The 56,808-nt window shown below is 66.7% G+C and carries 48 protein-coding genes and 1 pseudogene (2 of these 49 only partly in view); 26 read left to right on the top strand and 23 right to left on the bottom strand.

The features are described 5' to 3' along the window. A protein-coding gene (locus tag R5H30_RS09900; protein WP_318328120.1) for an ABC transporter transmembrane domain-containing protein crosses the window boundary here: on the bottom strand, positions 1–2,733 show its 5' portion. It extends 372 nt beyond the left edge of the window; the window shows 2,733 of its 3,105 coding nt (coding positions 1–2,733); it begins with the start codon at positions 2,731–2,733; its stop codon lies off the left edge, out of view. Positions 2,734–2,931: 198 nt separating this feature from the next. Between R5H30_RS09900 and ilvD the strand changes: the two genes are divergently transcribed. The 4 genes from ilvD (at position 2,932) to R5H30_RS09880 (ending at position 6,492) form a co-directional block, all read left to right on the top strand. Then, positions 2,932–4,695, top strand: coding sequence for a dihydroxy-acid dehydratase (gene ilvD, locus R5H30_RS09895; RefSeq protein ID WP_318328119.1), 1,764 nt, complete (start codon positions 2,932–2,934; stop codon positions 4,693–4,695). Next, entirely contained in the window at positions 4,676–5,281 is a 606-nt protein-coding gene (locus R5H30_RS09890; protein WP_318328117.1) for a hypothetical protein, read from the top strand. The genes ilvD and R5H30_RS09890 overlap by 20 nt, the downstream gene beginning before the upstream one ends. 65 nt (positions 5,282–5,346) lie before the next feature. Further along, entirely contained in the window at positions 5,347–6,111 is a 765-nt protein-coding gene (locus R5H30_RS09885; protein ID WP_318328115.1) for a DUF6478 family protein, read from the top strand. A 9-nt stretch (positions 6,112–6,120) separates the two neighbouring features. Continuing rightward, on the top strand, positions 6,121–6,492 hold the full coding sequence (locus R5H30_RS09880; protein ID WP_318328114.1) for a hypothetical protein: 372 nt from the start codon (positions 6,121–6,123) through the stop codon (positions 6,490–6,492). Positions 6,493–6,562: 70 nt separating this feature from the next. Here the strand turns inward: R5H30_RS09880 and R5H30_RS09875 are convergent, their stop codons facing one another. The 4 genes from R5H30_RS09875 to R5H30_RS09860 form a co-directional block, all read right to left on the bottom strand. Continuing rightward, a complete protein-coding gene (locus R5H30_RS09875; protein ID WP_318328113.1) occupies positions 6,563–7,909 on the bottom strand; it encodes a S41 family peptidase in 1,347 nt (448 codons plus the stop codon). Positions 7,910–7,915: 6 nt separating this feature from the next. Then, positions 7,916–9,043, bottom strand: coding sequence for a murein hydrolase activator EnvC family protein (locus R5H30_RS09870; RefSeq protein ID WP_318328112.1), 1,128 nt, complete (start codon positions 9,041–9,043; stop codon positions 7,916–7,918). After that, a complete protein-coding gene (gpmI, locus tag R5H30_RS09865; RefSeq protein ID WP_318328111.1) occupies positions 9,040–10,557 on the bottom strand; it encodes a 2,3-bisphosphoglycerate-independent phosphoglycerate mutase in 1,518 nt (505 codons plus the stop codon). The genes R5H30_RS09870 and gpmI overlap by 4 nt, the downstream gene beginning before the upstream one ends. 124 nt (positions 10,558–10,681) lie before the next feature. Beyond that, positions 10,682–13,591, bottom strand: coding sequence for an error-prone DNA polymerase (locus R5H30_RS09860; RefSeq protein WP_318328110.1), 2,910 nt, complete (start codon positions 13,589–13,591; stop codon positions 10,682–10,684). A gap of 144 nt (positions 13,592–13,735) precedes the next feature. Here R5H30_RS09860 and R5H30_RS09855 point away from each other — a divergent pair, with 144 nt between their 5' ends. From R5H30_RS09855 to polA, 3 genes are all read left to right on the top strand, one after another. Next, entirely contained in the window at positions 13,736–14,206 is a 471-nt protein-coding gene (locus R5H30_RS09855; RefSeq protein ID WP_318328109.1) for a DUF1203 domain-containing protein, read from the top strand. An 86-nt stretch (positions 14,207–14,292) separates the two neighbouring features. Beyond that, entirely contained in the window at positions 14,293–14,472 is a 180-nt protein-coding gene (locus R5H30_RS09850; RefSeq protein ID WP_318328107.1) for a zinc-finger domain-containing protein, read from the top strand. Positions 14,473–14,597: 125 nt separating this feature from the next. Next, positions 14,598–17,402, top strand: coding sequence for a DNA polymerase I (gene polA / locus R5H30_RS09845; protein ID WP_318328106.1), 2,805 nt, complete (start codon positions 14,598–14,600; stop codon positions 17,400–17,402). 56 nt (positions 17,403–17,458) lie between these two features. On the opposite strand, the gene R5H30_RS09840 is transcribed toward polA, so the two are convergent. From R5H30_RS09840 to R5H30_RS09830, 3 genes are all read right to left on the bottom strand, one after another. Next, positions 17,459–18,223 carry a hydroxypyruvate isomerase family protein gene (locus R5H30_RS09840; protein WP_318328105.1) on the bottom strand — a complete coding sequence of 255 codons (765 nt, stop codon included), beginning with the start codon at positions 18,221–18,223 and terminating at the stop codon, positions 17,459–17,461. Between the two features lie 98 nt (positions 18,224–18,321). Further along, a complete protein-coding gene (locus tag R5H30_RS09835; RefSeq protein WP_318328104.1) occupies positions 18,322–19,008 on the bottom strand; it encodes an SDR family NAD(P)-dependent oxidoreductase in 687 nt (228 codons plus the stop codon). Continuing rightward, complete coding sequence (locus R5H30_RS09830) at positions 19,005–19,580, bottom strand: DUF1285 domain-containing protein (protein WP_318328103.1); 576 nt, start codon at positions 19,578–19,580, stop codon at positions 19,005–19,007. The genes R5H30_RS09835 and R5H30_RS09830 overlap by 4 nt, the downstream gene beginning before the upstream one ends. 65 nt (positions 19,581–19,645) lie before the next feature. Between R5H30_RS09830 and R5H30_RS09825 the strand changes: the two genes are divergently transcribed. From R5H30_RS09825 to R5H30_RS09805, 5 genes are all read left to right on the top strand, one after another. After that, the gene (locus R5H30_RS09825; RefSeq protein ID WP_318328102.1) at positions 19,646–20,653 is read left to right on the top strand and encodes an AAA family ATPase; all 1,008 of its coding nucleotides are present in this window, start codon (positions 19,646–19,648) and stop codon (positions 20,651–20,653) included. After that, the gene (locus tag R5H30_RS09820) at positions 20,650–21,528 is read left to right on the top strand and encodes a DUF58 domain-containing protein (protein ID WP_318328101.1); all 879 of its coding nucleotides are present in this window, start codon (positions 20,650–20,652) and stop codon (positions 21,526–21,528) included. Before R5H30_RS09825 ends, R5H30_RS09820 begins: the two co-directional genes overlap by 4 nt. Beyond that, entirely contained in the window at positions 21,525–24,311 is a 2,787-nt protein-coding gene (locus tag R5H30_RS09815; RefSeq protein ID WP_318328100.1) for a DUF4159 domain-containing protein, read from the top strand. The genes R5H30_RS09820 and R5H30_RS09815 overlap by 4 nt, the downstream gene beginning before the upstream one ends. Then, complete coding sequence (locus tag R5H30_RS09810; RefSeq protein ID WP_318328098.1) at positions 24,308–26,356, top strand: hypothetical protein; 2,049 nt, start codon at positions 24,308–24,310, stop codon at positions 26,354–26,356. Before R5H30_RS09815 ends, R5H30_RS09810 begins: the two co-directional genes overlap by 4 nt. A gap of 114 nt (positions 26,357–26,470) precedes the next feature. Continuing rightward, entirely contained in the window at positions 26,471–28,639 is a 2,169-nt protein-coding gene (locus R5H30_RS09805) for an ATP-binding protein (protein ID WP_318328096.1), read from the top strand. Here the strand turns inward: R5H30_RS09805 and yaaA are convergent. From yaaA to R5H30_RS09790, 3 genes are all read right to left on the bottom strand, one after another. Further along, positions 28,624–29,403, bottom strand: a complete 780-nt coding sequence (gene yaaA / locus R5H30_RS09800; RefSeq protein WP_318328095.1) for a peroxide stress protein YaaA — start codon at positions 29,401–29,403, stop codon at positions 28,624–28,626. The two genes, R5H30_RS09805 and yaaA, sit on opposite strands and share 16 nt — an antisense overlap. Positions 29,404–29,433: 30 nt before the next feature. Next, positions 29,434–31,476 (bottom strand): DNA helicase RecQ, encoded by a 2,043-nt coding sequence (gene recQ / locus R5H30_RS09795; protein ID WP_318328093.1) that lies wholly within the window; start codon positions 31,474–31,476, stop codon positions 29,434–29,436. Positions 31,477–31,586: 110 nt separating this feature from the next. Further along, complete coding sequence (locus R5H30_RS09790) at positions 31,587–31,874, bottom strand: YggT family protein (RefSeq protein WP_318328091.1); 288 nt, start codon at positions 31,872–31,874, stop codon at positions 31,587–31,589. A gap of 157 nt (positions 31,875–32,031) precedes the next feature. Here R5H30_RS09790 and R5H30_RS09785 point away from each other — a divergent pair, with 157 nt between their 5' ends. From R5H30_RS09785 to R5H30_RS09760, 6 genes are all read left to right on the top strand, one after another. Beyond that, complete coding sequence (locus R5H30_RS09785) at positions 32,032–33,408, top strand: MFS transporter (protein WP_318328090.1); 1,377 nt, start codon at positions 32,032–32,034, stop codon at positions 33,406–33,408. After that, positions 33,405–34,343 carry a penicillin-insensitive murein endopeptidase gene (gene mepA, locus R5H30_RS09780; RefSeq protein ID WP_318328089.1) on the top strand — a complete coding sequence of 313 codons (939 nt, stop codon included), beginning with the start codon at positions 33,405–33,407 and terminating at the stop codon, positions 34,341–34,343. Before R5H30_RS09785 ends, mepA begins: the two co-directional genes overlap by 4 nt. Beyond that, positions 34,316–35,233 (top strand): esterase-like activity of phytase family protein, encoded by a 918-nt coding sequence (locus tag R5H30_RS09775; protein WP_318328088.1) that lies wholly within the window; start codon positions 34,316–34,318, stop codon positions 35,231–35,233. Before mepA ends, R5H30_RS09775 begins: the two co-directional genes overlap by 28 nt. A 92-nt stretch (positions 35,234–35,325) precedes the next feature. Further along, on the top strand, positions 35,326–35,946 hold the full coding sequence (locus R5H30_RS09770; protein ID WP_318328087.1) for a queuosine precursor transporter: 621 nt from the start codon (positions 35,326–35,328) through the stop codon (positions 35,944–35,946). A gap of 314 nt (positions 35,947–36,260) precedes the next feature. Beyond that, a complete protein-coding gene (gene arfB, locus R5H30_RS09765) occupies positions 36,261–36,683 on the top strand; it encodes an alternative ribosome rescue aminoacyl-tRNA hydrolase ArfB (protein ID WP_318328086.1) in 423 nt (140 codons plus the stop codon). A gap of 107 nt (positions 36,684–36,790) precedes the next feature. After that, a complete protein-coding gene (locus tag R5H30_RS09760; protein WP_318328085.1) occupies positions 36,791–38,107 on the top strand; it encodes a sensor histidine kinase in 1,317 nt (438 codons plus the stop codon). 12 nt (positions 38,108–38,119) lie between these two features. Here the strand turns inward: R5H30_RS09760 and pncB are convergent, their stop codons facing one another. Then, entirely contained in the window at positions 38,120–39,412 is a 1,293-nt protein-coding gene (pncB, locus tag R5H30_RS09755; RefSeq protein WP_318328084.1) for a nicotinate phosphoribosyltransferase, read from the bottom strand. 80 nt (positions 39,413–39,492) lie between these two features. Then, positions 39,493–40,086: a bifunctional nicotinamidase/pyrazinamidase gene (pncA, locus tag R5H30_RS09750; protein ID WP_318328083.1), complete on the bottom strand. Its 594-nt coding sequence runs from the start codon at positions 40,084–40,086 to the stop codon at positions 39,493–39,495. A 114-nt stretch (positions 40,087–40,200) separates the two neighbouring features. Between pncA and trhO the strand changes: the two genes are divergently transcribed. The 3 genes and pseudogenes from trhO to R5H30_RS09735 all read left to right on the top strand — a co-directional run. Beyond that, positions 40,201–41,103 (top strand): oxygen-dependent tRNA uridine(34) hydroxylase TrhO, encoded by a 903-nt coding sequence (trhO, locus tag R5H30_RS09745; protein WP_318328082.1) that lies wholly within the window; start codon positions 40,201–40,203, stop codon positions 41,101–41,103. A gap of 68 nt (positions 41,104–41,171) precedes the next feature. Continuing rightward, positions 41,172–42,011, top strand: coding sequence for a flagellar motor protein MotB (locus R5H30_RS09740; RefSeq protein WP_318328081.1), 840 nt, complete (start codon positions 41,172–41,174; stop codon positions 42,009–42,011). Between the two features lie 99 nt (positions 42,012–42,110). Then, a pseudogene (locus R5H30_RS09735) lies at positions 42,111–43,376 on the top strand (flagellar hook protein FlgE); the annotation flags it as partial. 338 nt (positions 43,377–43,714) lie between these two features. Here the strand turns inward: R5H30_RS09735 and flgN are convergent. Both flgN and R5H30_RS09725 read right to left on the bottom strand, forming a co-directional pair. Beyond that, a complete protein-coding gene (gene flgN, locus R5H30_RS09730; RefSeq protein WP_318328080.1) occupies positions 43,715–44,071 on the bottom strand; it encodes a flagellar export chaperone FlgN in 357 nt (118 codons plus the stop codon). Beyond that, on the bottom strand, positions 44,061–44,339 hold the full coding sequence (locus R5H30_RS09725; RefSeq protein WP_318328079.1) for a rod-binding protein: 279 nt from the start codon (positions 44,337–44,339) through the stop codon (positions 44,061–44,063). The genes flgN and R5H30_RS09725 overlap by 11 nt, the downstream gene beginning before the upstream one ends. A gap of 162 nt (positions 44,340–44,501) precedes the next feature. Here R5H30_RS09725 and R5H30_RS09720 point away from each other — a divergent pair, with 162 nt between their 5' ends. Both R5H30_RS09720 and R5H30_RS09715 read left to right on the top strand, forming a co-directional pair. Next, positions 44,502–45,815 carry a flagellar hook-length control protein FliK gene (locus R5H30_RS09720; RefSeq protein ID WP_318328078.1) on the top strand — a complete coding sequence of 438 codons (1,314 nt, stop codon included), beginning with the start codon at positions 44,502–44,504 and terminating at the stop codon, positions 45,813–45,815. A 10-nt stretch (positions 45,816–45,825) separates the two neighbouring features. Continuing rightward, positions 45,826–46,500 (top strand): flagellar hook capping FlgD N-terminal domain-containing protein, encoded by a 675-nt coding sequence (locus tag R5H30_RS09715; protein WP_318328077.1) that lies wholly within the window; start codon positions 45,826–45,828, stop codon positions 46,498–46,500. Positions 46,501–47,238: 738 nt separating this feature from the next. Here the strand turns inward: R5H30_RS09715 and wrbA are convergent. The 7 genes from wrbA to R5H30_RS09680 all read right to left on the bottom strand — a co-directional run bounded on the left by wrbA (position 47,239) and on the right by R5H30_RS09680 (position 53,886). After that, positions 47,239–47,829 carry an NAD(P)H:quinone oxidoreductase gene (gene wrbA / locus R5H30_RS09710; RefSeq protein ID WP_318328076.1) on the bottom strand — a complete coding sequence of 197 codons (591 nt, stop codon included), beginning with the start codon at positions 47,827–47,829 and terminating at the stop codon, positions 47,239–47,241. A 101-nt stretch (positions 47,830–47,930) separates the two neighbouring features. After that, the gene (locus R5H30_RS09705; RefSeq protein ID WP_318328075.1) at positions 47,931–48,473 is read right to left on the bottom strand and encodes a DUF3833 domain-containing protein; all 543 of its coding nucleotides are present in this window, start codon (positions 48,471–48,473) and stop codon (positions 47,931–47,933) included. Positions 48,474–48,596: 123 nt separating this feature from the next. Continuing rightward, the gene (locus tag R5H30_RS09700) at positions 48,597–49,523 is read right to left on the bottom strand and encodes an SMP-30/gluconolactonase/LRE family protein (RefSeq protein WP_318328074.1); all 927 of its coding nucleotides are present in this window, start codon (positions 49,521–49,523) and stop codon (positions 48,597–48,599) included. Beyond that, entirely contained in the window at positions 49,520–50,455 is a 936-nt protein-coding gene (locus tag R5H30_RS09695; protein WP_318328073.1) for an ABC transporter permease, read from the bottom strand. Before R5H30_RS09695 ends, R5H30_RS09700 begins: the two co-directional genes overlap by 4 nt. After that, positions 50,452–51,381: an ABC transporter permease gene (locus R5H30_RS09690; RefSeq protein ID WP_318328072.1), complete on the bottom strand. Its 930-nt coding sequence runs from the start codon at positions 51,379–51,381 to the stop codon at positions 50,452–50,454. Before R5H30_RS09690 ends, R5H30_RS09695 begins: the two co-directional genes overlap by 4 nt. Beyond that, entirely contained in the window at positions 51,378–52,802 is a 1,425-nt protein-coding gene (locus R5H30_RS09685) for a sugar ABC transporter ATP-binding protein (RefSeq protein WP_318328071.1), read from the bottom strand. Before R5H30_RS09685 ends, R5H30_RS09690 begins: the two co-directional genes overlap by 4 nt. 58 nt (positions 52,803–52,860) lie before the next feature. Continuing rightward, positions 52,861–53,886 carry an ABC transporter substrate-binding protein gene (locus R5H30_RS09680; RefSeq protein ID WP_318328070.1) on the bottom strand — a complete coding sequence of 342 codons (1,026 nt, stop codon included), beginning with the start codon at positions 53,884–53,886 and terminating at the stop codon, positions 52,861–52,863. Between the two features lie 213 nt (positions 53,887–54,099). Between R5H30_RS09680 and R5H30_RS09675 the strand changes: the two genes are divergently transcribed. From R5H30_RS09675 to R5H30_RS09665, 3 genes are all read left to right on the top strand, one after another. Next, complete coding sequence (locus tag R5H30_RS09675; protein ID WP_318328069.1) at positions 54,100–55,278, top strand: GAF domain-containing sensor histidine kinase; 1,179 nt, start codon at positions 54,100–54,102, stop codon at positions 55,276–55,278. Beyond that, positions 55,275–55,988, top strand: a complete 714-nt coding sequence (locus R5H30_RS09670) for a response regulator transcription factor (protein WP_318328068.1) — start codon at positions 55,275–55,277, stop codon at positions 55,986–55,988. The genes R5H30_RS09675 and R5H30_RS09670 overlap by 4 nt, the downstream gene beginning before the upstream one ends. Positions 55,989–56,059: 71 nt before the next feature. Continuing rightward, positions 56,060–56,425, top strand: coding sequence for a SpoIIAA family protein (locus tag R5H30_RS09665; protein ID WP_318328067.1), 366 nt, complete (start codon positions 56,060–56,062; stop codon positions 56,423–56,425). A 22-nt stretch (positions 56,426–56,447) separates the two neighbouring features. Here the strand turns inward: R5H30_RS09665 and R5H30_RS09660 are convergent, their stop codons facing one another. Beyond that, positions 56,448–56,808: the end of a hypothetical protein gene (locus R5H30_RS09660; protein WP_318328066.1), read on the bottom strand. The gene runs 1,160 nt beyond the window's last position; the window shows 361 of its 1,521 coding nt (coding positions 1,161–1,521); its start codon lies beyond the right edge, outside the window; its stop codon occupies positions 56,448–56,450.

Genomic DNA, 56,808 nt, shown 5'->3' with positions numbered 1-56,808 from the left:
GAAGATGCGCGTGCCGGCCTTCACATCGAACCATTGCGCCGAGAAGGCAAGCAGGCGCTGGTTGCGGCTGTCGAGGTCGGCAAAAAGCTCGGTCCGGGCGATCACCTTAAGCTTGCGCCGCAGGTCATGTGACGCGCCGTTGCCGGCATCCCCCGCATCGCTTTCCGACACGCCGTCGATCCGTCCGTTCTTGATCTCGATGAAAAGGTCATAGGCCTCGGGCGTCTCGAAACGATCCTCCATGAAGATCATCGTGGTGTCCGGCAGCGCGTCGCCCAGCCGGCCTCGGGTCTCCTCGATGGTGCCCGCGTCCTGGCTGGCCAGCGCCTGGTCGAGGATCAGCACGTCCGGGCGCTTGATCCCGGCCCGGCAAAAGGCCACGCGTTCCTGGAACACGGTGGGAAGGTTGGTGCCGCCGAGCCCCGCCGGGATATCCCAGATGGTTTCGGCCACAAGATTGCGCAGGTCGTGTTCGACTAGAACGTCGGCGACGATGTCCTCGACCACCTCGCCCTGAACACCGGCAACCGAGGAGATGCGTCCGTAAAGCAGATTTTCCAGAACCGTCAGGCGCGGCAGGTAGTTGTCCATGGCGATCGGAATGAACAGATCCTCGGTGCGTTCTCGCAGGCTGGGGCCACGATCCTTGCGGATCTCGAGGATCTCGCGCTTGAAGCTTTCAGGGAAGGCAGGCCCGATCTGTTCGGCGGTGAAGGCGAAGGGGACCGTCAGCAGCAGCGCGAATTCGTTCTCATCGAGCGCCTGGTCGCCTTTTTCGCGACGGCGCGTGGCGATGTCAACGAGCCGCTCGTAAAGCTCTTCCTCGATTCCCAGTGCGGTGAACAGTGGATGGTTCGTTCCATCCATGCCGAAGGTCTGGTGCAGCGTCTCGATCACCGTCTGCGAGATCGCGATACCCTGCTCGGCCAGCCCCTGCTCGGCGATGAGCTGCAGGAACTTGCCTTCGGAAACCAGGCCCTGCTGCGAAATCTCGCGGCGCGGCGCGGCGAAAAGCAGGTTGCCGCCCAGCGGGATCGACGGGTTGAAGCTGTCCGGGTCGAAGTGGTTCACCACCCCGTCCACGCCCTTTTCGATCAACCGCTCGCGCACCTCGCCGCGCAGCTCCACGATGCGCTCGACCAGTTCCTTGTGACGGTCGGGATTGATGCGCGACCGCAGCATCCGACGGAACATGACCTCGTCGATCCGCATGGTCTCGGTCAGCCGAAACCACCAGTCGCGGACCTCCTTCTCGGTCTCCAGCCCCGCCAGTTCCGGGTTGACCCAGTCCGCGTGAATGCTGTCGGCACTGTTGCCGGACTTGCGGGCCTCGCGCGCCTCGCGCTTGCGCGTCTTGGGGTCCCAAAGGACCGTCGTGGGATTGAACTTGAGCGACATCAAAAGGTTGTCACCGACCGTACCGTCGAACAGATAGGGCCGTGAATGCGCATAGCCGATGCGTGTTGCGATCACCGCCTGGTGCAGCTCCGACAGGTTCTGGCCGTTGAAGCTGACGCTGCCGCGCGCCGGCGAAACCTCGCGCGTCAGCAATTCGGCGAAGGCAGTGCGTTCGGCCTGGCTCGACGACTTGATGGCAACGCGCGCGCCTTTCGGGATCTCGAGGTTCAGGTTCTGCAGCACCGGGTTGCCGTCCTCGTTGCGCACGGTGACGTCCTTGATCGATATCGGCCCATTCAGGTGCGGCATCTCCTCGGGCGTGCCCTCGAAGAGCGTCTCGTCGATCATGCCCTTCGGCGCAAAACGCTCGCAGACGATGTCCCAGCGCAGCGACATGTCCTGCACCTGGTTGTAGTAGATCAGCAGCTCGCGCCAGGGGGCCGAGAGATCCTTGTAGGCGGCCAGCGCCGCGACCAGCGCCCCGACCGTGATGTCGCCCCGGATCGCGAGGTAGCCGCCGACGGCGTAGAAGAAGAACGGCGTGAGCTGGGTGATGAAGTTGTTGAGGAACTTCATGAAGAACTTCTTCTGGTAGATCTGGAAGCGGATCCTGAAGAGAGTTCCCAGCCGATCGGTGAAGGCGGCGAGCCGGTATCGCCATCCGGCGTTCGTGCGCAGGTCGGTGATGCCCGCGGCGGTCTCGCCGATCTCGGCGGCGAAGTGGCGGATCTCGACGATCCGCTCCTTGTTCAACTGGTTGATCTGGCGTTGCAGGATCGGGATCACGTAGGCCTGCAGCGGGATCAGGGCGATCCCGGCCAGCCCGAACCAGACGCTCTGCAAGAACAGGAAGATCACGATGATTAGCATCTGCCCGGCCTGGAATACCGGCTGCGCCACGGCGTCGCCCATCAGCCCGCCCATCGGCTCGGCCTCGGAGGTGACCATCGCAACCAGCTCGCCCTGGCTGGTATTGCGATAGTAGCTGCGCGGAAAGCGCATCATGCGCGAGATCAGCGTGTAGCGGAAACGACGCAGCATACGCTCGGACAGGATGCCCTTCATCGTGTTGAGCCGCATCTTCAGCAAGCCGTGAACGAGGACCGCCCCGAGATAGGCGAAACACAGCAGCATCAGGAATTGCGTTTGCGTCAGGTCGTACCCGAAGGGCAGGCGGATGATCTGGCTGTCCGAACCGATGGCGTCGTTGATGATACGCTTGGGCAGTTCCAGCGTGGCGTAGAGGAACGGGAAGGTGAACACGGTGAAAAAGAGCAGGAAGATCTGCTCGCGCCTGGAATACTTCCAGATAAAGGAAAAAAGCGTCTTTTCCATGAATCGGCCTTCGCCAGGGATCGCCCGCGACCGCCGCGCCGCCCCGCAGTATGAGCAGGAAACCTAAGGGCGCCCCTACGTCAATACAAGCATCGGAGAGGTCACCGGGCCTGTGCGCCTGCGCAGGCTTGTCGCTTGCAGGCACCTTGCGGGATGGATATTCCGTCCGGGACAGATATCCAGGGGAGCCCGCAAGCCATGTCAAATCTTCGGTTCGACAAGTCGAAACTGCCCAGCCGACACGTCACCGAAGGGCCCGCGCGCGCGCCGCACCGGTCCTACTATTACGCCATGGGTATGACCGAGCAGGAGATCCACCAGCCGCTGGTCGGCGTGGCGACCTGCTGGAACGAAGCCGCGCCCTGCAACATCGCGCTGAACTGGCAGGCCCAGTCGGTGAAGACCGGTGTCCGCGCGGCCTCCGGCACGCCGCGCGAGTTCACGACCATCACCGTGACCGATGGCATCGCCATGGGGCACGAGGGCATGCGGTCGTCGCTGGCCTCGCGTGAGGCCATCGCCGATACGGTCGAGCTGACCATGCGCGGGCACTGTTACGACGCCATCGTGGGGCTGGCCGGGTGCGACAAGTCGCTGCCCGGGATGATGATGGCGATGCTTCGACTCAACGTGCCGTCGGTGTTCATGTACGGCGGGTCGATCCTGCCGGGCAAGGTTCCCGAAGGCGCCGACGTTCCGGACGATTTCGCAACACGTGATCTGACCGTGCAGGACATGTTCGAAGCCGTCGGCCGCTACCAGTCCGGCGATGTCAGCGATGCGCAACTGGCCGTTCTCGAACGCGTGGCCTGCCCTTCCGCTGGCGCTTGCGGCGGCCAGTTCACCGCCAACACGATGGCCTGCGTTTCGGAAGCGATCGGGCTTGCGCTGTTCAATTCATCCGGGATGCCGGCGCCCTACGAGAACCGGGCGCAATACGGCGAAGCGTCCGGACAGGCGGTCATGGAGCTGCTGCAAAAGAACATCCGCGCCCGAGACATCTGCACGCGCGAGGCGTTCGAGAACGCGGCCCGCATCGTCGCCTGCACCGGCGGGTCGACCAATGCCGGCCTGCACCTGCCGGCAATGGCGCACGAAGCGGGCATCGATTTCTTCCTCGAAGACGTCTGCGAAATCTTCCGCGACACGCCCTATTTCGTCGACATGAAGCCAGGCGGCGCCTATGTCGCCAAGGACCTCTACGAGGTCGGCGGCGTGCCGGTGGTGATGAAGGAGCTGCGCAAGGCCGGGCTGATCCACGAGGACTGCATGACCGCCTCGGGCCGCTCGATCGGCGAAGAACTCGACCGCGTCGAGCGCGAAGCCGACGGAAAGGTTATCCACCCGGTCGAAAACCCGATCACCAGGACCGGCGGCGTTGTCGGCTTGAAGGGCAACCTCGCCCCCGAAGGCGCCATCGTGAAGGTCGCGGGCATGTCAGAAGCCGACCAGATATTCACCGGCCCCGCGCTGGTCTTCGAATGCGAACAGGACGCCTTTGAGGCGGTTCAGACTCGCGCCTACAGCGAAGGCGACGTCTTCGTGATCCGCAACGAGGGACCTGCAGGTGGCCCGGGCATGCGCGAAATGCTGGCGACGACCGCGGCGCTGTCCGGTCAGGGGATGGGCAAGAAGGTGGCGCTCATCACCGACGGGCGGTTCTCAGGGGCGACCCGCGGCTTCTGCGTCGGACATGTCGGCCCGGAGGCCGCGCTTGGCGGCCCGATCGGGCTGCTGAAGACCGGCGACATGATCACGATCGACGCGATCAAGGGCAGCATCAGCGTCGATCTCTCGGAAGACGAGATCGAGGCCCGCCGCAAGGACTGGGCCGGACCGCGCGTGACGAATTACGCCTCCGGCGCGCTCTGGAAATACGCGCAGCTTGTCGGGCCGACCTACCTTGGCGCGGTGACCCATCCCGGGGCCAAGTCCGAGACCCATGAATACATGGATCTCTAGGGGCGTCGTTTTCGCCCTATCGGCCTTTGGCCTCGCCGCCTGCGAGACGGCACCGACAAACTCGGGCGCGCGCTCCCTGCCGACGCAGGCGCTGCTGGCTAATGGCGCGGTACTGCTCGTCGCACCAGCCGGCTACTGCGTCGACACCCGCAGCAAGAAGGACGCGTTCGCGTTGCTGGCACGCTGCGACACGATGGGCGGCGAAACCGGCGCAGGCGTACCGCTTGGTGTGATCACCGCGACCGCCCTGCCGGCGACGTCGGACCGGGCGCTGCCGGATGCCGCCGAGTTCCAGGCCACGCGCGGGGTTCGGCGCGTGTTCGAACAGTTTGCCGGCAGGTCGCAGACCCTCGTGCGCGCCGAGGGTCCGGCTCCGGCACCGGGTCTTTCGACATTGCACTGGCGCGGCACCACGCGTGTCGGCGGCCACATGCTCGCCGTTGCGGTCTACGGCCCTGAGGGCAGTGCTGCGACGGGCCGTGAAGGCCGGCAACTCGCGCAGCAGGTCATGGCGCGATCACGCAGTGGAACCGACGCGCTGTTGCGAAGCCGGCAGGCAGCAGGCCAGACACCGGCTGCCCCCTGACGGCGACGGCTTACGCCGACGCCGATCGCACGTTAGACAGGAACTGGACGACAGCGGAGCGGCGAATGGCGATGGCGGACGGTGGCGACAGCATCCTCGATCTTGCGCTTTACCGGCGCGAGATGCGGCACTGGACGCGCGCGGCCCGGCGGGCGACCTCGACGCGTCCCGCGGTGCTGCAACGCCAGCGCGATCGCGCGCGACTGCTGCGCGGCCAGCTCGATCGGCTGATTTGCGCTGCCGACGACCGTCTGTCCGGCGTCGGCGATGCTCCACCATCGCGGCCGCACAATGCCGATTGGGTCTGGACCCCGGCGGCTTGGCAGACGGGGTTCGAGCGGCGCGGACGTGCGCCTGCCACGTCCGGAACCGGCTTCGGCGAGAACCTGACACTGTTCCACGACTGCCCCCGATCCGAGATCGTCCTGCGGCAGATCCCATCCGCTGCCGCGGGGGCCAAGGCCGTGTCACTCGATGTCTATGCCTTCGAGGGCTCGTTCCTGTCGCTTGCCATCGACCTTCCCGAGGAAGCGACACGGGGCCTGAGGCGGACGCACCTCTTCCGCCTCGGCTGCCGGGTCGCTTCGGAAAGCCCGCTGACGGTCTACGCCCGGCTCAACCTCCGGCACGGTCCGAACACCGCGCAGATCCTGCGTGAACTTCCCGACGCGACCGAACCCGTCGCGATAGAGTTCGATCTCGCCTACACCGATTTCGACGAGACCCGCGATGCAAAGGCCTGGATCGACCTGATCTTCGAACACCCGGAGATGAACCAGATCTCGGTGCACGATCTGTCCCTGTCCCGGCGGCCCCGGGCGCAGGTCTGAGAGCCCGGAATGGCACGGCGCGAGATCACGGCAACCGGTATCCGCAAGGGCGTCTGGCACGGACGCATTTCAGGCGTCGGCAGCACGGACCCGGCGATTTCGGTGCTGCTGCGCGGCGAGGCGGTTGCCGGTGTGACCCTGACACCGCCCTCGGATGACGGCGACTGGCGGCTCGCGGTGCCGATCCCGCCGGAGAGCATCCAGGAAGGGCTGCAGACCTTCGTGATCTGCGACGATCTCGACGGCGAGACGCTGGGCAGTTTCGCGGTGCTTGCCGGGCAGGCCCTCGGGGCCGACCTTCAGGCCGAGGTCGACCTGCTCCGGGCCGAAATCGACATGCTCAAGCGCGCCTTCCGGCGTCATTGCGCAGACACCGACTGACGACATCCCGAATGCAAAACGCCCCCGCGGCGGAACCGCGGGGGGCGTCTGTAGCGGCTGACGTGTCCGCCTATTCTTCGCGGTCGAGCACAGACAGGCCTTTCAGGATGTCGACGGCGACGGCAAGCTGGTAGTCCTCTTCGCGCAGGGCCGCGGCGGCCTCTGCCTTGGCGCGGTCCTCCTCGATCTGCTTGATCTCGTCCTCGCTGAGGCTGTCGTTGTTCAGGCTGCCGCGCAGGTCGGCCTCGGAGCGCAGCGCGCGCGAGGTCGAGCCGTTCTCGTCCTCCTCGGTCTCCGCCGCCGGGTCGCGCCGCGGCTGCGCCACGACGATGTCGGGCGACACGCCCAGCGCCTGGATCGAGCGGCCCGAGGGCGTGTAGTAGCGCGCCGTGGTCAGGCGCATCGCACCCTCGCTGCGCAACGGCATGACGGTCTGAACCGACCCCTTGCCGAAGCTCTTCGTGCCGACGACGACACCACGGTGATGATCCTGCAGCGCCCCTGCGACGATCTCGGAGGCCGATGCGGAGCCTCCGTTGATCAGCACCACGATCGGCAGGCCGTCGGCAAGATCGCCCTCGGTGGCGTTGAACCGGTCGCCGTCCTGCGGATTGCGCCCACGCGTGCTGACGATCTCGCCCTCGTCGAGGAAAGCGTCGGCGACCTTGATCGCCTGGGTCAGCAGGCCACCGGGATTGTTGCGCAGATCGAGCACGATGCCGTTGATCTTGTCGATCCCGCCCGCAGCCTCGACCTCCTTCTCGAAGCCGGCCTCGAGGTTTTCGAAGGTCTGGTCGTTGAAGGTCGTCACGCGCAGGATGACCGACGCGCCCTCGGTCCGGCTGCGCACTGCCGTCAGCTTGATCGTGTCGCGCGTGAGCGTGACATCGAAGGGTTCCGGTTCGCCCTCGCGGACCACGGTGATGATGATCTCCGAGCCGACCGGCCCGCGCATCATCTCCACCGCCTCGTCGAGGTTGAGCCCGAGCACCGACTCGCCGTCGACATGGGTGATGAAATCTCCGGCCTCGATCCCGGCCTCGTCGGCCGGCGTGCCGTCGATCGGAGAGACCACCTTCACGAAGCCTTCTTCCTGGGTCACCTCGATTCCGAGCCCGCCGAATTCGCCCCGCGTCTGCACCCGCATCGCCGCCGCATCGTCGGGCGACAGGTAGCTCGAATGCGGATCGAGCGAGGTCAGCATGCCGTTGATCGCCGCCTCGACGAGATCCTCGGCGTCGACTTCCTCGACGTATTGCGCCCGGATGCGCTCGAAGATGTCACCGAAAAGGTCCAACTGCTCGTAGACGTTGCCCGACTTGGCGGCCTCCTGCGCCAGCAGCGGCCCGGCGATCTGCGTGCTCGCGACAACACCTGCCGCGATCCCGCCGACGGTCGCCATTACGAATTTTCTCATTGTGCCCTATCCATCCTCATCGGTTCGGAACCAGCGCGCCGGATCCTCGGGGACATCCCTGCGCCTCACTTCTATATAGAGCGTTTCCGTTCGCCCAGTGCCAGAGCCATCACCATCTGGTGACAGGTCTGCGTCATTTTTCGCCTCGGCGCCAGCCATCAATCCCAAGGGCGTACCGGCACCGATCACCTCGCCCGCCGCACCGTAGGTCACGTCGAGCCCGGCGAGAACGAAGAGCATATCCGACTTCGGTTCCAGAATCACCACCTGCCCCAAGTCGAGCAGCGGGCCGACGTAGCGGATCGTCGCCGCCGAGGGGCTGGTGACGATCGCGCCGGGGCGCGTGGCGAGGATCAGGCCGGGGCGCGTGACGCCGGCGGCATCCGCCTCGCCCGCCGCGCGCAGAACCACGCCCTGCACCGGCAGCGGCAACGCCCCGGGAACAAGGTCGGGCTGGGGCGCCGAAGCCCCGGTCTCGTCGACCGCGATCTCCGACAGCCCGCTGGCAAAGGCATCCAGCGTCTCGGAAGCCGAGATCAGGATCGCCGTGCGCACCGGGTCCGCGGTAAAGCGTTTCGGCAGGTCCGTCCGGTCGGCCATCGCCTGGTTGAGCGCGGCGCGCGCACCCTGCAGCTCCTGCAGCCCCTCGCGCAGCCGCGCCTCGGCATCGGTCTGCAGGTCCCGCAGGATCCGCAGGTCTTCCAGATCGCGGCGCAGTTCGGCCGCCCTGCGGTTCAGCTCCGGCGTCATCTCGGCCAGCAGCATGCCCGCGCGCGCCGTCCCGGCGGGTCCCGCCGGGTGCAGCAGCACGACCGGCGTCGGGTTGCCCCCGATTTTCTGCAGCACGGTCAGCAGCGCCCCGATCTCGTCCTCGCGCGCAATCAGCCGCGTGCTCAGCTGGGTCTCGCGGATGGCGACCTCGCGCAAGCCTGCGCGCATCGCGGCAAGCCCGCTTTCGAAAGCCTGGATCGTGCGCGTCAGCGCCCAGACCCGGTCGCGCGCGCTTTCGGCCTCCGCCAGTTGCGTGCTTGCGGCATCGAGCTCCGAGATCGCCGTCCGCGCCCGTTCGGCCGGCTCGCCCTGCGCGGCCAGTGCGACGGGCAGACAAAGCAGAAGGGCGGCGAGGCGCATCATCGCAGAAGGCTCGTCCCGGTCATCTCCTCGGGCGGCTCGAGCCCCATGATCTCCAGCAGCGTCGGTGCGAGATCGGCCAACCGGCCGTCGCGCAGAGTCTTACCGCGCGGGGCGCCGACCGCGATCACCGGCACCGGGTTCAGCGTGTGCGCGGTATGCGGACCGCCCGTCTCGGGGTCGATCATCACGTCGCAGTTGCCGTGATCGGCAGTGACGATCATCGCCCCGCCGACCGCTTCCAGCGCCGCCAGAGCCGCCCCGAGGCCCTGATCCACCGCCTCGCAGGCCCGGATCGCCGCCGCGAGATCGCCGGTATGGCCCACCATGTCGGGGTTGGCGTAGTTCACGACGATGAGGTCGTAGCCCTCCTCGATCGCCGCCACGAGCCGCTCGGTGACCTCGGGCGCCGACATCTCGGGCTTGAGGTCATAGGTCGCGACATCGGGGGATTTCGGCATGAAGCGCTCTTCGCCCTCGAAGGCGTTTTCTTCTCCGCCGTTGAGAAAGAAGGTGACGTGCGGGTATTTCTCGGTCTCGGCCAACCGGAACTGACGCAAGCCCTGGTTCGCCACCCACTCCCCGATCGTGTTGGAAATCTCGGGCTTGGGATACATCACGCTCATGTATGTCGAATGCGCCTCGGAGTATTGCGCCATGCCCATCAGCGCGGCCCAGTCCGGGCGCTCGCCGGTCTCGAAGGCATCGAACTCCGGCGCGCCGATCGCCGCCATGATCTCGCGCGCCCGGTCGGCCCGGAAGTTGAGACAAAAGACCCCATCCGCGTCGCGCGCCCCGGCGTAATCGCCGATTACCGTCGGTGCGATGAACTCGTCGGTTTCGCCGCGCGCGTAGGCCGCCTCGATCGCCTCCTGCGCGGTTTCGGCGCGCGCGCCCTCGCCCTGAACGATCGCGGCATAGGCCTTGGCCACCCGGTCCCAGCGGTTGTCGCGGTCCATCGCGAAATAGCGCCCGATCACCGTCGCGATCCGCGCACCCTCGGGCAGGGCCGGCTCGAGATCGGCCAGATATTTCTCGGCCGTTTTCGGCCCCACGTCGCGGCCGTCAGCCAGCGCATGGATCGCCACCGGCACGCCCGCGTCGCAGATTGCCGCGGCCGCCGCCTTGAGGTGTGCGACATGCCCGTGCACCCCGCCGTCCGAGACGACGCCCAGCAGGTGCGCCGCACCACCGCTCTGCTTCAGCGCCGCGATGAACGCCCCAAGCCGGTCGTTTTTCGCAAACCGTCCTTCCTCGATGGCAAGGTCGATCTGTCCGAGGTCCATCGCCACGACCCGGCCCGCGCCGATGTTGGTGTGCCCGACCTCCGAGTTGCCCATCTGCCCGCTCGGCAGCCCGGCATCCGGCCCGAAAGTCGTCAGCGTCGCGTGCGGACAATCCGCCATCAGCCGATCCATCGTCGGCGTCTCGGCCAGCAGCGGCGCGTTGCCGTCGCCCCGCTCACTCAAGCCCCAGCCATCGAGAATGCACAGGACGACGGGTTTGGGATGGCTCATCTGCTCGGATCTCCCTTTTCGCGGGTTTTGCGCCTTGTACCGCTTCGGCCCGCCCGGGTGAACCTCTTTCCCTTCCGAGGCCCTCTCTGGTTCGGAAATATCCCCGCCGGAGGCAAGAAAGTCCTCAATGCGCGACGCCCGCCTCCGGCGTCAGCAGATGCCGCAACAGCGCCACCGGATGCGCCCGCAGGGTGAGCCGGGTGGCGACGTAATCCTCCACCACCGCCTCGCCCGCGGTCATCTCCGGCAGAAGGGCGGCCGGCTCGTCGATGGCCTCGCCGTCGAGGTCGCCGGCGAACAGCGGCAGCGGCGCGCCGGGGGCCAACGCCTTGGCCTCCCAGAGCGCCGCGCGCCGTTCGAGACCCAGTTCGGCGAAAACATCCGCCTCGGCCAGCCGCTCCAGCACCCCCGGCGCAAGCCCCGCCTTGCGCCAGACGTCGCGCACCGTGCGGTAGCCGTTGCCGCGCGCCGCGGTCAGCCAGCTCGCATCCTCCTCGGCCAGCCCCTTGATCTGCCGAAACCCGAGCCGCAGCGCCAGCCCGCCCTTGCCGTCGGGCTCCATCACGTTGTCCCAGAAACTCGCGTTCACGCAGATCGGCCGCACCGCGACCCCGTGTTCGCGCGCATCCCGCACGATCTGCGCTGGGGCGTAGAAGCCCATCGGCTGTGCATTGAGCAGCGCGCAGGCGAAGATGCCCGGGTGGTGACACTTGATCCATGCCGAGGCGTAGACCAGCAACGCGAAGCTTGCCGCGTGGCTTTCGGGAAAGCCGTAAGAGCCGAACCCCTCGATCTGGGAAAAGCAGCGCTCGGCGAAGTCGCTGTCATAGCCCTTGCGCGCCATGCCGCGCAGGAACAGGCTGCGGAACTCGCTGACGTTGCCGTGTTTCTTGAAGGTCGCGAGCGAACGCCGCAACCGGTCGGCCTGGTCCGGCGTGAAGCCCGCCCCGACGATGGCGATCTGCATCGCCTGTTCCTGGAACAGCGGCACGCCCAGGGTCTTGCCCAGCACTGCGCCCAGCTCGTCGGAGGGAAAGCTCACCGCCTCCTCGCCGTTGCGCCGCCGGATGTAAGGATGGACCATGTCGCCCTGGATCGGTCCGGGCCGGATGATCGCCACCTCGATGACGAGATCATAAAAGCAGCGTGGGCGCATCCGCGGCAGGAAGTTCATCTGCGCGCGGCTCTCGACCTGAAACACGCCCACGCTGTCGGCGGCGCACAGCATGTCGTAGACCCGACCATCCTCGGGCGGCAGGGTGGCCAGCGTGTGCTCGACCCGGTGGTGGGTCTTCAGAAGGTCGAAGGCCTTGCGGATGCAGGTCAGCATCCCCAGGCTCAGCACGTCGACCTTGAGGATGCCCAGCGTGTCGATGTCGTCCTTGTCCCAGCAGATGACCGTGCGGTTCTCCATCGTCGCGTTCTCGATCGGCACCAGCTCGTCGAGCCGCCCTTCGGTGATCACGAAGCCGCCGACATGCTGGCTGAGGTGCCGCGGGAAGCCGTCGATCTCGTGGATCAGCTCCATGGTCTGGCGCAGGCGCAGGTCCTCGGGATCGAGCCCGATCTCGCGCATCCGCGTGTCCTCCATTCCCGCACTCGAAAAGAACCCCCAGAGCTGCGAGGACAGCGCCGAGATCGTGTCCTCGGTCAGCCCCATCGCGCGGCCGACCTCGCGGATGGCGCGCTTGCCGCGATAATGCACCACCGTGGCGCAAAGCCCGGCGCGGTGCCGACCGTAGCGGTCGTAGATGTGCTGGATCACCTCCTCGCGGCGTTCGTGCTCGAAATCGACGTCGATATCGGGCGGCTCGTCGCGGGCCTCCGACACGAAACGCTCGAAAACCATCGTGCCGATCTCGGGAGAGACCGAGGTGACCCCGAGACAGTAACAGACCACCGAGTTCGCCGCCGAGCCGCGCCCCTGGCAAAGAATGCCGCGTTCCCGCGCGAAGGCGACGATGTCGCGCACGGTGAGGAAGTAGGGCTCGTATTTCAGCTTGGCGATCAGCGCGAGCTCGTGTTCGAGCAGCTTTTCGACCTTCTCCGGCGCGCCCGAGGGATAGCGCCAGCGCAGCCCCTCGAGCGAGAGCCGGCGCAGGCGCGCGGCGGGTGTTTCGTTCGGCGCGATTTCCGAGGGGTATTCGTAGCGCAATTCGTCGAGCGAGAAGTGCAGCCCGCCCGCCAGCGCGCCGCTGCGGTCGACCGCCGCCTCGAACCCGCGGAAGATCTGGCGCATCTCGGCCTCCGAGCGCAACCGCGCCTCGCCGTTGGGCAGGGCCTCGCGGCCCAGCGCGTCGACGCGGCGGCGCAGGCGGATGGCGGTGACCACGTCGGCCAGCTTGCGCCGCGCGCCGTGATGCATCAGCGGGGCCGAGCTAGCCACGGTCGGCAGGCCCAGCGTCTCGGCCTGCCGCGAGAGGCGCGCAAAGCGCTGGCGGTCGCGCCCGTCGTACTGCGGGGCAAGGCCGATGTGCAGCTTGCCGGCAAAGCGGCGCGTCAGGCGTTTCGCAAATGGCACCCACCCGTCCGCGCCGCCCTCGACCGGCAGCGCCTGTGGCCAGAGGATCAGTTGCAACGGCCCGCCAAGCTCTTCGAGCTCCGCAAAGTCGAGAGCGCAGGTCCCTTTCTCGGCCCGCAGCCGTCCGGTCGAGATCAGCCGGCAGAGCCGGCTCCAGCCCGCACGGCTTTCCGGCAGCGCGGTCACCGCCGGCCCGTCGCGAAAGACCAGCCGCGCCGCGGGGATAAGGCGCGGGCTGGCGAAGACCGGAAACGATCCGGGATCGCGCGGGCACCCCTCCGGCGCCGGCGGTCCAATCGGGCCGTGACGCGCGTCCCAGTCACGCCGCTCGGCCGCCTGCCGCGCGATCTCGCGCGCGCGGGTGTGGGCGCGCACGATGCCGGCGACCGAGTTCTCGTCGGCGATGGCCAGCGCCGCCATACCCAGGGCCGCGGCGCGGTCCATGTATTCCTCGGCATGCGAGGCGCCTTTCAGGAACGAGAAGTTCGAGGTCGCGGAAAGCTCGATGAACATGGCACAGGCAGGGAATCGGTGGCAGCGACCGACAGAATATTCACCTTTTGTTCTATTTTGGAGTCCCTTTGGGAAAGCGCATCATCCGGGTCGCGCGCACCCGGTAGCATCTGGCAGAGAACCAACCGACAACAGGAGCCAGTCATGACCCAGATCCGTTACACCGCCCTGCCGACCGAGACCGTCCAAGCGCTTCGAAACGGCGCGCCCGACGCCTACGGCACGCCCCCCGAACGCGCCGTCTCGGACGGGGAGGGCAATCCCTGCCGGCATTGCCTGCGTGACGTCCCGGCAGGCGCGGACATGCTGATTCTGGCCCATCGTCCTTTCGCGCATCTGCATCCCTATGCCGAGACCGGCCCGATCTTTCTCTGCGCCGATGCCTGCGAGCGCGGCGGCGGCGCGGACACTCCGGACATCCTGACCACCTCGCCGGATTACCTGATCAAGGGCTATTCGGCGAACGAGCGCATCGTCTACGGCACAGGGGCGGTAGTGCCCCGCGACAGCCTCGCCACAAGAGCCAAAGCGATTTTCGAAGACCCGTGCGTCGCCTGGATCCACGTCCGGTCGGCGCGCAACAACTGCTACCAGTTGCGCATCGACCGGACCTGAGCCAAACCCGCGCCCCGGTCTTGCCGAGGCAGGCCATCTTGGTCATAAGGAAAGGCGTTCCGCCGCAAGATCCGAGGACCCGCCCGATGAGCCTGCCCGCGCCCGAAACCAAGATCGTCGAGAGCTACCGCGTCGCCTGTGACGGCGGCGAAGGCGCGCTTGGCCATCCGCGCGTCTGGCTTCAGATCCCGCTGGACACGGGTTTCGTCGAATGCGGCTACTGCGACTGCAAGTACATCCACAAGGACCACGCGGCCAAGGCGTGAGCCTGCCGTCACGCGCTGTCAGCAGGCGGCCCGTCCGGCGCGCCGGCGGCGCCCTGCCGCCTGCGGGCGCTTCCCGCCTGCCCCGCTTCGTGGCACAAGGGGCGCCGTAACCTGAGGAGAGCGCAATGGCCGGGACATTCGGCAAGGGTCACCACCTGCACCTGATCGACGGATCGGCCTTCATCTTCCGCGCCTTCCACGCGCTGCCACCGCTCACGCGCAAGTCCGACGGCGTGCCGATCGGGGCGGTCGCGGGCTTTTGCAACATGGTCTGGAAGATGATCCAGGACGCCAAGGGCCCCGACGCGCCCACCCACGCGGCGGTGATCTTCGACAAGGGCAGTCACACCTTCCGCAACGATCTTTACGACCAGTATAAGGCCAACCGGGACGAAATGCCCGAAGATCTGCGCCCGCAGATCCCGCTGACCCGGCGTGCGACCGAAGCCTTCAACATCGCCTGCAAGGAGAAAGAAGGTTTCGAGGCCGACGACATCATCGCGACGCTGGCCTGCCAGGCCCGGGACGCGGGCGGACGAGTGACGATCATCAGCTCGGACAAGGACCTGATGCAGCTTGTCGGCGACGGGGTCGAGATGCTCGACGCGATGAAGAACCTGCGCATCGACCGCGACGGCGTCTTCGAGAAGTTCGGGGTCTATCCCGACCGGGTCGTGGACGTGCAGGCGCTGGCCGGGGATTCGGTCGACAACGTGCCGGGAGCCCCGGGCATCGGGGTGAAGACGGCGGCGCTACTGATCAACGAATACGGCGATCTCGACGCGCTGCTGGAGCGCGCCGAGGAGATCAAGCAGCCCAAGCGCCGCGAGACCCTGCTGACCCATGCCGATCAGATCCGGCTGAGTCGCAAGCTGGTGCTGCTCGACTGCGAAACCCCGCTGGACTTCTCGCTCGACGATCTCGAGGTACGCGACCCAGACCCCGAAACGCTGATGCCTTTCCTCGCCGAGATGGAGTTCCGCACGCTCACCCGCCGCATCGCCGAGGAGTTGGGCGTCGAGGCGCCGGTGATCGAGGAAAAGCCCGCCGCACCCGAGGACGCGCCGGAAGAGGTCGAACAGGCACCGTTCGATACCGCGGCTTACGAGCACGTCAAGGACGCCGCGGGTCTGCAGATCTGGCTCGACCGGATCTATGAGCGCGGCTACGTGGCGGTCGACACCGAGACCACCGCGCTCGACGAGATGAAGGCCGAACTGGTCGGCGTGTCGCTTTCGGTCGAACCGGGGCAGGCCTGCTACGTGCCGCTGACCCACAAGTCGAGCGCCGGAGAGGGTCTTTTCGGTTCCGACGATCTGGCCGAGGGGCAGATGCCCTTCGACGAGGCGTTGGAGATGCTGAAACCGATGCTCGAGGATCCGTCGATCCTGAAGATCGGACAGAACATGAAGTACGACGTGAAAATCTTCGCCCGGCAGGGGATCTCCGTCGCGCCGATCGACGACACGATGCTGATGTCCTACGCGATGCATGCCGGGATGCACGGGCACGGCATGGATCTGCTGAGCGAGCGCTACCTCGGGCACGTTCCGATCCCGATCAAGCCGCTGCTGGGGTCGGGGAAATCCGCGATCACCTTCGACCGGGTGCCGGTGGCGGACGCCGTGGCCTATGCCGCCGAGGATGCCGACATCACCTTGCGCCTCTGGCAGATGTTCAAGCCGCAGCTGCATCGGGCGCAGGTCACGCGGGTCTACGAGACGCTCGAACGCCCGATGGTCGGCGTGCTCGCCGAGATGGAACGCGCGGGGATTCGCGTGGACCGCGACACGCTGAGCCGGATGTCGAACGCCTTCAGCCAAAAGATGGCAGGGCTCGAGGACGAGATCTACGGGCTTGCGGGACGCCAGTTCAATGTCGGTAGCCCCAAGCAGCTGGGGGAGATCCTCTTCGACGAGATGGGCCTGCCGGGCGGCAAGAAAGGCAAGACCGGAGCCTACTCCACCGGCGCTGACGTGCTCGAGGACCTCGCGACCGAGCATGAACTGCCGCGCCGCATCCTCGACTGGCGGCAAATCTCGAAGCTGAAATCGACCTACACCGACGCGCTGCAGGATCACGTGAACCCGGAAACCGGGCGCGTGCACACCTCCTATTCGATCGCGGGCGCGAGTACCGGCCGGCTCGCCTCGACCGATCCGAACCTGCAGAATATCCCGATCCGGACCGAGGAAGGCCGGCGCATCCGCGAGGCCTTCGTCGCCGAAGACGGCAAGGTTCTGGTCTCGCTCGACTATTCTCAGATCGAGCTGCGGATCCTCGCGCATATCGCCGACATCCCCGAGCTCAAGCAGGCGTTCAAGGACGGGCTCGACATCCACGCGCTGACCGCGTCTGAGATGTTCGACGTGCCGCTGGACGAGATGACGCCCGATATCCGGCGACGCGCCAAGGCGATCAACTTCGGGGTGATCTACGGCATTTCGGGTTTCGGGCTGGCGCGCAACCTGCGCATCCCGCGCGGCGAGGCGCAGGGCTTCATCGACCGCTACTTCGAACGCTTCCCGGGCATCCGTGCCTACATGGACGACACCAAGGCTTTCGCGAAGGAAAACCTCTTCGTCCAGACATTGTTCGGGCGGAAGATCCACACGCCCGAGATCAACGCCCGCGGGCCGCATGCGGGCTTTGCCCAGCGCGCGGCGATCAACGCGCCGATCCAGGGCACTGCGGCCGACATCATTCGGCGCGCGATGATCCGCATGCCCGAAGCGATCGAAAAGCTGCCGGCGAAGATGCTGCTGCAGGTCCACGACGAACTGCTCTTCGAGGTCGACGAGGGTGCAGCGGACGACCTGATCGGCGTGGCGCGCGACGTGATGGAAGGCGCGGCGGCGCCGGTCGTAAAGCTCGACACCAGCCTGACTGTCGACGCGGGCCGCGGCGCGAACTGGGCCGAGGCGCACTGAAGCGCGGTCTTCCCCGCTGACGGCGCGGCAAGCCGATAGCTTGTCTGACCCCGTCGCTATCCGCGCGCCGCCGACAGCCAACCGAGCCCGGCCTCGGTCTGCGGCCCGGGTGTGTATTCGGCGCTTACCCAGCCGTCGTAGCCGCTGGCACGGATGGCGGCGAACAGCCGGTCGAAGTCCACCGTCCCGCTCCCTGGCACGCCCCGGCCGGGCGCGTCGCCGATCTGGATATGGCGGACATGACGGCGATAGGTCTCGAAAACTTCCGTGGCGTCGCCGTGGATGGTCTGGGCGTGGTAGCTGTCGAATTGCAGCCCGATCCGGTCGGACGCGACTTCGTCGAGCACCTCTGCCGCAAGCGCGTAGTCGTTGAGAAAGTAGCCGGGCAGCGACTCGTCGCACAGCGGCTCGAGCGTCAGCGTCAGCCCGTCAGGGATTTCGGCCTGCGCCCAGCGCAGATTCTCGATCAGGGTGGCGCGGGCATCGATGCCGTCGGCCACGCCGGTCATGACATGCAGCACCCGAACGCGCAGCGCGTCGGCATAGCGGAGCGCCCGTGCGAAATCCCGTCGAAACCGTTCCCGGAGCGCCGGAACGGCGGCAAACCCGCGATGGCCGCCGGTGTAATTCGGCGGCGGTGCGTTGATCAGCACCATCTCGAGACCGCTGCTCAGCAGCGCGCGCCGTGTGTCCTTGGCGGCGACATCGTAAGGAAACAGGACTTCGACGGCTTCGAACCCGGCCGCGGCTGCGGCCTCGAACCGGTCGAGATAGGGCAGTTCGACCCAGAGATGGCTCAGATTCGCGGCGAATTTCAGCATGGCGTCTCCCGTTTTGGGATTTGGTAGCCGCCCGTGCCGCGCAATCCAATTGGAAGAATTTTTACCCTTCGCTGAGTGATCGAAACACCTTTGACGGTTCAGAACGATTCGACCCAAGGCCGCAGGGACAGCTCGTTGCTCCAGGTCGAGCGGTGCTGATCGATCAGCGCCATGTAAGCGGTCGCGATCGCATCGGGATCGAGCCTGCGGTCGCCGTCCGCCGCTGTGGGCTGCGCGTCGCCGATGGCGCCGTCGATGTTGACCCAGGCGACGTGGATCCCCTGCGGGTGCAACTCGCGGGCCATCGACTGCGCGAGGCCGCGCTGGGCGAACTTGCCCATGGCGAAGGGTGCGGATTTCGCGAAACCCTTGACCCCGGCGGAGGCGCCGGTGAAGAGGATCGTGCCCTTAACGTCGCCCTCGTTCTCAAGCATCAGACGCGCCGCCTGCTGGCCCATCAGGAAAGCGCCGAAGGCGGTCACCTCGATCGCCGTGCGGACCGACTCGGGGTCCAATTCCACAAGCGGCGCGCGCTGGCGGGCGGACGGGTTGTAGATCGCAATGCTCAACCGCCCCGGCAGGTCGGAGAACAGCGCGGCCATCTGCGCCGGGTCGCTGGCATCCATCGCCACGGTCTCGGCCCCGGTCTCGCCGGCCAGATCCTTCAGTTTGCCGGTATCGCGTGCGGCGAGCACCAGCTGCATGTCGCGCGCGGCAAGCTGGCGCGCAAGGGACGCCGATAACCCGCTTCCGGTTCCAACGATGACGGCGACGTTGCGGGTCATGGCAACTCCTTTGCGGGAATGATTGGAAAGAACGTGCCGCCGGACCAGACCCCGAACCAGCCGTCCCGCTCGGTCCCGAGTTCGACGAGGCGGTAAAAGCTCTTGCGGTCGATCAGCGCCTCGAGACCGGCACGAACATGCACGTAAGGAGACGGCTCACCGGTCTCCGCATCGCGCGCGACACGGATTGTGTTGTCCGGTCCGGCCGCCACCCTGTCGCCGACATGGGTCTCGAATGTCAGCTCCTGTGTCTCGTCCTGGCCCTCGACATCGAAATCCACGGCGACGAAAGGGGCATCGTCCACCACGATGCCCACCTTCTCGACTGGTGTGACGAGGAAATAGCGCCCCTTCTCCTTCTTCAGGATCGACGAGAACAGACGCACCAGGGCGGGCCGGTTGATCGGTGTGCCGAGGTAGAACCACGTACCATCGCGCGCGATGCGCATGTCGAGATCGCCGCAGAACGGTGGATCCCAGAGATGTACGGGGGGCTTTCCGCTTGTTTTCGCGGCGGTTAACGACGCCGCAAGGCTTTCGGCGGAAGGTGTCACGGAGTTTTGTCCGCTCATTGCTTTTGCCATTTCTCCGCGCCGCGATAGACTTATCGAGATATAAGACACTGGAGCAGATTGTCATGAGCGAAGCCGACGACATGGTCGCACAGATCGAAGCCCTGGGCGACAAGCTGGCCGAGGCGAAGGCCTCGATCACCCGCCGCTTCATCGGGCAGGAGCGCGTGGTCGAACTCACGCTTGCGGCGCTGCTGTGCGGCGGACACGGGCTGCTGATCGGCCTTCCTGGCCTCGGCAAGACGCGTCTGGTCGAGACGCTGTCGACCGTCATGGGCCTGCATGGCAACCGGATCCAGTTCACGCCCGACCTGATGCCTGCCGACATTCTCGGCTCCGAAGTGCTCGAGACCGGCGCCGACGGATCGCGCGCCTTCCGCTTTATTCAGGGTCCAGTGTTCTGCCAGCTGCTGATGGCCGACGAGATCAACCGCGCCTCGCCGCGCACGCAATCTGCGCTGTTGCAGGCGATGCAGGAAAAGACCGTGACAGTGGCCGGCGCCGACCGTCCGCTGGGCGTGCCGTTCCACGTGCTCGCGACCCAGAACCCGATCGAGCAGGAAGGCACTTACCCGCTTCCCGAGGCACAGCTCGACCGCTTTCTGGTGCAGATCGACGTGATCTACCCCGACCGCGACACCGAGCGCGACATCCTGCTGGCCACCACCGGGGAGACCGAGGAAGCCTCGACGCAGGTGTTCAGCGATGGCGAACTGCTCGACGCGCAGCGCCTGCTGCGGCGCATGCCCGTCGGCGACAGCGTGGTCGAGATGATCCTCGATCTGGTCCGGGCCTTCCGGCCGGAGGACGAGAACGCGTCGCAGACGGTGCGCGACACCGTCGCCTGGGGCCCCGGGCCGCGTGCGGCGCAGGCGCTGATGCTGACGGTCCGCGCGCGGGCGCTGCTGCAGGGCCGGCTTGCGCCCTCGGCCGAAGACGTGCTCGACATGGCGCGGCCGGTGCTGAGCCACCGCATGGCGCTGAACTTCGCTGCCCGCGCCCGCGGCGACAGCCTGCAAGGTCTCATCGACAACACCGCCGACAGCCTCGCCGGGTCCAGGGCCGCCGCGTGAGCCGACCCGTCACCCTTCGGTCCGCCGCCGAAACCGAAGCCGGTCGGTTGCCGCCGCTGCTGGCGCGCGCCGAGCGGCTGGCCGGCGCCGTGCTGCTGGGCGACCACGGGCGGCGCCGGGCCGGGCTGGGCGACGACTTCTGGCAATATCGCCCGGCGCAGCTGGGTGACAGCCGACGGCTGATCGACCATCGGCGTTCGGCGCGCGGCGACCAGCAATTCGTGCGCGAGCGCGAGTGGCAGATCGCGCAATCGGTAATGCTGTGGGTCGATCAGGGCGCTTCGATGCGCTTCGGCTCATCGCCCGACCTGCCGCAGAAGGCCGACCGGGCGCGGCTTCTCGGGCTTGCGACGGCGATCCTGCTGGTGCGCGGCGGCGAGCGTGTGGGCCTGACCGGCACCAGCCTGCCGCCCCGGCGTGGCAATGCGCAGATCCTGCGGCTGGCCGAGATGTTCTCGCGCGATTCCGCGGCCGATTACGAACCGCCCGAGCATCGCGCGATGATCCCGTCTGCCCGCGCCGTCTTCATCTCGGATTTCCTCGGCGACATCGACGAGATGCGCACCGCGCTGACCAAGGCCGCCGATCGCGGCGTGCGCGGCGTGGTCCTGCAGCTGCTTGATCCGTCTGAAGAGGCGTTTCCATTCCGAGGCCGGACGATCTTTGAAAGCGTCGGTGGCACGCTCAGCCACGAGACGTTGAAAGCCAGCGACCTGCGCGGGCGCTATCTGGAACGTCTCGCCGCGCGCAAGACCGAGCTGCAGCGGCTTTGCTCCGTGACCGGCTGGCAGTACGGGCTGCATCACACCGACGCCTCGGCGCAGTCGGCGCTTCTGTGGCTCTACCGCGCTCTCGACACGGCGAGCGCGCGATGACGGTTCTGGGCCCCATAGGTTTCACCGCCCCCTGGCTTCTGCTGGCGTTGCTGGCGCTGCCGATCCTCTGGCTAATCCTGCGTGCGGTGCCTCCGGCGCCGATCCGGCGTCGTTTTCCGGGCGTCGCGCTGCTACTCGGGCTCACGGACGACGAAAGTGTGACAGACCGCACGCCGTGGTGGCTGCTGCTGCTGCGGATGCTGGCCGCCGCGGCGATCATCATCGGCCTTGCCGGTCCGGTGCTGAACCCGGAGGACGGCGGCGAACGCGGCAGCGGACCGCTGCTGCTGGTGCTCGACGGAAGCTGGGCGGGCGCCACGCGATGGAGCGATCAGGCCGAGGCGATCGAGGCACAGCTGAGCCGGGCCAGCCGCGCCGGACACACGGTGGCCATGCTTGACCTCGCGCGGCCCGAAGCACCGGTGTTCCAGGCCGCGGACAGCTGGCGCAGCCGCCTGCCGGGCTTCCTGCCGGCACCCTGGCAGCCAGGCCCCGCAAGAGCCGCGCAAGCGGTGGGTCTCGTGCAGGCGATGGAGGGGTTCGACACGCTCTGGTTCAGCGACGGGCTGGATTATCCGGGCCGCGACGACCTGCTCGCCGCGTTTCGCGCAAAGGGCGCCGTCGAGGTCTACCAGACCGCAGGCAACGTTCTGGCGCTTCGACCGGCGGGCTACGAAGACGGGGCCGTCCAGTTGACGGCGACCCGCGCGGCGCCGGGGCCGGCGCGCGCCGTGACCGTTCAGGCGCAAGGCCGCGACCCGGCCGGAAACGCCACGGTGCTCGCCTCGGTCCCGGTCGAGTTCGCGGACGGCGAGACCGAAGCCTCCGCCGCCCTGTCGCTGCCATCCGAAATGCGCGCGCGGATCTCGCGCTTTGACATCCAGGGTCAGCGGTCCGCCGGGGCGGTCACGCTAGCCGACGATGCGCTGCGGCGCCGCGAGGTGGCCCTGATCGCCGGGCGCGACAACCGCGAGGGGCTCGAGCTGCTGTCGCCGCTGCACTACATTGAGAAGGCGCTGGCACCGACAGCCGACCTGATCGACGGCGCGCTTAGCGAGGTTCTGCCGGCGAACCCGGACGTGATCATCCTTGCCGATGTCGCGACACTTTCGGAGGCCGAGGCCGAGGGGCTGGGCGACTGGATCGACGAGGGCGGCATGCTGGTGCGGTTTGCCGGGCCGCGTGTCGCGGCCAGTGACGTCAGCCGGATCGACGAGGATCCGATGATGCCGGTGCGCCTGCGTAGCGGAGGGCGCACGGTGGGCGGTGCGATGAGCTGGGGCGAGCCCAAGTCCCTCGCCCCGTTCTCGGAAACCTCGCCGTTTTTCGGCCTGACCATCCCCGACGACGTCCAAGTGACGAGCCAGGTCATGGCGCAACCCGATCCGACGCTCGCCGCGCGGGTCATCGCCGAGCTGGCCGATGGCACCCCGCTGGTTACACGCAAGGCCCGCGAGAAAGGCCAGATCGTGCTCTTCCACGTCACAGCCACGGCGGACTGGTCAACCCTGCCGCTGTCGGGCCTTTTCGTGCAGATGCTGGAACGTCTCGCGATCTCGGCCTCGACCGCCGGTCCCGACGCGGGAAGCCTGGAGGGCACGACATGGCGGCCGTTGCAGGTCATGGACGGGTACGGGACACTTCAGGATGCCGGCAACCTGCCGGGCGTTCCGGGTCCCGACCTGGTCTCTGCCCCGCCGGGTCCCGAGATGCGCCCAGGCATCTACGCCTCGGGCGAGAGGCGCCTTGCGCGCAACGTGGTCGGGGCAGAGGACGTGCTGCGCCCGACAAGCTGGCCATCGGACATCCCCGTCCGAGGCTTCGCGATGCCGCCTGAACGCCCCCTTGCCGGCTGGCTTCTGAGCCTTGCCATCCTGTTGCTGCTGGCCGATGTGATCGCCTCGCTTGCGCTCTCGGGCCGGCTTGGCGGAGGCTTGCACCGGACGGCCGCAATCGCCGCGCTCGCACTCGCCGCGGGCCACCTTCCGCCAGGGACGTCAACGGCGCAGGAGACTTCGCCGGAGCAGGAACTTTTCGCGCTGGAAGCGACGTCCGAGGTCGTGCTGGCCCATGTGCTGACCGGAAACGCGCGGATCGACGACCTCGCGCAGGCCGGATTGCGCGGGCTGTCGGAGACCCTGTTCTACCGCACCTCGGTCGAGCCCGCCGAACCGATGGGCGTGGACCTCGAGCGCGACGAACTGGCCTTCTTCCCGGTCCTCTACTGGCCGGTCACGCCTGACCAGCCACGTCCCTCCGACGAAGCCTACGTCCGGCTCAACACCTACCTGCGCTCGGGCGGGCTGATCCTGTTCGACACCCGCGACGCCGACATCGCGCGCTTCGGCACCTCGAGCCCGAACGGGCGCAAGCTGCAGGACCTCGCCGCCCCGCTCGACATCCCGCCGCTGGAGCCGCTGCCAGCCGATCATGTGCTGACGCGAACCTTCTACCTGCTGCAGGATTTTCCCGGCCGCCACGCCAGCCGCGACGTCTGGGTCGAGGCCGCGCCGCCGGATGCCGAGCAGGTCGAGGGCATGCCGTTCCGCAACCTCAACGACGGGGTGACGCCGATTGTCATCGGCGGCAATGACTGGGCCGCGGCCTGGGCGGTGGGTGCGAACGGCGCGCCGCTGGTCCCGATCGGGCGCGGGTTCGCCGGCGAGCGCCAGCGCGAGCTGGCCAACCGGTTCGGCGTCAATCTCGTGATGCATGTGCTGACCGGCAACTACAAGTCGGACCAGGTCCACGTGCCTGCGCTGCTCGACAGGCTCGGCCAATGAACGCCGTCGGACAGATCGTCCTCGACCCGCTGATCCCGTGGCCCTTCCTCGCCGCGGTAACCCTTGTGGCCGTGCTGATGGTCGGCCTTGCCCTGCTGCGCGGCCTCACGGGCTGGGCGCTGCGCGGGCTTGCGGCCCTCGTCGTGCTGGGGGCGCTTCTCGGCCCGTCCTACCAGCAGGAGGACCGCGCACCTTTGACCGACATCGTCATGCTGTTGGAGGACGAAAGCGCCAGCCAGGGCCTGTCGGACCGGCCCGCGCAGACCCGCGATGCCGCCGAGGCGCTCGAAGCCGAGATCGCTGGGCGTCCGAATACCGAGGTGCGCCGGATCGCCGTGCCCGATGGCGAGGGAGACGCCGGCACGCAGCTGATGACCACGTTGTCGCGCGCCTTGGCTGAAGAGCCGCGCGCGCGCATCGCGGGCGTTGTCGCGCTCAGCGACGGGCGGGTGCATGACGCGGACCTGCCGCTCGACCTGCCCGCGCCGATGCACCTGGTGTTGACCGGGCGCGCCGAGGACTGGGACCGGCGCCTGATCATCCGCAACGCCCCGGCTTTCGCGATCATCGGGGAACCGGTGACCCTGACGCTGCGCATCGAGGACATGGGAGCGGCGCCCGAAGCTGCCGCAACCGCGCCGCTTGAGATTTCCGTCGACGGCGAGGAACCGCAAAGCTTCAACGTGCCCATCGGTCAGGACATCGAGTTGCCGGTCACCCTGCCGCACGGTGGGCGCAACGTTCTGCAGTTCACCGTGCCCGAGGCCGAGGGCGAGTTGACCGACCGCAACAATACCGCGCTGATCCAGATGAACGGCGTGCGCGATCGTCTGCGCGTGTTGCTGGTCAGCGGAGAGCCGCATCCCGGCGGACGCACCTGGCGCAACTTGCTGAAATCCGACAGCTCGGTCGATCTGGTGCATTTCACGATTCTGCGCCCGCCCGAGAAACAGGACGGCGTGCCGGTGGGCGAGCTGTCGCTGATCGCTTTCCCGACCCGGGAATTGTTCCTCGAGAAGATCAACGACTTCGACCTGATCATCTTCGACCGCTACAAGCGCCGCGGCATCCTGCCCAGCCTCTATCTCGACAACGTGGCAAACTACATTCGGCAGGGCGGCGCGGTGCTGGTCGCGGCGGGGCCGGACTTCGCCGGGGCGGACAGCATCTACCGCTCGCCGCTGGGGCCGTTGCTGCCCGCGGCACCCTCCGCGCGGGTGCTGGAAGAGCCCTACCGCCCGGTCGTCACCGACCTCGGCGACCGCCATCCCGTAACCACCAACCTGCCCGGTCGGGGCGACTGGGGCCGCTGGCTGCGTCAGATCGACCTCACCGGGTCCGAAGGTAACGTGGTGATGGAGGGAATCGACGGCCGCCCTCTGCTGATCCTCGACCGCGTCGAAGAAGGCCGCGTCGCGCTTCTGGCCTCGGACCATGCCTGGCTGTGGAACCGCGGCTACGAGGGCGGCGGACCGCAACTCGAACTGCTGAGACGCCTCGCGCACTGGATGATGAAGGAGCCGGAGCTCGAGGAAGAGGCGCTGACCGCGCAGGCCACAGGCCAGACCATGCGGATCCTGCGACGGACGCTGGAGGAAAATGTGCCACCGGTCACGATCACCGACCCGTCGGGCAACGTGACCGAACTGGAGCTCTCCGAAGGCGATCCCGGCGTGTTCGAGGGCGTGTTCGAGGGGGCCGAGATCGGCCTTTACAGGCTCGAGAACGGCGACGAGTCGTCCGTCATCGGCCTTGGTCCCGCCGCCCCGCGCGAGTTCGAAGCGACCATCGCGACCGGAGAGATCCTGGAACCTGTCATGGCTGCGATGCGTGGCGGCACGGTCCGGATCGAGGATGGCCTACCGCGCATCCGCTCGGTGCGCGCCGGACGCCCCGCTGCAGGACGGGGGTGGATCGGCCTGACCCCGCGCGATGCCTACGAGACCCGCGACGTGCGGCAGACGGCGCTCCTGCCCGGTTGGCTCGTGCTGCTCCTGAGCCTCGGCCTGATCACCGCGGCCTGGCTGCGCGAAGGCCGCCGCTAACACCACTTCAGCCGCGAATTGCGCCGCAGCGCCCTGCATGGCGCGGCGCCTTAAGCAGTTTTTCACGCCGCGCCCCGATGATCGCGTCACGCGGAAAGAGGGGCTGCCGACGGGATGAGTCTGGCAAACAAGCTGGCAGAGGAACGGCGCGGTCGCCTGGCCGCGGAACGGATGCTTGAACTCAAGCAGGCCGAACTTTTCGCCGCCAACCGCAAACTGGGCCTGCATGCTCGTGCTTTGTCGGAAGAAATCGTGGAAACCCGCGCTGAGGTCGCGATCGTCCGCGACGAGAACCTTCGGGTCAAGTCAGAGCTGACCACGGCGCATCAGAAGATCGAGCAGGTCGAACGCCGCATGTGGCACACGATCGAGACGATCAACGACGGGTTCGCCTTCTACAGCTCCGATCTTGAACTCATCATGGCCAACAGGTCGTTCCTGTCGGTCTTCGACGGGCTCGAGATCATTCGTCCGGGCGTGAACTACGTCACCATGCTGCAGATGATGACCGACGAGGGCATCGTCAACACCGGCGACCTGCCACCCGACGAATGGCGCAGGATGATGACCGAACGCATCCAGGAGCCGGCCCCGGATCCGGTCACGGTAAGGCTCTGGGACGGCGGCTACATCAAGCTGATCGACCAGCGCGGACCAGACGGCGACATCGTCTCGCTGGGTCTCAACATCACGGCGGCCGTTCGGTACGAGGCACAGCTGCGCGAGGCGCGGCAGGTCGCGGAAAGCGCGAACCGGGCCAAGTCGGCCTTTCTCGCCAACATGAGCCACGAGATCCGCACCCCGATGAACGGCGTCGTTGGCATGGCCGAGGTGCTGGCGGAAACCGATCTGACCGCCGATCAGCGCCTGTGCGTCGACACCATAAAGCACTCGGGCGAGGCGCTGCTGGTGATCATCAACGACGTGCTCGACTACTCGAAGATCGAGGCCGACAAGCTCGAGTTGCTGCACAACCCGTTCGATCTCGAACGCCTGATCCACGAGGTCATGGTGTTGCTCGAACCCGCGGCCAGCGAAAAGGGTCTCGAGATCGCGCTCGATTACGACATGGAGCTTCCGGGCCGGTTTCTCGGGGATCCGGGCCGGCTGCGGCAGGTCATGACGAACCTCGTCGGCAACGCGATCAAGTTCACCGCCAGCGGCGGCATCGTGGTGCGCGTCCGCGGCATCGCCAGCGAGGGGTCGGCCAGCCTGATCGTCGAGATCGAGGATAGCGGGATCGGTATTCCGGCGGACAAGATCGATCACATCTTCGGCGAGTTCAATCAGGTCGAAAACGCGCGCAACCGCAAATTCGACGGCACCGGCCTCGGTCTCGCGATCAGCAAGCGGCTGGTCACGAAGATGGGCGGCGAACTTTGGGTGAAGTCGACGGAAGGCGAGGGAACGTGCTTCGGTTTCGACATCGACCTGCCGCTGTCCGGTGACGGCGCGTCGCCGGAACGCGACAGACCGGACGGCGTGGCGCGCGTGCACGTGGTCGATGCTTCGGCGACGGCGCGGGACATTCTGCAGCGCCAGTTGCGTGCCCTTGGGTTCGAGGTGACGGGCGGGCCCACGTTCGACGCCGCCGCGGATGATGCCGACCTGGTGATCGCCGACCGGATGCCTGAGTTCACCGGGGACGGGTTCGCGCCCGCCCTGTTGCGGCTGACGGCGCGGTCGACCCTCGCGACAGCGGGCGAAGTCGGCGATGTCCTGACCCGCCCCTATCTGCGCGAAGACCTCGTCGCCCGGGTGGGAATCGCGGCAGGATGCAGGGGATCAGAGGTGAATGACGCCCCGGTGCCGGTGTTTTCGCACCGCGCGGCACCCCGTCCGGCGCAGGCCACGCCGCCGCCGGACGAATCTGGATCGCGCCTGCGGGTGCTGACCGCCGAGGACAACCGGACCAACCGGCTGGTCTTCGGCAAGATGGTGCAGGATCTCGACATCGACCTGCGCTTCGCGGCCAATGGCGAAGAGGCGGTGAAACTCTACCGCGATTTTCAGCCGGATCTGATCTTCATGGACATCTCGATGCCGAAGATGGACGGCAAGGAGGCAACCCGGCGGATCCGGGCGGACGAGGCCGGAACCGGACGGCATGTCCCCATCGTGGCCCTCACTGCGCATGCGATGCGTGGCGACGACGCCGCGATCCTCGCCGCGGGTCTCGATCACTACATGACCAAGCCGCTGCGCAAGGCCGAGTTGGTCGAGCGGATCCGGGCCGCGGCCCCCGCGCCGTTGGGCTCCAGCGGAGTTCAGGCCGCCGAATAGGCGCGCACAAAAACCGGACGATCAGCAGAGGACCGTTCGGTATCGAAGGCGTATCCGCCGGTGTCGAAGTCTTTCAACTCGTCCGGGTCGGTCACCCGCCGCTCGACGATGAACCGGGCCATCGCCCCGCGCGCCCGTTTGGCGAAGAAACTCACGACCTTGGGGTCGCGCCCGTCGCCCTTGTCCTCGAGAAAGACCGGCGTGACGATCCGCAGACCCAGCGCGGCGGGCGGCACCGCGCCGAAGTATTCCTGGCTCGCGCAGTTGACCAACGTCTCGCAGCCCAGCGCCTCCGCCTCGGCCTTCAGGGCCTTGGCTAGGGTGTCGCGCCAGTAGTCGTAAAGCGTATCGCCCCGGCGTGTCTTTAGCCGGCTGCCCATCTCCAACCGGTAAGGCTGGATCCCATCGAGTGGACGCAGCAGGCCGTAAAGCCCCGACAGGATCCGCAGGTGATCCTGCGCATAGCGCAGCGCGTCGGCATCGAGGCTGGCGGCATCGAGCCCGAGATAGGTATCGCCGGCAAAGGCGAATGCTGCCGGCCGCAGGGTTTCGGGATCCGGCGATGCCCCGAACGCGGCGAACCTGTCGCGGTTGAGCCGCGCAAGATCATCGGAAAGATCCATCAACGCCTTCAACCGGCCCAGCGTCAGGTTGCGGGCGGTCTTGGCGAGGCGCAGCGCATCGTCGCGGAACACCGGCGCGGTCATTTCGACGTCGCGGTCGCTCCAATCGAGGCGCTTTGCAGGTGAGATCACGACGAGCATCGGCAGGTTCCTCTTCTGACCCGCCGGCACCTAGCCCGCTTCGCGCAGAACGTCCAGAAAGGCCGGTCCGAAACGTTCGGCCCGCTTCTCGCCCAGCAGGCGCGTCACTGCGTCCGGATCCGGGCTACCGAGCCGCGCAAGACGCGCCAGCAGCGATGCCGAACAGCTCAGCGGCTTGTCGGTGCCCATCTCTCCGCGCGCCAACCGCGCCTGCGCTTCGAGCAGTCGGTCGTAGACGCCGCCCGCCTCGCGCCCGGCGAGCTTGCGACGCGAGGGGTGCATATGCGCAGCCTCGCCGGCGATGACCTCGAGAAACGCGTCGCCGTAGCTTTCGAGCTTCTTGGCCCCGACCCCGCCGATCCGCGCCATCTCGTCGATGTTGCCCGGACGGGTCTCGGCCATCTCGATCAGGGTGCGGTCGGTAAAGATGATGTAAGCCGGCACCCGCGCCGCCTCGGCCAGCGCGCGGCGTTTCGCCTTCAGCGCCGAGAGCAGCGGCGCGTCCTCGTCCGACACCATCGCATTGGCCGCGGGCCTGCGCGCGGCGGCAGCGCGCACGGTGTCCTTGCGCAGCGCGATCGTCGCCTCGCCACGCAAAAGCGGCAGCGCGTCGTCGGTCATCGCCAGTGCGCCGTGCCGTTCGGCATCGGGGCGCAGCAGGTCGAGGCCCATCATCTGCCGGAAGATCGCCTGCCACTGGCTGCGGGAGTACTCCTGGCCGACCCCGAAGGTCGGCAGATCGCCGTGGCCGTGCCGGGCCACCTTGTCGGTCGCGTTGCCGGTCAGCACGTCGATCAGATGACCCGAGCCAAAGCGTTCCTCGGTGCGCAGGGCTGCCGACAGTGCCTTGCGCACGGCGGTGGTGGCATCGAAGAGCTCGGGCGGATTGTCGCAGAGATCGCAGCGATCGCAGGTCACGTCGGTCTCGCCGAAATAGCCCAGCAGCGACGCGCGGCGGCAGGTCTGGGCCTCGGCCAGCCCGAGCAGGGCGTTGAGCCTTGCATGGTCCGCACTGCGCCGTTCCGGCGGGGCGATGCCCTCGTCGATCTGCGCCCGGCGCAGGCGGATGTCGTCGGGGCCGTAAAGCGTTAGGGTTTCTGCCGGAGCGCCGTCGCGGCCCGCGCGGCCGATCTCCTGGTAGTAGGCCTCGATGGATTTCGGCAGGTCGGCGTGCGCGACCCAGCGAATGTCCGGCTTGTCGATGCCCATGCCGAAGGCCACCGTGGCGACAACGATCAGCCCGTCTTCCTGCTGGAACCGCGCCTCGGCGCGGCGCCGGTCGTCGGCCTCCATCCCGCCATGATAGTGCAGCGCCTCGTGACCCTCGTCGCGCAGCGCCTTGGCCAATGTCTCGGTCTTGGCGCGGGTACCGCAGTAGACGATCCCGGACTGGCCGCGACGCTGGCCGGCAAAATCGAGGATCTGAGCACGCGGACGGTCCTTGGCGGCGAAGGCGAGATGGATATTGGGCCGGTCAAAGCCGCGCAGGAAGCTCTGCGGGGTTTCGCCGCCGAACAGCTTTTCGACGATCTCGGCGCGGGTCTCGGCATCCGCCGTCGCGGTGAAGGCAAACAGCGGCACGTCGAGCGCGCGGCGCAGCGCGCCGATGCGCAGGTAGTCGGGGCGGAAGTCATGACCCCACTGGCTGACGCAATGCGCCTCGTCGACGGCGATTCCGGTCACGTTGGCCCGGCGCAGCATGCCCGCAGCCGACGCGCTGCCCAACCGTTCCGGAGCCATGTAGAGCAGCTTGAGCCGTCCTGAGGTCAGCGCCTCGTAGACCGCATCGTTTTCATCGGACGTGTTGCCCGAGGTCAGCGCGCCCGCGGCGACGCCGGTTTCCTGCAGGGCGCGCACCTGGTCGCGCATGAGTGCGATCAGCGGCGAGATCACCACTGTCACGCCCTCGCGCATGAGCGCCGGCAACTGGAAGCACAGCGACTTGCCGCCGCCGGTCGGCATGATCGCGAGCACGTTGCGTCCCGCGGCGACCGCCTCGACGATCTCTTGCTGGCCGGGCCGGAACGCGTCGAAGCCGAATACGTCGCTCAGCAGCGGGGCTGCGCCGGTCATGGGGGATCCTGTTGTCTGCCTGCTCGTTGAGTGCAGACTCCCACACTAAGATTCCGTGAACAAGCCCGGACCGCGCGTCGCGGGCCGGACAGGGGCGGATCGCGGCCGGGTCAGACGAAGGCGGCGTAGTTGTTGATCAGGATGATCCGCAGGATCGCCACGCCGACCAACACCACGAGCGGCGCAAGGTCGATGCCGCCCATCTGCGGCAGCATGCGTCGGATGGGGGCGTAAAGCGGTTCGAGCAACCGGTTCAGGCCGTACCAGATCTGCGAAACCAGGGGCTGGCGCAAATTCAGGACCTGGAAGTTGATCAGCCAACTCATGACCACGTGAGCGATGATGAAGAACCACACGATATTGAGCAGCAGCATCAGGATTTCGAACAGCGATTGCATGGGTGGCCCTCTTCTTGCGTCCGGCTTCAATTAAGCACCGCACGGCCAAAGGGCAAGGCTGCGGCACCGGCCGGATGCCGCCGGGTCAAGCGCTCTATTGCGCCCGGTCCGCAGGCCTGATCTACCTCGCAGCGAGGACTGGCAGGACAGGCGGGGCATGGCGGACATCTCGGCGCGCAGGCGCATCTGGGGCTGGTACTTCTTCGATTGGGCAAGCCAGCCCTACAACACGCTGCTGCTGACTTTCATCTTCGGACCCTATTTCGCCCAGACCGCGTCGCAGGTTTTGATGGACGGCGGCATGGCCGAGCAAGCCGCCAAGGCGCAGGCGCAGGCCTGGTGGGGTTACGGGTTGACCGCAGCAGGCGTCGTCATTGCACTTCTCGCCCCGATGCTCGGGGCGGTCGCCGACAGTTCCGGCCGACGCCTGCCGTGGATCTGGGGATTCTCGGCGCTCTACGTGATCGGTTCGTTCGCTTTGTGGTGGACGGCGCCGCAGTCCTTCTCGGTACTCTGGGCGCTAGCGTTTTTCGGCATCGGGCTGATCGGCATGGAGTTCGCGACGATCTTCACCAATTCCTACTTGCCCGATCTCACCCCGGACGCAGGAACGCGCGGCCGAATCTCGGGGTCGGGCTGGGCCTTCGGCTATGCCGGCGGGGTTCTGGCGCTGATCATCATGATCGCATTTTTCCAGGACGCCGGCGGAGGCCGCACGATGGCCGGCCTTGCGCCGCTGTTCGGGCTCGACCCGGCGACAGGGGCCGATACGCGCGTGGTCGGACCGTTCGTTGCGATCTGGTTCGCGGTGTTCATGGTGCCGTTCTTCCTCGCCTTCCGCGCGGCTCCGGTGACACGAAAAAGTTCGGGCTTCCAGCTGGGCAAGGGGCTTGCTGATCTGTGGCAGACCTTGCGCCGCCTGCCGCAAACGCCGTCGCTGCTGGCCTATCTCGGCTCGTCGATGTTCTACCGCGACGCGCTCAACGGGCTTTATACGTTCGGCGGCATCTACGCTTTCGGCGTGCTGGGCTGGAGCATCGTCGACATCGGCGTCTTCGGCATCGTCGCGGCGATCAGCGGCGCGGTCTTCTGCTGGGTCGGCGGGCGCGTCGACAGCGCCATCGGACCGATGCCGGTGATCCGAGCCTGTTGCGTGCTGCTGATCCTGACCTCGGGCATGGTCGTAACGCTGACGCCGACCTCGGCGCTAGGCATGGACCTCGCGGCGGGATCGCCTCTGCCGGACATCCTGTTCTACCTCGCCGGGGCACTGATCGGGGCTGCGGGCGGCGCCCTGCAGGCCTCGTCGCGCAACATGCTGACCCTGCAAGGCAACCCCGAGCGCATGACCGAAGCCTTCGGGCTCTACGCACTTTCGGGCAAGGCGACCTCGTTTCTCGCCCCTGCCCTGATCGCGATCGCCACGGATCTGAGCGGAAGCCAGCGAACCGGCGTCCTGCCTGTCGTCGGGCTATTCATCGCGGGGTTGATTCTGCTATCATGGGTCAAAACGAACGGAGAGGCACGAGCATGAACCTGTACCGTCTACTGATCGCCGGCGCCCTCGGGCTGACACTCGGCTCCTGCGGAGGTGGCGGCGACGCGCCAAGCGAGGCCGACCAGGCCCCGCTTCCCACCATCGGCAGCAATTCGGCGCTGGCCAACGTACCGGCCAAGCGGCTTTTCGGGGCCGAGGCCAGAAGCTCCGAACAGTCCCCGGCCGCGTTCGGCAGCTATTCCAAGGGCTGCATGGCCGGGGGTGCGCAACTGCCGGAGACCGGACCGACGTGGCAGGCGATGCGCCTGTCGCGCAACCGCAACTGGGCACATCCCGAAACCGTCGATTACGTGCAGGACCTCAGCGCCAAGGCGGCCCGCCTGCCGGGCTGGAACGGGCTTTACGTGGGTGATCTCAGCCAGCCGCGCGGCGGCCCGATGACCTCGGGCCACGCCAGCCACCAGATCGGACTCGACGCCGACATCTGGCTGCGCCCGACCGACAACATGCGCCTGTCAGCCAGCCAGCGAGAGAACATCTCGTCGATCTCGATGCAGCGCGCAAAGGGCGCCTACGTCAACGACCAGTGGACGCGGGCGCATCACGAGTTGATCAAGGCCGCGGCGTCTGATCCACGCGTCGCGCGGATCTTCATCTTCGCCGGCGCCAAGGTTCAGATGTGCAACGACGAGACCGGCGACCGCAGCTGGCTCAACAAGGTCCGGCCCTGGTATGGACACCATTATCACTTTCACGTCCGCCTGAAATGCCCCAGCGGGGTGCGCGGCTGCATCAACCAGACCCCGCCGCCGCCGGGCGACGGCTGCGCCGACGCGCAGACCTGGGTGAACAACCTGCTCAACCCGCCGCCGCCGGACCCGAATGCGCCCAAGGTCAAGCCGAAGCCCAAGCGTGACATCGTCATGGCAGAACTGCCCGCCCAATGCGCTGGCGTGCTGCAGTCGGACTGATCGCGGCGGTCGCGGTACTCGGCACCTATTACAGGTACTACCCGGCGGGCCCGTCTGTCGCGCCCGAAGACCAGCCCGCGCAACTTGTTTCGGCCTACCGATGGTCGGTCGATGAAGACTGGTTCGGTGGCATCTCGGGCATAGAGATGTCCCTTGCCGGGGATCGGTTGCTGGCCGTCACCGACAGGGGCAGGATCATCGACGCGGATGTTTCCCGCGACGATGCCGGTGCGATCGATGGCATTTCCTTACGGTCCGTCAATCTGCTTCGTGACCCCGACGGGGCCGACGTGGTCAAAAATCGCATCGACGCCGAGGGGCTCGCCGTCGGTCCGGACGGTCGCATCTACGTGTCCTTCGAGCGGGTCGACCGGGTGTGGTCCTACGGCACCGTAGACGGGCCGGCCGAATGGGAATCCTACACGCGCGCATGGCGCGCCATGGCGAACAACGGAGGTCTCGAGGCGCTTGCCCTGTCTCCCGACGGAAGCCTCTACGCGATCGAGGAAGAAACCGGGCGCGGCGCACGCGAGACATTGATCCACCGCCGGCGGCCCGGCGCCAGGTGGGATCAACCCGTCACCCTGCCCCTCGATGACCGCTTTTTGCCGGTCGGCGGCGATTTCGGACCAGACGGGCGGCTCTACGTTCTCGAGCGGCACGTCTATCCCTTCGGGTTCCGCAGCCGGGTGCGCGCCTTCACGGTGACCGAGCGACGGCTGACGCGCGAAAGGACGGTCCTTCAGACCCGCCTCGGCACCCATGGCAATCTCGAAGGTCTGAGCGTCTGGCGCGATGGCGCGGGCCGGATCCGGCTGACGATGGTGGCCGATGACAACTTCCTGCCGATCCAGCGCAACCAGATCGTCGAATACGCGCTGACGGAATGACTTGCGTCGGCGCTTCGCGGCGCCTAAAGACCGCGGGTCGGCCGGATCGCCGACCAAGTCGCCGCACCCTTGCCAAAACGGACCCGTTTCAAATGACCCGTGCCCACCTTCCCGGCATTCTTGCCATGGCCGCCATCGTCGTGGCCTCCAACATCCTCGTGCAGTTCCTGTTCGGCCAATGGCTGACCTGGGGTGCGTTCACCTATCCGCTCGCCTTCCTCGTGACCGACGTGATGAACCGCGTCTATGGCGCAGGCCCGGCCCGGCGCGTCGTGCTTGCGGGTTTCGTCGTCGGCGTGATCTGCTCTCTGATCGGCACGCAAATCATGGGCGAGTTCGGCCCGCTCGTGACCCTGCGCATCGCAATCGGCTCGGGTCTTGCCTTCCTGACCGCGCAACTGCTCGACGTCTCGATCTTCTCGGCCCTGCGCGACGGGCGCTGGTGGCGTGCTCCGCTGGCCTCGACGCTGATCGGCAGTTCGGTGGACACGGCGGTTTTCTTCACGCTCGCCTTCTCGGCCAGCCTGAGCTTTCTCGAGCCGAACAACGACGTGTCCTGGGCCGGCGAGATGCTGCCGCTTCTGGGCGTCGGTCCCGTCGCGCCGCTCTGGGTATCGCTCGCCTTTGCGGACTGGATGGTAAAGCTTTCGCTCGCTCTGGTGGCACTTATCCCCTTCCGGGTGATCACGCAGCGGCTTTTGCAGCCTGCCTGACAGAAAATCCTTTGCGAACGGAGGAACCTGTGGAATGATTCTCGCAGGTTCAACAGATATGCAAAGGAGGTGATCCAGTGTCGAGAACGGGATTGGAGAGAGGTGCCGGAACAGCTTTGGAGGTCACGCGCTGAGGCAACCCTCGGTGGGATGAACCGCCAAGGTGGATCGCGATCTAACCGGAACCACCTCCTTGCACCATTCGATTGGGCCGCTCCCGCCGGGGGCGGCCCTTTTCGTGTCATCGGTCCCGCGGGTATCGGCCCCTTCACGACAGGGGGTTTCGGCGCTAAGTGCCGTCGAGGAGGTTGCGCATGCTGAACATCGACAAGGACATCGCCCTGCAGGACTGGGAATTGACCGAGAGCTTCATGCGCGCCTCGGGACCCGGCGGGCAGAACGTGAACAAGGTGTCCTCGGCGGTCGAACTGCGGTTCGAGGCTGCGCGATCACCGTCGCTGCCGCAGCCGGTCAAGGCGCGATTGAAGCGGCTGGCCGGACGGCGCTGGACCACCGAGGGCGCCGTCGTGATCCAGTGCGACGAGACCCGTTCGCAAGCGCGTAACCGCGAAATCGCGCGCGAAAGGCTTGCCGAGCTGGTGCGCAAGGCGTTTGTCGCGCCCAAAAGACGGATTCCGACGCGGCCGACGCTGGGATCGAAGAAACGCCGCCTGAAGGCGAAAAAGGCGCGCGGCGAGGTGAAGTCGCTGCGCGGCAAGGTGGATCCGCCCGAATAGCTTTCGCGACCGCGCCGGGGTGATCCGGCGCGCGCTTGTGCTTTCTTAAACCTTGTCGCCTAGACACGGACGGGACCGGGCGCGGCCCTCGCAGAAAGCATCGTCGCATGACGCCCCAAGCACAGCTCAAGCGCAATTTGCGGACGGTCGCCTGGACGACCGGCGCGATCTGCGTTGCCGTGTCGACGCTGCTTGGCGCGATCCTGATTTATGTCCGTATCGACCAGGCCGAGATCGTCGAACGCCAGTTGGCACATTACAACGACAAGGTCGCGCTCGAGCAGGTCATGGGCTACGGCGGCATGATCCACAGCTTCAAGAACTGGATCCTGCGGCCGGAGGAACGCCGCTATCGCGACGCCGCCAAGGCTTCCGCAGACCGCGCGCTGGACCTGCTTGGAAGAATTCAGGCCGGAACCACGGTTCCGGACGACCCGCGGTTCGACGGTCTGCGGCACACGCTCGAAGCCTACCGCGACAGCGTGGACACGGTCAGCCGAATGCACGCGCTGGGTCATACCGCGAAAGAGATCGATACCGCCGTCCGTGTGGACGACGCGGACGCGCTGGAAGGTCTGCGACGGCTGCATGCCATCCTGATCGAACAGATGCGGTCCTACGAGGCGACGCTCGTGAAACGCCGGACGTTCACGTTCCTGATCCCGATGGCTCTGATCGTGTTCGTTTCGAGCATGCTCACGCTTCTGGTCCGCCAGCGGGCGCGCCTTCGGCGCGAGCATGACCAGGTCCGTATCGACGACATGGAGCAGTTCACGCAGATCGCCGCACATGATCTGCGCGGGCCGCTCCTGCAGATCGGCGCGCTGCTCGATTTCGCGCGCGACGACCTCGAGGATGTTCCCGCCGCGGCGCGTGCCGAGATCGACGAGCATCTCGAAACGATTTCGGGGCGCGTGGCCAAGCTCGACGCCATGGTCCGCGCGGTGTTCCGCTACATCCGCGTCGTGGGCGCGGCACAAGAGCGGGAAGAGATCGATCTGGCGGCACTGATGCGCGACGTCGCCGATTTGCACTTGCCCGTCGGCGCCTCTCTGTGTCTCGACGGGGCGTTTCCGCAGATCACCGCGCAGAAGGTCGAACTCGCAATCGTCCTGCGCAACCTGCTGTCGAACGCGGTGAAGCATCACCCGAACCGCTCTCCGAAGATCACGGTCCGACACCGGCGCATGCGCGGCGCACACCATTTCGAAGTCGAGGATGACGGCAAAGGCATTCCGCCGGAGGTCATGGACCGCGTTTTCGACATGTTCTGGTCGCTCAACGGGCACCAGAACAGCGACGAGGTCTCGGGACTCGGTCTCGCGCTGGTGCGGCGCATCGTGACACGCTGGCAGGGAGAGGTCTGGGCCCGGAACTCTGACCGTGGCGGGGCGATCCTCGGCTTCTCGTTGCCCACGGGCTGACGCGTGACGGCCTCAGACGACGACCGACAGCGCGTCCTGATGGCCGACACCGAACACGCGCTTGTAGCGTTCGATCTCGTCTTGTGGTCCCATCGCCTTGTTGGGATTGTCCGAGAGCTTGACCGTCGGCCGCCCGTTGGCCGAGACCGCCTTGCACACCAGGCTGAACGGGGCGAGCGCGTCGCCTGGCACGAGGTCTCGAAAATCGTTGGTCAGCAAGGTGCCCCAGCCAAAAGACACCTGCACCTCGCCCGAGAATTCGGCATGCAGCGCGCGGATCCTGTCGACGTCGAGTCCGTCCGAGAAGATCACGCGCTTGGCCTTGGGATCCTCGCCGCGCGCACGCCACCAGTCGATCGCGATCCGCGCCGCCTCGGCCGGGTCACCGCTGTCCACGCGCACGCCGGTCCAGCCGGCCAGCCAATCCGGCGCCCGATCGAGAAAGCCCTTGGTGCCGTAGGTATCCGGAAGCACGATGCGCAGGTTGCCCTCGTGCTCCTCGTGCCAGTCCGACAGCACATCATAGGGCGCCCGAGCAAGCGCTGCGTCGTCCTCGGCCAGGGCGGCATAGACCATCGGCAGCTCGTGCGCGTTGGTTCCGATCGCCTCGAGCTCGCGGGTCATGGCGATCTTGCAGTTCGAGGTGCCGGTGAAGGCAGACCCGAGCCCCTCCTGCATCGCCTGCACGCACCAGTCCTGCCAGAGAAAACTGTGGCGGCGACGGGTGCCGAAATCGGCGATGGAAAGACCTTCGATCTCGCGCAGGGACTCGATCTTCTGCCAGACCCGGGTCATTGCGCGGGCATAAAGCACCTGCAGCTCGAACCGCCCCATGTCGTTCAGAACCGCGCGGCTGCGCAGCTCCATCAGCACAGCCAGCGCCGGGATCTCCCAAAGCATCACCTCTGGCCAGGCGCCCTCGAAAGTCAGCTCGTACTGGTCGCCGTTGCGTTCCAGGTTGTAAGGCGGCAGGCGCAGATCCTCGAACCACTCCATGAAATCCGGCCGAAACATCTGGCGCTTGCCGTAGAAGGTGTTGCCGCGCAGCCAGGTGGACTCACCACGGCTCAACGACAGCGACCGAATGTGGTCAAGCTGCTCGCGCAATTCGCCTTCGTCGATCAGCCGCGCGAGCGGCACCTCGGTCGAGCGGTTGATGAGCGAGAAGGTCACGCGCGTGTCGGGCTTGTTGCGAAACACCGACTGGCACATCAGGAGCTTGTAGAAATCGGTGTCGATCAACGAACGGACGATCGGATCGATCTTCCACTTGTGGTTCCAGACGCGCGTGGCGATGTCGACCATCGGTCTCTCCTCCTTGGCGCGACGGTTAGACCAGCCCACCGCAGCGGAGACAAGCGCCAAGCCGCTCGTCGGGTTGCGCGTTACGTCAGACGAACACCCGCCGCCGTCATGCCTTCGAGCGCGGCGTCGAGCGATCCGTCCAGATCGATGGCCCGGCACAGATCGCGCCGCACCTCGACATCGAAGCCCTGGCGCGCGGCGTCGACGGCCGAGAAGTTCACGCAGAAATCGAGCGCGAGACCGCACATCACCAGCCGCTCGACCCTCCGCGTGCGCAGGTACCCTTCGAGCCCCGTGGGGGTTTCGTGGTCGTTCTCGAACAGCGCCGAGTAGCTGTCGATTGCCGGATTGTAGCCCTTGCGCACGATCATGTCGGCCCGGTCCGACGCGAGATCGGGATGGAACTGCGCCCCGACGCTGCCCTGGATGCAGTGATCCGGCCAGAGCACCTGCGGCCCGTAGGCCATCTCCACGACGCCGAAAGGCTCCTTCCCGTCGTGCGACGACGCGAACGACGAATGCCCCGCCGGGTGCCAGTCCTGGGTCAGGATCACGGCGTCGAACTCGGCCATCAGCGCGTTGATGCCGTCGACGACCGCGTCGCCCTCGGGCACCGCCAACGCCCCGCCGGGGCAGAAATCGTTTTGCACGTCGATCACGATCAGGGCCTGCATGGTGTCTCCTTGAACAGCGAGGGCCAGTCTACCGGCGGCCCGGCGCCATTGTAAGGCCGGTTTTGGCCGCGCGCCTCTTGCGGAACCAGCGTCATCGGACCTATCTGACGCGCCATGTACACCATCGCCGCCCTCTATCATTTCACGCGTTTCGACGATCCGGCAGCACTCAAGCCGGCGCTTGCAGAGCTTTGCGCGCGGGAAGGCGTGACCGGTACGCTGCTGCTCGCGCCGGAAGGCGTGAACGGGACCATCGCTGGGCCCGGTGACGGGATCGACGCTGTGATTGCGCATTTGCGCGCCCTGCCAGGCTGCGCCGATCTCGACTGGAAGGCATCGCAAAGCGATCGCGCGCCGTTCCGGCGCATGAAGGTGCGGATCAAGCGCGAGATCGTGACGATGGGCCAACCGGACGTGGATCCCCGCGCGCGGGTCGGCAACTACGTGGCACCCGGCGACTGGAACGCGCTGATCAGCCGGCCCGACGTCGCCGTGATCGACACGCGCAACGACTACGAGGTCGCCATCGGCACATTCGAAGGTGCGGTCGATCCCGAAACCGCGAGCTTCCGCGAGTTTCCGGCCTGGTGGGAGGCCAATCGGCATCGGTTCCACAACAAGAAGATCGCGATGTTCTGCACTGGTGGCATCCGCTGCGAGAAATCGACGAACTACCTGCTGGGCCAGGGTGTCGAGGACGTCTACCACCTCCAGGGCGGCATCCTGAAATATCTTGAAGAGGTGCCGCCGGACGAGAGCACCTGGCAGGGCGAATGCTTCGTCTTCGACAACCGCGTCAGCGTCGTGCACGGGCTGGAACAGGGCCGGCATCTGCTCTGCCACGGCTGCCGGCGTCCGATCCTTCCGGAGGATCGCGCGCAGCCCGGCTACGAGGCCGGGGTCAGCTGCCATCACTGTGTCGATGAGACCTCGGAAAGCGACAAGCAGCGCTTCCGCGAGCGCCAGCGGCAAATGGCGCTGGCCCGGGCGCGCGGCGCCGCCGATCCGTCGCCCTGAACGCCGTTAAGCCGCCCGTAACGGCTCGCCTGTATCTACGGGACGGGTAAAACGAGTGTGGTGAAGTTATGGGCGCGCGGGGCAACCTCGCACCGGTCATCATCAAGCGGAAGAAGGTCGTGGGTCGCCCCACGCATCACGGCGGGGCCTGGAAGGTGGCATACGCCGACTTCGTGACGGCCATGATGGCCTTCTTCCTGATGATGTGGCTGTTGAATGCGACGACCGAACAGCAGCGCAAGGGGCTTGCGGACTATTTCTCGCCGACGATCGCGGTCAACCGCGTCTCGGGCGGCGGCGAGGACGTGTTCTCGGGCCAGAGCATCCTGTCCGAGGATGTGCTGGCCAAGAACGGTGCCGGATCCTCTTCGAGGCATGCAACCGAGTCCGCGCAGGCGCGCGGCGACAGCGGCATGAACGCGACCGGAAGCGAGTTCGATCAGGCCGATGCCGAGCTGCGCGCGCTCGAAAAGGAACTGCTGGGTCGCGGCGGCGAATCTACGGTGATGAAGAACCTGATGAAACACATCACGACCCGGATCACCGACGAGGGTCTCGTGATCGAGCTCTTCGCGCTCGACGGGATACCGCTTTTTTTTGAGGACGGTGATGCGCCGATGCCGCTGCTCCGGCAACTGGTGGATCTGGTTGCGTCGGTGTCGAACCTCGTTCTGAACGAGATCGCCGTCGGCGGCCATGTCCGCGCGCGCGCCATCGTCCTCCGCGAAAACCCGGTCTGGGACCTGTCCGCGGCGCGCGCCACGCGGGTGCGCCAGATGCTCGAGGGCGATGGCGTGGACTCGGCCCGGATGGCCCGCGTCACCGGCCACGCGGACCGCGAACCGGTAGTCAGAAACACTATGGCGACCCGCAATGACCGGGTCGAAATCGTCCTGCTGCGCAAGTGATCCGCGCCGAATGCCCTGCATTTTATCTGTTAGCGCCGCCTTAAGCCGGGGCGCTTAGGGAAGTCTCCAAGGTTTTGCAGATCCAGGGGAGTGCGCCACATGACCATTTCTTCTTCGCTCAATGCCGGGGTGGCGGGCTTGCAGGCGAATGCGACGCGGCTCGCATCGATTTCGGACAATATCGCGAACTCCTCGACCTACGGCTACAAGCGGGTCGAGACGGATTTCGCTTCGATGGTCCTGTCCGGAAACGGCGGCTCCTATGCTGCCGGCGGCGTGCGCACCTCGACCACGCGGCTCATCGACGAACGCGGGACGCTTGTCGCGACATCCAACGCCACCGACCTCGCGGTGCGCGGCGCGGGCATGCTGCCGGTGGCCCAGATCGCCGACGTCTCGGTGAATGGCGACGATTCGCAGATGTTCCTCACGACGACAGGCTCGTTCCGTACCGATGCCAACGGGTACCTCAAATCCGACACCGGGCTGGTCCTGATGGGCTGGCCGGCCCTTCAGGATGGCAGCATCCCGAATTATCCGCGCGACACGTCCGATGCGCTGGTCCCGGTCAAGATCAACACCAGCGCGCTCGAGGCCAATCCGACCACCTCGATCAATCTCGGGGTCAATCTGCCGGCGACCGAAACCCAGGCCGGCGGAGCCGGCGCGGACGAAAACCTGTCCATCGAGTATTTCGACAACCTCGGCACGTCGCAAAGCATCAACATCACCTTCACGCCGACGGTGCCCGCCGCGGGCGCCTCGAACGAATGGACGATGCAGCTTTTCGACGCCAGCGACCCGGCGACGGCGATCGGCGAATATGTCATGACCTTCACCGACTCGCGCACCGCCGGCGGCCAGCTGGCCTCGGTGACCACGGTGACCGGCGGCGCTTACGACCCGGTCGCGGGAACCTTGATCGTCAACGTGCCTGCAGGCCCGATCGAGATCGACATCGGCGCCATCGGCGATACCGAAGGGATGACCCAGCTGTCCTACAATTTCGCGCCGGTCGCGGTCTCCAAGGACGGCTCGCCGGTCGGCAACCTGACCAACATCGATGTCGATCCCAACGGCTACGTCCGGGCCTATTTCGACACCGGGGAGATCCGGACGATCTACAAGGTTCCGCTGGTGCATGTCGCCAACCCCAACGGTTTGATCGCCGGCGACTCGCAGATCTACACGCCGACCCGGGACAGCGGCGAATTCTATCTCTGGGATGCCGGTGACGGACCGACCGGCGACATCGCCTCATTCGCCCGCGAGGAATCGGCTACCGACGTCGCCGGAGAGCTGACCTCCATGATCAAGACGCAGCGCGCCTATTCCTCCAATGCCAAGGTCATCCAGACGGTCGAGTTGTCCTTGGCGCCCGAAATGTCCTTGCCGGTGGCGATGGAATTCTGCGCCCTCTCCAGCTGCATGTTGGTGTTCTTGAGGGTCTGCAGGGCCACCATGGCGCCGTTGTTGGTAAGAATGCTCGACATAAGCATGTTCCTTCGATCAAACGCTTTTGCGTTGGTGAGACCCGTTCGGCTTTGCCGTCCGGGCAATAACTGTCTTTCTGACCAATGCAGTCGCCAACCTTGGGGACGATGCGCCACCCGACCTCGGATGCACGCGCACCATGTCGTTTCAATGCCTAACGGCGCACTAACACCTCCCTTTCGTCTGTTTCGGATTTTAGCAAATCCACCTCATGCGCGTCGCTCGACGGAAGAGTCGGGCCCCAGCTCGACCCTTTCGCGGGTACCGCGCTGGGTATAGGTGTCGAGCGTCGCGCGCACCTGTCGCAGTTCGGCCAGCCTTGCCGCCACCTTGCGAATACCGGCCGCTGCCTGTTCAAGCAGGGCCTGGTTGCGGCGAACCTTGCCGTCGAGTGTCGTCAGCGCGGCGCTCTCAAGCTCGAGCCGTGACAGCCGCTCTATCAGTTCGGTCTTGCTGTCGAGCAGCTGGGACACCGTTTCGAGATCGCCTTTCAGCAACGCGGCGCGTTCCTCTTCGAGCAATTCGTCGAGCGCGGCGATGATTTCGTGCGCGGAGTCACTTGTCATGGCGCGTCTCCTTCAGGGCCTCGTATAAGGTCTCCGCAAGGCCAATCCCGCCGGTCCGCACGATCGCCTTCGCCTGCTCGGCGACCAGCAGCGAGGCGAACTGATCCTCGCCCGCACCGCCGCCGAACGCGGTCCTGCTCTCGCCGAGGCCCGCGGCCTTCAGCATTTCGGCGAGAAAGCTGGCTTCGAGTTCCTGCGCGGCCGCGCGCAGGGCCGGTTCGTGCTTCGCCGCGGCTCCGGGCGCCGCCGGTGACGGGGGTGTGATCATCGATCTCTCCAATTGCAGTCAATATCCGGGACAATGACGTGTAGCGGTAAAGATGCGGTAACCCGCGGCGTGCATAAGGCGTCAGGCCGGGAAGACTCCCTCGAGAGGTGCGCGATGCAGTCCGTTTTGTCCCTGACACCCGTTTCCGGGCATTCCGCTTCGATGTCGAAGGGCGCCAACCCGGATCACCCGGCCGACGAGCGCGGGTTCGAGGCGGCGTATGCCGGCGATGAGGATGCGGGCGCGGCCACCACCGCGCCGCCGCAAGAAAAAGCAAAAGCCAAGGACGCCGGTTTGGATGTGACCGATAGCGCCGAAGCAGGTGACGACATCCTCGCCGCGCCCGAGGACAGCGAGGCTCTGTTGTCCATTTTCGAGGATACCGACGATGCAATCGGGACCGTCGCCGAAACGTGGCCCGAAGCCCCGGACGATCCGGTTCCCGGGCACCAGAGGACAGATCTGGGAAATGATGCTCGGATGGCAGAGGCAGACGTCGCAGTGCCGACGATCCTCAACCCGACGCAACGCGATACGGTGCCTGCGCGCGCGGACATCGATCGCGCGGCGGCCGCAACGACGGCACAGAGCCCCCAGGCTCCGGGCATGCTGCCGTCCGTCGCAGAGGTCCGCGCCACACCGGTCATCGCGGCAGGCGAAGCAGATGCGGCGCAAAAGACCGTGTACCCGGCTGCGCCCGTCGCGCACGCGGCGGTCAGACCAATCGCCATCCCCAACCAAGTGTCGGAACGTGTTGCACCGACATCGGTCCCGTCCGCGGCGATCCGACATCCGGATGGCGGTTTGCCGACGCTGGACGCCAAGCGACCGACGCACCGACCTGCAACGCCGGTCCTTTCCGCCACGACAAGGGCGCAGGTGCAAACGCGCGCCGTCCCGCAGCCTTCCGTATCAGGTCCGGCCTATCCTCTTGACCTGGCGCTGTCCGGAAGTGGGGAGACCGCCGGCGAAACGACGATGTCCCGGTCGCTAAACCTTGAAGCGGTGGCAGCGTGGGAAACCCGTGCCGCGGCGCCCGCCGCAACGTCTGCCACGAGCCCGCGGCCGGAACTGCCAGCGCAGGTGGGACGGCAGATGGCCGAGGCGCTGCAGAACCGTCCCGACAGGCCGGTCGAACTGTCGCTCAATCCAGAAGAGCTCGGCCGGGTCAGGCTCAGCATCTCGACAGCCGAAGGCGCGATCACCGTCAACGTCCTGGCCGAACGCCCCGAAACGCTCGACCTGATGCGCCGCCACATCGACGCGCTGGCGCGCGAATTCGCCGCCATCGGGTACGGCGACATCGCCTTCGGCTTTGCTCAGGGCGAGGCTGGTGCGGAAGCCTCTGCCGATGATGGCCACGACACGTCTGCGGCAGAGCGCGCAGAGCCCGGCAGGGTACGCGGGCGCGAGAGTGTAGACGCGCCGGTCACGTTGCTGCTTGGGAAAACGTCCGGCCTGGACATCAGGCTCTAGGAGACACGACATGGATATTAACCCCACGGCCTCCGGCACGGCAGCCACCGCGCCGCCTGTGTCTGAACCCAAGGAAAAGGCAGGCGTGCTGTCGTCCGATTTCGAGACGTTTCTCAAGATGCTCACAGCCCAGGCCCGGTTCCAGGATCCGTTGGAGCCGATAGAGTCGACGGAGTATGCCGCCCAGTTGGCCCAGTTCTCGATGGTCGAGCAGCAGGTGCTCTCCAACGACTTGCTCAAAGCGCTGAGCGTCGGACTTGGCACGGGTGGCATTGCGCAGGTTGCCGGATGGATCGGGATGGACGCGCGTAGCGCGGCGCCTGCGCGTTTCGAGGGCCAGCCGATCGAACTGACCACCGAGCCGATCGACGGGGCCGAGCAGGCCTTCCTGATCGTGCGCGGGGCGGACGGGCGGGAAGTGCAACGCTACCAGGTCTCCGAATCCGCTCGCTCGCTCACCTGGGAAGGGCTCGACCTCGGTGGCAGCCCGCTGCCTGCGGACACTTACGATTTCATCCTCGAATTCCGTACCGCCGGCGAGGTGATCGGCACGACCACGCCCGAAACCTTCACGCGCGTGACGGAGGTGCGGAACAGCGACGGCGCTGCCGTGCTGGTTCTCGACAGCGGCGCAGAGGTGACCGCATCGGATGTCAGCGCGCTGCGCGAACCGCGGGCGATCTGACGAAGACACTCCCGCAAAGAACCGGATGTCCCCCGCTGCATCGCTGGGCCGTCCGCCCATATTTGATGACAGCCACAATCGCCGCCGTTTGCACCGCGGGGCGGTGGGACATCATCGGGCTGGGCAGCGGCCTCTTGGAGGCCACCACCTTCCGGACCGCGTTCCTTTGTTTCCCCGCGACACTGAGGCCCAGGCGAACCAATTCTGTAATCGGCGGCGGGCGGACCAAATTTAGGAATGTCATCGCCGGGCGTCTGGCGGCTGAGCACAGGTGCCCGGTTCACTAGAGATGAGATGCCACGATGCATGTCCAGTGCGGCCCGTTCACATCGACGCCATCGCGGACCGGCATGCCTTTGAACAGCCTGATCGCGAAACTGAACGTGAGGTGAGGTGCAAGACAGACCACCGTTAACGAATGCGCCGGTACAAGCTCACGAACCTGAGGGGCGCCAACGGGCACTGTGTTTCGGCCTGCACAGTTATTTATCCGTATTGCACGGAAGTCGTGGAAGCGTCCGAACGTCGACGGTCATAAATCCGTTACGCCGTTAAAACGCAGCGCGCGGCGATCGTTCACTGAAAACAACCAATCGTCCGCTCCTGTGCCTGATCCTGTGAACGCGCTGCGGCGACGCGGGGCGCCGGTCCCATCGCGGGCGTCGTCACAGTGTTTCCGGCAAGCCGACGGCGGAGCACGCAACGCCCCGCCTTAGGTTCTTTCGGCCGCAAGATCCCTCAGGCGGAAAGCTTGCCGGCGACGTCAAGCAGCCGTCGCGTCTGGTGCTCGACCACCGATCTGAGCGTGTCGTCGACATCGTTCGCCATTGCCGACGCGCCGTAGGGGTTGCCATGCTCGAACATGATCTCGCCCGTGTAGCCCGGAGGCACAAGGATCGCGCCCCAGTGCATGAAGGTCGTGTAGAAGCCGATCAGCGTGGTTTCCTGGCCGCCGTGGCGGGTTCCGGTCGAGGTCATGGCGCTGACGGCCTTGCCGGCCAGCGCACCCTTGTTCCAGAGCGGGCCGAGCGTGTCGATGAAGGCCTGCATCTGGCTCGGAACGGCGGCGAACCGGGTCGGCGCCGAGAAGAGAAGCGCGTCGGCCCACTCCAGGTCCTCGGGTGCGGCGATGTCGATCTCCTGCATGCGTTCCAGCGTACTTTTCCATGCATCGCGGCTGTTGACCGCTTCATCCGGGGCGGTTTCGGCGCAACGCCGCAGCCGCACCTCGGCACCGGCCTCCTCGGCGGCGGATTGCGCGGCGCGCGCCATCTCGAGGTTGGTTCCGGTGGAGGAGTAGAAGACGATGGTCAGTTTGACGGTGCTCATGATTAATCTCCTTTAAAACGGCAGGATCTTTAACATCGGACCTCCTTGATCGCACGGCGCAGGCCACGTCTACGTGGCCGGCGACCGTACCGTGGGCGCGTTCAGCGCTTTTCGAAGAAAATGGTGACATCGCCCACGTAGACGCCGTAGCGCGTCATGTAGGCGCGATTGAGAAGCCGGCCGTCCTCGAGCAGCCACATCCAGTCGTCGAACGACACGCGGGTGGTCTCGCCTGGCCCATCCGCGGTGGGAACCGGGAGGTCGATCGTGTAGCGCCAGTTGAAACGATTGTCCTGCACGCGCCCCGTCGCCACGCCGATCACGCCCGGGGCGGTGCCTTGCCAGGTGTCCGGACCGGTCTTCACCAGCGTCCAGACTCGCCGCTCCCGCGCGCCGTCCTCGTAGACGAAGTTCTCGTCCAGGATCAGCCGCAGTCCGTCCCAGCGCCCTGTGATGTCGACCGTGAAGCTGCGGCGCACAGTGCCGAACACGTCCTGAAACTGTCCGTAGGCGGTGAGATCGCCGTCGAAGTATTCCTCGAGCGCCAGGCTTTGGTCACCGATCGACGGATCGTCGAGCGACGGGCGCCCCGCACAGCCCGCAAGAACGACAAGACAGCATAGCAACATCGCGACGGCGCGCATCGACAGGAACTCCGGTTTCGTTTCGGCCTGCGGCAGCAGATAGGACGCAAGGCAGTCGCGTCACCTGATTGCACCGTCAGACGTGGCGGAAACGTCTTGCGTTCCGCCGCGCATTCGGAGGTCTCAGCCGCTTCCGCGGGTCCAGGGCTCGGCTCCCTGCACATCGACGAAGACACGGTAGACCGAGGTGGTCGCCGTGATGAACAGCCGATGCCCGTCCCGCCCGCCAAAACAGATGTTCGAAACCGTCTGCGGCACGAGGATCTTGCCAAGCAAGGTCCCGTCGGACGCAAAACAATGCACCCCGTCCGCCGCAGAAGACCACAGGTTCCCGGTGACGTCGCAGCGGATGCCGTCGGGAAGGCCCGTGTCGATGGTCGCGAAGACCCCTTCGTCGCGCAGGGCACTGCCATCGACGGCGAACTGGCGGATGACGGATGGCACGTCGTCATCATGACTCGACCCGCTTTCGGCGATGTAGAGACGGGTTTCGTCCGGCGAAAAGCACAATCCGTTTGGTTGCGCGAAATCGGTGACGACCGCGGCGAGATCACCCTCCGGCGACAGGCGGTAGACGTTGCGGGTCGCCTGTTCGGGCTCGGTCCGGAAGCCTTCGAAATTCGAGATAATGCCGTAGGTGGGATCGGTGAACCAGATCGCGCCATCGGCGCTGACCACAACGTCATTGGGTGAGTTGAGGCGCTTGCCCTCGAAGCGGTCGGCCAGCACGGTCAACCGTCCGTCGATCTCGGTTCGCACGACGTCGCGCGTGCCGTGCCGGCAGCCGACAAGGCGGCCCTGCCGGTCACGCGTGTTGCCGTTGTTGAACTGCGAGTCGGACCGGAAGACCGACAGGCCCTCGGTCTCCGACCAGCGCAGTATCCGGCGGCTCGGAATGTCGGAGAAGAGCAGGCAGTCGTGTTCTCCGAACCAGACCGGTCCCTCCGTCCAGGTGAAGCCTTCCGCAATGGCTTCGAGCGCGGACATCGGGTGCACGAGATTCGCAAAGCGCGGATCGCGGACCTCCAGATGCGGCGGCATGGTGATCATGTGCGGACCCTCCCTGTGCTGGCTGCGATGACGATGGCGATGATGATGGCCCCGGTCAGCACGTTGCGCGCGCCGGCGGCGGCCCCGTAGCTGTTGAGCATCGAGACAACAAGGAACATGAAGAGCGCGGCCCCCCAGACCCCCGGCACGTTGGAATTGCCGCCGGCGATGGAACTGCCTCCGATCACGACCACGGCGATCGACATCAGCAGGTACTCGCTTCCCATGTTCAGCGCCGCGCCACCCGAGAAACTGGCAAGCAGGAAGCCCGCCAGTCCGGCGCAGACCGCAACCGAGAGATAGGTCACCGCGCGCACCATCTCGACCGGAACGCCTGCCAGCCGGGCCGCGCGCATGTTCTGACCGCTGGCCAGCAGCCAGCGTCCCCAAACCGAGCGTTCGAGGACGAGCCAGATCAGAACGGCCAGACCGAGTCCGACCCATGCGACGTTCGGCACGCCGAGCAGACGGCCGGTGGCGAAGTCGGCCAGTTCGGGCGGCGGCTTGATGCGCAAGCCGCGGTTCGACCAGATCGCAAGCGACTGGTAGATCAGCGAGGCGGCGAGCGTGGCGATGATCGGCGGCAGGCGCAAAAGGTAGATCAGCGCGAAATTCGCAAGCCCGGCGCCGAGCCCGACAGCCAGCGCGACCGCGAGGCCAAGCAAGGCGGTCCCGGGCTCCGATCCCATCACCTTGAGCGCCAGCGTAGCCGACAGGGTCATCGTTGCCGGGATCGACAGGTCGACATTGCCGGGCCCGAGCGTGATCACCAGCATCTGCCCGAGCCCCACGATGGCCGCGAAGGCACCGAAACTAAGCGCCGCATAGGCCAGCTCGCCCGCGCCGCGCCCCGAAGTCAGGCCAAGTGTCAGGGCAAAGGCCAGCGCCGCGGCGCCCCAAGACCAAATCCAAGGCCGCGCGAAAGGGTTCATGCCTCTGCCCTCCGGCGGCTGAAGATCAGGCGCGCGGTCAGCACGAGGATGAGAATCGCGCCCTGTGCGCCGATCTGCCAGTCCGGCGACAGGCGCAGGAAGCTCAGGAAGGACGCGGCAAGGGTCAGGGTGAGCGCGCCGATAACCGCGCCGGCCGGACTAACCTTGCCGCCGATGAACTCGCCGCCTCCAAGGATCACGCCGGCGATCGACAAGAGCGTGTACCGCAGCGCGATATTGGCGTCCGCCGACGTCGTGAGGCCGACCAGCGCCATGCCGGCCAGCACGCCGAAGAGCCCTGCCAGGGCGTAGGCCAACGCCTTCAGGCGCAGGACCGACCAGCCTGCCCGCGCCACCGAGCGGGCGTTGCCGCCGACACCGCGCAGTACCGTGCCGATACCCGACCGCATGATCAGAAGGTGCGTCGCGCCGGCAATGACCACGCTGGCGACCACCGCCATTGGCGCGAAGGGCGGCTTGACCGTCATCAGCGTGCGCAGCCAGTCCGGGCTCGCGCCGCCGGGGCTCGGCAGGATGAAGAGCGCAAGCCCGCCCCAGACGAAGGACATGCCCAGCGTGACCACGATGGCCGGCAGTTCGAGCGCGTGGATCACCGCGCCCAGCGCCGCGTAGGCGAGGATCAGCGCGATCAGCATCGCCAGACCGAGCGCAGGCGTATCGTTGAGATATGTCGCCGTGATGCACGCCACGAGGCTGACGAAGGCGCCAAGCGACAGGTCGATGTCGTTGACCATCATGACCATCATCTGCGCGATGGTGGCGAGCGCGATGGGAACGGCGAGGTTGAACAGCAGGTTCAGACCGAAATAGCTCATCGCGCGCGGCTGCATCCAGAACGTCGCCGCCAGAAGCACGGCAAGCGACACGACAGGCAGCAGGATGCGGTAGCGCGACAGGCCGCTCACGACGCCTCCTGCATCTCGAAGGACGCCTGCAGGATGTTCTCCTCGTTGATCCCGGCCCCGGTGAGTTCGGCGCTGATCTCGCCGTTGCGGAACACGAAGACCCGGTCGCACTGGCAGACCTCTTCGGTCTCGGTCGAGTACCACAGGAAGGTCCGGCCCTGCGCCGCCTCGGCCCGGATCATCGCGTAGACGTCCCGTTTGGTGCCCACGTCGACGCCGCGCATCGGATCGTCCATGACCACGACGGGGGCCGAACTCGCCAGCGCGCGGGCAAAGAGGACCTTTTGCTGGTTGCCCCCCGAGAGCGACAGCACCGGGTTGCGCACGTCGTCGGTTCGAATGCCGATCCGGGCCTTCCAGTCCGCCGCGACCCGCGCCTCGGCGTCGCGATCGACGAGCCCCCAGCGCGCGCCCTGCCGCAGCACCGAGACCGAGACGTTGCGCAGGATCGACCAGAGCGGAAGGATGCCGTCGCGCCCGCGATCGCCAGCCACGAAGACGACATCGGGCGACCGGCCCGCGCGCCATGACGAGGACCGCGACAGGTAAAGCCGGGCGAGCGCCGCCGCCTGTCCGTGGCCGGCAAGACCCGACAGGCCCACGACTTCGCCGCGGCGCGCGGCCAAGCCCTGATCGGTGCGCACCACCTCGGGGCCGCGGTCACTGGCAGCGCGGGCGGTCTCGCCCGTCTCGGCCGCAACATGGCCCATCGCGTCGACGAGACCCTGCCGCGTGAAGTCCCGTGCCGGGCGCTCGGCTACGACCTTGCCGTCCTTCAGCACCACGATCCGGCTGGCCACGTCGAAGACCTCGCCCAGCATGTGCGAGATGAAGATCACGGCGCCGCCTTCGGCACAGAACGTGCGGACATGGGCGAGCAGTTGCCGCGCGATGCCGGCATCGAGCGCCGAGGTCGGCTCGTCGAGGATGACCAGCCGCGCGTCGCTGCCGCGCGGTGCGAAGCCGATGGCGATCTCGACCATCTGGCGCTCGGCGATGGAGAGTGTATCGACCTCGGCGTCCGGGTCGATCCCGTGCCCCGGGAACAGCGTGTCGAGGCTCTCGACGATTTCCGCACGCGCCTGCCGGCGCCAGGCCAGGCCCGAAAGCTTATCGTGCGAGATGCGCAGGTTCTCTGCGACGGTGAGGTTCGGACACAGCGACAGTTCCTGGAACACCGACCGCACACCCGCCTCGCGCGCGCTTTGGCCGCGATCAAAACGGATGTCTCCGCCGCTCGGCGCGAGGCCGCCGTTGACGAGGTTGACCAGCGTCGACTTGCCCGCGCCGTTGTGGCCCACGAGGCCGATGCAGTCGCCCGGCGCGACCGACAGGCTGACCCCGTCGAGCGCGCGCACCGGACCGAAGTGCCGGCTTGCGCGTTCAAGCGTCACGATCGGGGCGGCTGCCCGTTCCGTCATCGACGTGTTCCTGCCACAGATGCGCGGCCCGCCAATGCAGCGGGCCGCGCCCACCTTGTCACTTCGCCTCTGAGATGACCTGCTGGGCATCCTCGAGCGAGTAGATCACGTTGGCGACCGATCCTTCGGGCGTGCTGGCGAGTGCCTCGTCGAGCGTGTCCTGAGTGATCTTGAGGAACGGAACGGTCAGGTCCTTCGGGACCTCCTCGCCGGCCAGCACCTGCTGGGCGACCCAGAAGGCCAGCGTCGCCACGCCGGGCGCGATCGACAGCGACAGCGTCTCGTAGCCGTTGGCGTCGCGTTGCTCGGCCCACCACTTCATCTCGTCCTGCCGGTTGCCGAGCACGATCAGCGGCGTCGGGCGGCCGGCCGCCTTGAAGGCCTGCGCCGCGCCGTAACCGTCGCCGCCCTGGGTCACCACGCCGACGACGTCCGGCAGCGAGGGCAGCACGCCTGCGACCGCCTTCTGCGCCACGTCCTGCGCCCAGTCGCCGTGGACCGAACCCACGATCTCGAACTTGTCGTTCTCGGCCACGCCCTCGTGGATGCCCGCGCTGATCTCGTCATCGACGAAGACCCCGGCGAGGCCGCGGATCTCGAGCAGGTTGCCGCCTTCGGGCAGGCGCGAGGCGAGATACTCGACCTCTTCCTTGCCCATGGCCTTGAAGTCGACGGCAATGCGCCAGGCGCAGGGTTCGGTCACGATACCGTCGAAGCTGACGACGGTCAGCCCGGCGTCACAGGCCTCCTTGACCGCACCGTTGAGCGCCGTCGGCGACGCGGCGTTGAGCACGATGGCGTCGTATCCCTGCAGGATCATGTTCTGAATCTGTGCGGCCTGTTCCGTCGCCTGGTTCTCGGACGTCGTGTAGGCGTCCGCCGCCGCCACGACACCGTCCGCAACGGCTTGGCCGGCGGTCTCTTCCCAGCTTTGCAGCATGGCCTGCCGCCACGAGTTGCCGGCATAATTGTTCGACAGCGCAATGCGCTTGTCCTCGGTACTGGACAGATCGGACTGTGCCTGGGCCGCCCCGGCAGCCAAGACGAGACTTGCCGCGCCGAGCAGCATTTTCGAAATCTTCATGTTATCCTCCCTGACGCGCACCCGCGATGCGCCTGATGCCGGCCCGAAGGGACGCGGACGCGGCGATGATGGGACCCCGCCGCGCGCGCTGTAAAGGCACGTCCGCGCAGAGATGTTGCGGGTTCCCGCAACCGACCTGCGCTTCAAGGTGTTTCCAACCGGTTCCGGCCTTGGCAGAATTGCGGGGACGCGCATCGCGCGACGGAGGAGACCATGCCACAGGCGTTGCCGACCCCGCAGAGCGGGGATGTCTTCCTGCGCATCTCGGCCCATCTGGCCGAACGCACGGATATCGCCTCGGCGCTAGCGGCGGTGGCCGACGAGATCGCCGAGGTGATCCCCTTCACCCACGCGGACCTCTGCCTGATCGACCGCCCCGGCTGGCTTGCCAGCTACGAGGTCGGAATCCGCACCCGCTGGTCGCGGGCGCGCACCCGGCTCGACGCCGCCCCGATCCGCGACCTGCTGACCGGCAAGTGCGAGTTCATGCTGTGCCACGACGCGATGACCGATCCGCGCCAGACCTTCCCGGGCGCCTGTTCGGAACCGATCTTCAATCACAAGCTGCGTTCGCGCGTCCATGTCCTGATGAAGGTGATGGGCCAGCCCATCGGCACGCTGAACATCTCTCACGCGACTCCGGGGCTCTACACGCCCGAAACCGTCACGCGCGCCCAGCATATCGCCGACGTGCTGTCGCCCTATTTTCACGCCCTGCACACCGCCGAACTGGCCCAGCGCGCAACCCGGGTGGGCCACGAAGCCCGCGCGCGCGAAGAAGGGCTGCGGCAGGGCGCGCTGGAACTGACACAGGCGCTCGAACAGCAGCAGCAGCGCATCGGCATGGACCTGCACGACCAGACGCTCGCCGACCTCACGCGGCTGCTGCGAGACGTGACCTCGGAGGCTGCGGTTCCTCCGAACGATCTGGCGCAGCGGATCACCGAGACGATCGGCGACCTGCGGCGCATCATCGACACCGCGGTGCCGACGCTGCTGGAACTGTTCGGTTTCGCCCATGCCGTCCGGGTTCATCTCGAACGCGCCGTCGGATCGGCGCCGATCCGGATCGAGGTCACCGACGACAGCGACGGCGCGCCAGAACGGCTCGATCCCACGGTGCGCACAGCGCTGTTTCGAATCACACAGGAGGCGATCAACAACGCCGCGCGACACTCCGGCGCACGCCGGATCGAGGTGCGCATCGACCCCGCGCCGCCGGGCGGCCTTGTGTTGACCGTGCGCGATGACGGCTGCGGCATTCCGGCTGAGCCGCCGCGCCAGTCGGGCCTGACCAACATCCGCACCCGGGCACGGCTGATCTCGGCGCGTCTCGATATCGCAAGCGCCGGCGGCACCACGGTCCGGGTCGCGCTGGAGGGACAGCCATGAGGGTGCTCATGGTCGAGGACGACCAGTTCCACGCGTCCTACCTACAGGACGTCCTCGCCGAGGCGCTGCCCGAGGTGACCGAGATCTTCCATGCCACCGACGGCGCGGAAGGCACGGCGGAGGCGCGGCAGGGCGCGATCGAGCGCGTGGTGATGGATCTGCAGATGGAGCGGCGCAACGGCATCGAGGCGGCCCGTGCGATCTGGGCCGAACGGCCCGGAACCCGCATCCTGTTCTGGTCGAATTACGCCGACGACGCCTACGTGCGTGGCATCGCCCGGATCGTTCCCGAGGACAGCGCCTACGGCTACGTCCTCAAGACCGCCTCGCGCGACCGGCTGAAACTCGCCCTGCGCGCCGTGCTGGTCGAGGGTCAGATCATGGTCGACCGCGAGATCCACAGGCTCCAGAAACGCGCGGCCTCGCCCGGTGCCCGGCTCGACGACAGCGAGTTCGCGGTGCTGCTGGACCTGGCGCTCGGGTTGCAGGACCGGCTGATCGCCGAACGGCGCGGCATGTCGCTGCGCACGGTCCAGAACCGGCTTTTGTCGCTCTATGAAAAACTCGATGTGGACGCAGGCGACGGAGCGGTTTCGCTCAACAAGCGCGTGCGGGCGCTGAACCGCGCCCTGGTCACCCGGACGATCAACATCGAGTCGCTCGAAACCGCCCAGCGCGAGTTCGAAACCTGGCTGGGCCGCCGGTCGTGACGCCAGGATGATGCAATTCCCTGGGCGGCTCGCGGAGTCGTATCCGGGAAACCGGCAAGGAGGACGAACAGATGCTGAAGGTGACCAAGGTGGCGCCCAACCGAGTCGACCTCGTTTTGCAGGGGCGTCTCGAAGGCGAAGACATGCGCAAGGGGCTCGACGACCTTGTCGAGATGTCCGAAGGCCTGCGGGACGGGCGGATGCTCTACACGGTGACCGACTTCGAGATGCCGTCCGCGGCCGCGCTCGGCGTCGAGTTCGGGCGCTTGCCGAAGCTCTTTTCGATGATCTCGCGCTTCGACCGTTGTGCCGTCCTCTGCGATCAGTCCTGGATCAGATCCGTCGCCGAGATTGAGGGCGCGCTGATCCCGGGCTTGCGCATCAAGGCCTTCCCGCTCGTACAGAAAGAAGCCGCCGAAAGCTGGCTCGCCGAATAGCGCCATCGCCTGCGTGCTTTTTTTACGGGGCGGGAAGCGCACCGCGCGCCTGCAACAGCTTCAGCAGCGCGATGATCGCCGTCGTATCGAGGTCGATCGAGCCGTCGAGACCCAGACCCAGCCCGCCTTCGCCGATCTCGCGCGGGGCACCGTTGGCGAAATCGGGGTCGAGCAGATCCAGCCACTCCGGGGGATCCGGGCACAAGGGATGATCCTTGAGCAAGAGGTCCACGGCATCGATGAACAGGCTGCGCGCCGCCTGCGTGCGCTCGCCCTGCCGTCCGCCCGACAGCACCCGCATCGGCGGATCGCGGGCGATGTCGACGAGGTGGAAGACCGCGCAATCCTCCTCGATGCTGGCGGAGACCTCGGCGCGCACATCG

The sequence above is a fragment of the Roseobacter sp. FCG-D35 genome (assembly GCF_033436665.1).
In the GTDB taxonomy this organism is placed as follows: Bacteria; Pseudomonadota; Alphaproteobacteria; order Rhodobacterales; family Rhodobacteraceae; genus JAWQFO01.
Note: the sequence above shows the minus strand (reverse complement) of the source record. Positions and strands in the feature narration are given on the sequence as shown.

Bases quoted from the DNA above. Each gene is read 5' to 3' on its own strand.
- R5H30_RS09850 (WP_318328107.1), top strand. From the start codon at position 14,293: ATGAGCCTGCCCGCGCCCGAAACCAAGATCGTCGAGAGCTACCGCGTC.
- R5H30_RS09770 (WP_318328087.1), top strand. From the start codon at position 35,326: ATGACCCGTGCCCACCTTCCCGGCATTCTTGCCATGGCCGCCATCGTC.
- pncB (WP_318328084.1), bottom strand. From the start codon at position 39,412: ATGGTCGACATCGCCACGCGCGTCTGGAACCACAAGTGGAAGATCGAT.
- R5H30_RS09825 (WP_318328102.1), top strand. From the start codon at position 19,646: ATGAGCGAAGCCGACGACATGGTCGCACAGATCGAAGCCCTGGGCGAC.
- R5H30_RS09805 (WP_318328096.1), top strand. From the start codon at position 26,471: ATGAGTCTGGCAAACAAGCTGGCAGAGGAACGGCGCGGTCGCCTGGCC.
- R5H30_RS09720 (WP_318328078.1), top strand. From the start codon at position 44,502: ATGTCGAAGGGCGCCAACCCGGATCACCCGGCCGACGAGCGCGGGTTC.
- R5H30_RS09700 (WP_318328074.1), bottom strand. From the start codon at position 49,523: ATGATCACCATGCCGCCGCATCTGGAGGTCCGCGATCCGCGCTTTGCG.
- R5H30_RS09885 (WP_318328115.1), top strand. From the start codon at position 5,347: ATGGCGATGGCGGACGGTGGCGACAGCATCCTCGATCTTGCGCTTTAC.
- R5H30_RS09870 (WP_318328112.1), bottom strand. From the start codon at position 9,043: ATGATGCGCCTCGCCGCCCTTCTGCTTTGTCTGCCCGTCGCACTGGCC.
- polA (WP_318328106.1), top strand. From the start codon at position 14,598: ATGGCCGGGACATTCGGCAAGGGTCACCACCTGCACCTGATCGACGGA.
- R5H30_RS09725 (WP_318328079.1), bottom strand. From the start codon at position 44,339: ATGATCACACCCCCGTCACCGGCGGCGCCCGGAGCCGCGGCGAAGCAC.
- R5H30_RS09810 (WP_318328098.1), top strand. From the start codon at position 24,308: ATGAACGCCGTCGGACAGATCGTCCTCGACCCGCTGATCCCGTGGCCC.
- R5H30_RS09785 (WP_318328090.1), top strand. From the start codon at position 32,032: ATGGCGGACATCTCGGCGCGCAGGCGCATCTGGGGCTGGTACTTCTTC.
- gpmI (WP_318328111.1), bottom strand. From the start codon at position 10,557: ATGAGCCATCCCAAACCCGTCGTCCTGTGCATTCTCGATGGCTGGGGC.
- R5H30_RS09880 (WP_318328114.1), top strand. From the start codon at position 6,121: ATGGCACGGCGCGAGATCACGGCAACCGGTATCCGCAAGGGCGTCTGG.
- R5H30_RS09680 (WP_318328070.1), bottom strand. From the start codon at position 53,886: ATGAAGATTTCGAAAATGCTGCTCGGCGCGGCAAGTCTCGTCTTGGCT.
- R5H30_RS09705 (WP_318328075.1), bottom strand. From the start codon at position 48,473: ATGCGCGCCGTCGCGATGTTGCTATGCTGTCTTGTCGTTCTTGCGGGC.
- R5H30_RS09860 (WP_318328110.1), bottom strand. From the start codon at position 13,591: ATGTTCATCGAGCTTTCCGCGACCTCGAACTTCTCGTTCCTGAAAGGC.
- arfB (WP_318328086.1), top strand. From the start codon at position 36,261: ATGCTGAACATCGACAAGGACATCGCCCTGCAGGACTGGGAATTGACC.
- mepA (WP_318328089.1), top strand. From the start codon at position 33,405: ATGAACCTGTACCGTCTACTGATCGCCGGCGCCCTCGGGCTGACACTC.
- R5H30_RS09875 (WP_318328113.1), bottom strand. From the start codon at position 7,909: ATGAGAAAATTCGTAATGGCGACCGTCGGCGGGATCGCGGCAGGTGTT.
- pncA (WP_318328083.1), bottom strand. From the start codon at position 40,086: ATGCAGGCCCTGATCGTGATCGACGTGCAAAACGATTTCTGCCCCGGC.
- trhO (WP_318328082.1), top strand. From the start codon at position 40,201: ATGTACACCATCGCCGCCCTCTATCATTTCACGCGTTTCGACGATCCG.
- ilvD (WP_318328119.1), top strand. From the start codon at position 2,932: ATGTCAAATCTTCGGTTCGACAAGTCGAAACTGCCCAGCCGACACGTC.
- R5H30_RS09760 (WP_318328085.1), top strand. From the start codon at position 36,791: ATGACGCCCCAAGCACAGCTCAAGCGCAATTTGCGGACGGTCGCCTGG.
- R5H30_RS09685 (WP_318328071.1), bottom strand. From the start codon at position 52,802: ATGACGGAACGGGCAGCCGCCCCGATCGTGACGCTTGAACGCGCAAGC.
- R5H30_RS09830 (WP_318328103.1), bottom strand. From the start codon at position 19,580: ATGAGCGGACAAAACTCCGTGACACCTTCCGCCGAAAGCCTTGCGGCG.
- flgN (WP_318328080.1), bottom strand. From the start codon at position 44,071: ATGACAAGTGACTCCGCGCACGAAATCATCGCCGCGCTCGACGAATTG.
- R5H30_RS09775 (WP_318328088.1), top strand. From the start codon at position 34,316: ATGCGCTGGCGTGCTGCAGTCGGACTGATCGCGGCGGTCGCGGTACTC.
- R5H30_RS09670 (WP_318328068.1), top strand. From the start codon at position 55,275: ATGAGGGTGCTCATGGTCGAGGACGACCAGTTCCACGCGTCCTACCTA.
- R5H30_RS09890 (WP_318328117.1), top strand. From the start codon at position 4,676: ATGAATACATGGATCTCTAGGGGCGTCGTTTTCGCCCTATCGGCCTTT.
- R5H30_RS09790 (WP_318328091.1), bottom strand. From the start codon at position 31,874: ATGCAATCGCTGTTCGAAATCCTGATGCTGCTGCTCAATATCGTGTGG.
- R5H30_RS09835 (WP_318328104.1), bottom strand. From the start codon at position 19,008: ATGACCCGCAACGTCGCCGTCATCGTTGGAACCGGAAGCGGGTTATCG.
- recQ (WP_318328093.1), bottom strand. From the start codon at position 31,476: ATGACCGGCGCAGCCCCGCTGCTGAGCGACGTATTCGGCTTCGACGCG.
- R5H30_RS09840 (WP_318328105.1), bottom strand. From the start codon at position 18,223: ATGCTGAAATTCGCCGCGAATCTGAGCCATCTCTGGGTCGAACTGCCC.
- R5H30_RS09815 (WP_318328100.1), top strand. From the start codon at position 21,525: ATGACGGTTCTGGGCCCCATAGGTTTCACCGCCCCCTGGCTTCTGCTG.
- R5H30_RS09855 (WP_318328109.1), top strand. From the start codon at position 13,736: ATGACCCAGATCCGTTACACCGCCCTGCCGACCGAGACCGTCCAAGCG.
- R5H30_RS09695 (WP_318328073.1), bottom strand. From the start codon at position 50,455: ATGAACCCTTTCGCGCGGCCTTGGATTTGGTCTTGGGGCGCCGCGGCG.
- R5H30_RS09740 (WP_318328081.1), top strand. From the start codon at position 41,172: ATGGGCGCGCGGGGCAACCTCGCACCGGTCATCATCAAGCGGAAGAAG.
- R5H30_RS09665 (WP_318328067.1), top strand. From the start codon at position 56,060: ATGCTGAAGGTGACCAAGGTGGCGCCCAACCGAGTCGACCTCGTTTTG.
- yaaA (WP_318328095.1), bottom strand. From the start codon at position 29,403: ATGCTCGTCGTGATCTCACCTGCAAAGCGCCTCGATTGGAGCGACCGC.
- wrbA (WP_318328076.1), bottom strand. From the start codon at position 47,829: ATGAGCACCGTCAAACTGACCATCGTCTTCTACTCCTCCACCGGAACC.
- R5H30_RS09675 (WP_318328069.1), top strand. From the start codon at position 54,100: ATGCCACAGGCGTTGCCGACCCCGCAGAGCGGGGATGTCTTCCTGCGC.
- R5H30_RS09715 (WP_318328077.1), top strand. From the start codon at position 45,826: ATGGATATTAACCCCACGGCCTCCGGCACGGCAGCCACCGCGCCGCCT.